The sequence below is a fragment of the Ochrobactrum sp. C6C9 genome (assembly GCF_022627935.1).
In the GTDB taxonomy this organism is placed as follows: Bacteria; Pseudomonadota; Alphaproteobacteria; order Rhizobiales; family Rhizobiaceae; genus Brucella; species Brucella teleogrylli.
In genome coordinates this window covers 55,653-113,323 of sequence record NZ_JABXGB010000002.1, presented here as the reverse complement: position 1 = coordinate 113,323, position 57,671 = coordinate 55,653, and the positions used below count along the sequence as shown (strand labels likewise).

The window sequence follows — 57,671 nt, the reverse complement described above, 5'->3', positions numbered from 1 at the left end:
TCTTTCCAGTATCGGCATCGCCGGAACCGGCCTGATGGGATCGGGCATCGCCGTCACCTGTCTTGCTGCTGGTTACAAGGTCATCGGCTATGAAACGACTGCGGAGGCAGCCGCCAAGGGCCATGCGCGGATCAGCGATATGATCCAGAAGGCTGTCGATACCGGCACGCTTTCCGCTGAGGCCGCTGACGCGCAACGCGCGAAGCTCTCCGTCAGCGCCGACATGTCCGCACTGGCCGATGCCGATCTCGTCATCGAAGCCGTCTTCGATGATTTCACCGTCAAGGCCTCGCTGTTCCGCGAGCTTGACGCGTTGCTGCCTGCGGCAACCATTCTGGCGACCAATACGAGCTATCTCAATCCGGATGAGCTGGCCGCCGTCACCAACCGCACCGACCAGGTGCTGGGGCTCCATTTCTTCTCGCCAGCCAATATCATGCGGCTTCTGGAAGTGGTGCGCTGCGCGGAAACGTCCGATGAGACGCTTGCAACCGGCATCGCTTTTGCCCGCAAGATCAAGAAGCTGCCCATCGTCACCGGTGTCTGCGAAGGCTTCATCGGCAACCGGATGTTTTCGGCCTATCGCACGGAAGCCGAGAAAATGCTGGCCGAAGGCGCCTATCCCGAAGATATCGATCGCGCCATGGAAGCCTATGGCTTTCCGATGGGGCTTTTCGCGGTTTACGACATGGCCGGGCTGGAAATTGCCTGGGCGCGGCGCAAGAGAGCGGCAGCAAGCCGCGACCCAAACCTTCCCTATTTCGATGTTGCCGACAAATTATGCGAAGCCGGGCGTTTTGGCCGCAAGGCTGGCCTCGGCTGGTATCGCTATGCGGATGGTGTTCGCACAAACGATCCGGACGTCCACGCATTGATCGATGATTACCGTGCGCGAAACGCCATTGTTCCGCGTAGTTTCAGCGATGAAGCGATCATGCAGCGTCTGCTCGCCGCCATGGCGCATGAAGGGCAAGCCCTGCTTGAAGAAGGCATTGCGCGCCATTCCGACGATATCGATCTGGTTCTGGTCAACGGCTATGGCTTCCCGTCGATCAAGGGCGGCCCCATGTTTGCAACAAGTGATCAGGCAAAATAAAAACCGGCAGGCGGGAGACGGCTTATTCGTCTTCCGCCCCGGAAAGATGGTTTCGCACCGACTTCTTCAGCGGATCGAGATCGGCCAGCAGGGTCTGGATGATATCGTGATCGACATCGGCCATCATTTCCCGCAACCAGCCTTCATGGGCTTTGGCCATCTGGCTGAACACCGAAATGCCCTGATCCGTCAGACGGGCCACCGTGACGCGACGATCGGCGCCCGGCGTCTCACGTTTCACCAGACCTTCGGTTTCCAGCCGTTCCACCAGACCGGTGACATTGCCATTGGTTACCATCGTGCGGCGTGACAGTTCCCCCAGCCGCAAGCCTTCCGGCTCGCGATAGAGCTGCGCCAGCAAATCGAATTGCGGCAGTGTCGCGCCGAATTCATTGCGCAGACGCCGCCGGATTTCCTGCGAGACCAGCTTGGTGGTGGACAGCATGCGCAGCCAGAGACGCAGTTCCGGCTTTTCGCTTTCATGATCGTCGCTGACTATGATCTCGAAATCCACCGACACGCCCATTTCCTTTATTCAAAGCACGCTGGTCAGGCTCAGGAATCGAGCCAAAATCCGTGCTCTAAGAATCGCGTTTGCCGGAAAATATTTCAAGCCTTAAATAAATTGTCCAAAAGCTCTGCGAATGACCGCGAAACGTCCTTTTCTCCGGGCAGAAAACGACCTCACTGCCAAATTATTTCTAAATGCATATATTTCTTGTTGTGGCGCCCCATTCCGGCGCCGCAAGGAAAGCCCGCTTAAAAAAGATTTCACGGCAATTTGTGATGTTTATCGGCGCATGAGAACCGCTTAAATACTTGCAAAGTCATATGATATTGCATAGCCTTCTCCTCAAGGCTCAAAGAAGCCATTGCACAAATCCGCAGCTCCACCCACACTGGGTCGAGAGCGGCAAAGACGAGGGAAACTATGAAAGAGACATCCGTTCTCACCGGACTTGCATCCGCATTGGTATCGCAATCGATCAAGGTCGTGGATATTACCGCGCCGCTCGGGCCCGATACGCCAGTGCTTTATCTGCCGCCGCAATTCGGCAAAAACACTCCGAATGTGAAGATCCACGAGATCAGCAAATACAATCAGGACGGTCCGTTCTGGGCGTGGAACTGGATCGAACTTGGCGAACATACGGGAACGCATTTTGATGCTCCCTGCCATTGGGTCACGGGCAAGGACCACGCGAACAACACGACCGACACCATCCCGCCGCAGAACTTCGTCGCGCCGGTCAATGTGATCGACCGCTCTGCGGAAGCAACGGCCAACCCGGATTATCTCCTGACGGTGGAAAGCATCCAGGAATGGGAAGCCGAGCATGGCGAGATTGAAGCGGGATCGTGGGTAATCCTGCGCACCGACTGGTACAAGCGCAACGGCTCCACCGAGACATTCCTGAATGCCGACGAGAATGGCCCGCATTCGCCCGGCCCGACTGCGGAAGCGATCCGCTATCTGCTCTCCAAGGGGATCATCGGCTGGGGTCAGGAAACCATCGGCACCGATGCCGGTTCGGCAGGCGGCATGACCCCGCCCTTCCCGGCGCATCACCTGCTGCATGAAGCCAATCGCTATGGCCTTGCAAGCCTCAGCAATCTCGACCAGCTGCCGGCAAAGGGTGCGATCCTGATAGCCGCGCCTTTGAAATTCGTCGCTGGTACGGGATCGCCCGTGCGCGCATTGGCGCTTGTTCAGGGCTAAAGCTTCCAGCAAGCAATGAATAAGAGAGCGGTTCCGATGTTTCGGTTGGAACCGCTCCAAAGCTTAAGAGCCTGAATCAAAAAGCAGCATGTGTGTGCGAAAATGGTGATTTTCGAGGACCGGAGCGGAGCGTACTTAAAGGTACGTGAGCACCGGAAGCCTCGCATAATCCCGAAAAGTTGCAGATTTTTCGGTTCAGATTATGCGAAAGCAAATCTCAAATTGCCATTTGCAGCCACACAGTACGACTTTTGGAACAGGCTCTAAGATTGCCGTTCCAGATAGGGCAGTTCACGCGGCCGGATCGTGCTGGCCAGCGTATTGATGCGCAGCATGGCGCGTTCGTGCGAGATTTGCAGATGATGCACCAGCGCGCGCTGTGCCCCCGCCAGATTGTCGGACTGTAGACACGTCACGATTTCAAGATGTTCCGGCAGAAACGGCTCGGACGCAAAAAGCCCCGATGTCCATTGATACAGGAAATGATGCGCGACGAGCAGCGTCTGTGGCAGCCGGACCGCCTCGAGCAAGGACGCGCTGTCGCAATGGCCGAGAAGCTCGACATGCAGTTCCTGTTCCAGCCGGTCCAGCGTTTCGCCCGCGACCAGCGGAGCGGTGACCGCTTCGTCCAGATTGCGGCGAACCCGCGCCAGAAATCCCTCGGGCAGACGCGGCAGCGCCTTTTCGAGCGCCAGCGGCTCCAGCACCCATCGCAGTTCGAACAGATCGTGGATGTGCTTGTCGGTGAGCGCCGGTGCGAACCAGCGCCCGCGCTCGTCCTTCTGGATGACGCCGCGCTGCTGTAACCGGGCCATGACGTCCTGCGCCACAGTACGGCTGACGCCATAATGCTTGGCCAAGGCCAGCGCGTTGACGCGCCAGTCGGCCAGCGATGTGCGGGCGAAAATCTCGCTTTCGATTTCGGTATAGATGAGCTGCCAGCTGGGCATGAACTGCATGCGGCTGTCGGCGCTTTTCCTGACAAGCGGGTCGCCGTTCGAACTGCCAGACTGGCGCGATCTGTTCGCCGCTTCTTCGGCAATGGCATAACCGCGCCCCTCCGCCTTGCGAATGAGGCCGCGCTGTTCCAGTTCCGCCAGCGCCTGCCGCGCCGGAACCCGGCTGATGCCGAACAATTCCGCGACCCAGCTTTCCGTCAGTCGCTTGGTCGTTGGAATGGCGCCATTGGCGATATCCGCCGCGAGACTGTCACGCGCGCGCTGGTAAAGTTTAGGTGCGATGTTACGCATCATGTCATTTTTCCTCCCCTGAATGCGTCCGGCTTCTTGTTATTTTGTCCGGTTTATCCCGATACCCACAGGCATGGTGCCTCCTATGTCGGGATCGATAAGCCCACATGCAACCCATTGAGTCCAATATGATTTGCGGACTGATGTTTATCCCCCTGAACGTCCCGTGGACGCGCCCATAAATGCCGGTTTTCCTCCCTAATATATCTCGGATTGCGTCTCCCAAAAAATTCGTATAGTGCATGCACAATACATTATGGCCGGAGGAGTTTCATAGTGCAACAGGCAGTTGACCAGGCGGCGTTCTCGCTCGCCTCACTTGAACGGTTCTGCCGCGAGGTTTTTTCCGCATGCGGTGCCAATGATGCAACCGCTGACGCGGCGACGCGCGCGATGATGCACGGCACGCGCTACGGCGTGGATAGCCACGGCGTCCGCCTGCTCGCGCATTATGTGACCGCTCTCGTGGGCGGTCGCGTCAACAAGACGCCCAATCTCAAGGCAGTGCGCAGTTTCGGCGCCATTGAAACGCTCGACGCCGACGATGCCCATGGCGCGCTGGCAGCTTATACCGCCATGGATTGCGCCATCGCACTCTCCGATCAGTTCGGCATCGGCGCTGTTGCCATTCGCAACAGCTCGCATTTCGCTGCCGCCGGAGCCTATGCGCTGGAAGCGGCGCGACAGGGCCGCATTGGTATCGCCGTCTGCAATTCCGACAGTTTCGTGCGCCTTCATGATGGTGCAATGCGGTTCCACGGCACCAACCCGATTTCGGTCGGCGTACCCACCACCGACGAAAATCCGTGGCTTCTGGATATGGCCACAAGCTCGATCCCCTATAACCGCGTGCTGCTCTATCGCAGCCTCGGTGTTGAGCTGCCGCAGGGCACCGCCTCCGATCTCAACGGTGTGGATACGCGCGATGCGGAAGCGGTTGAAATGCTGGCGCCCCTTGGCGGCGAATTCGGCTTCAAGGGCGCAGCATTGGCCGGTTTTGCGGAAATTCTCAGTGCCGTTCTGACCGGCATGAAACTCAGCTTCGATATTGCCCCTATGGGCGGCCCCGATTTCTCCACGCCGCGCGGCATGGGGGCTTTCGTTCTGGCGATCAAGCCGGAAGCCTTTATCGAACGCGATGTCTTCGATGCGGGCATGACCCGTTATCTCGAAACATTGCGCAATTCACCAGCCCGCGAAGGCTGCACCGTCATGGCTCCCGGCGACCGCGAATGGCGCGTTGCCGAAGAGCGCGAAAAAAGCGGTGTAACCATCGATCCGGTGACATGGCAGTCATTCGGTGAAATGGCTGAAAAATACGGCGTGACCTTGCCCGCCTGACCCAGCCGGTCATAAGCGCAAAACCAAACCGTCAGGGCGGTTACAGCACTGCAAACGCTCTGACCATCATTCGAACTGCGAAGACGTATCCCGGGAGGATATTGGGAATGAACACATCAAACAAGGCGCCATTCGGCGCCAGCCGCTTCCGGTATTTCATACTTTTCATGTGCTTTATCGGCATCGCGATCAACTATCTCGATCGCGCCAATATGAGCGTGGCGCTGCCCTTCATCGATTCCGAATTGGGCCTCAACCTGACCAACACGCAGAAGGGCCTCATCCTTGGTGCCTTCTTCTGGGCCTATGACGGCATGATGCTGTTTGCAGGCTGGATCACCGACAAGCTGGGCGCGCGCAAGAGCTTTTCGCTCGCCGCCGTCTGGTGGTCGGTCTTCACCGCCGTCACGCCGCTTGCCAACAGCTTCTGGACCTTCTTCACCGTCCGTTTCTTCCTCGGCGCGGGTGAAGCCCCTGCCTATCCGGCAGCGACCAAGGCGGCTTCGCGCTGGTTCCCGAGAAGCGAACGCGCTTTCGCAACCGCTGTGATCGATTCCGGTTCGCGCGTCGGCACGGTTCTCGCCCTGCCGATCGTGACCTCGATCATCGCTTTTGCGACCTGGCATTATTCCTTCGTCATTCTGGGTGCTGTCGGTATCGTGTGGGCGTTCTTCTGGTACGTCACCTATCGCGATCCTTCTGAACATCCGCGCGCCAATGATCTGGAGCGCCAGTACATCATCCAGAACGGTGCCCGCACCGATGATAATGACAGCGCAGAAGCACAGAAGATCCGTTGGGCCGATCTGTTCCGCTATCGCACCGTCTGGGGCATGATGCTCGGCTTCTTCTGCCTGAACTTCGTCATCTACTTCTTCCTGACCTGGTTCCCGACCTATCTGAAGACCGCACGCGGCCTGAACCTCGCTGAACTTGGCCTCTATGGCATGATCCCCGGCCTTGCCGCCGTCGTCACTGCCTGGATCGCCGGCCTTCTGGCCGACCGCGCCATCCGCAACGGCGCCAATGTCACCACGGTTCGCAAGATCGTCATGGTGGGCGGCATGCTGGGCGGTGCCGCCATTCTTCCGGCAGCGCTGGTTGAATCGCTGTATGCAGCTTTGTTCTTCCTGGCGATTTCCTATAGCAGCCTTGCCATTGCAGCGACCGCGATCTGGTCCCTGCCAGCCGACGTTGCACCAAGCTCGCGCCATGTGGCTTCCATCGGCGGCATCCAGAACTTTGCTTCGAACATCGCGGGCATCATCAGCCCGTTCCTGTTCGGCTTCCTGCTGGATCAGTTCAACGGCAGCTATACGCCGTCCTTCCTGATGGCCGCCATCATGGCCGTTGTCGGTGCATGCTCCTATGCATTCATCGTCGGTCGTGCAGAGCCTCTACCGATCCTTCCTCCCCGCTCGTAAGATCATCAGCGAGCGCTGACTGAAAAAGCCCTCATCCGGGTCATCCGGGTGGGGGCTTTTCTATTTGATAATCACGAACGCAGCGCCGAGGCCGGGCTCATGCGCAGTGTGAGAAGTGCCGGAACCAGAGACACGATGGCTGCAACGAGAATAAAGCCACCAGCGCCGTAAAGGTCATCCACTGAAAATTCGACAGGCATTCTCACAGCCGTTGCCGCCGTCAGCCATGCTGTGATGACATGCGCGGCAGCGTAGCCGATAGAGAGGCCCAGCAGGATGCCGAGCACCAGCAGGAAGAACAGCTCACCCCAGACAATCGCCATCACCGCACTGACCGGCGCACCAAATGCCCGCAAGGCACCAATCTGGCGCTTGCGCGCACCGATATGCATGACCGCAACCAGTAGCAGCGCGAAAACGACAATCACCTGCGTGCCGATGGCAATTCCGAGCAAAAGTTTGCGCGCATCGCCCAGCGTGTAATAGAGCCGCGTCAGCACTTCCGCCGGAAAGATCGACAATGTGGTATCGGACCTATATTCCTGCCGAAGGCGATAGGCATCGGCAATCGTCTTCGGCTTGACCAGAACCGCCGGAATGCCGGGACTGCTGGCATCGAACTGTTCATCGAGCGGCGCATCGACATCGATCCGGGCATCGTGATCATGGGTATCGTTCGGCCCGATCACCGCGAGCGAGCCTTGCGCGTTCTTCACAGCCGCATCTTCGTGGTCGTCATAATGACCGCCCATGCCGTGCAATTGCCACACCGCACGAATGGGAACGAGGATCGCGCGATCCCACGCGGTTCCCGTCGGAGCCATCTTTCCGCTGACGTGATAGCTCAATTCCGCATGGGCGTGACCGCCCGTTTCCACCGTGCCGTGCATCGGATTAACCCGACCGCCGATCGGCAAATCCACCGCAGACCCGATAACCGCCTCACCCAGCCGGGCAAAAATAGCGCCTTCCGCCAGTACGGGCGACAGGGCTGCAATCAATTGCGTCGTTGTCCCGACAATGGGAAAGCCCATCGCGCTATCGCCAAAGCCAATCGGCGCAGCGAAAGCGACACGCGGATCAGCAGTAAGCTTGCCAAGCATCGCGCCCGACATCAGCGGCAAGGGCGATGGTTGCAGGAACACCGATGACAAGGTCAGCTGGGTGTCGCTTCCAGCCGCCCCCACGACCAGATCGAATTTCTCCGACGCGCGCGCCGTGCCGAGACGCACAGCCCGCTCCTGCAATGTCACCACCGTGCTCAGGGCAACGGACAGCGCCAGCAGGATAATCACCGCAATGGCTCCGCTCCAGAACCGGCGCAGATCGGCAAGGATGAAAGCGATCATGTCGTGCCCTGCCCCGCAGCGTCTTTCGTTATGCGGCCACCCTCCAGAAAAATCTGCCGCCGCAGGCGCTTCATCAATTGCGGATCATGCGTGACGGCAATCAGCGTCGCCCCCTGGGCGCTCGCGAGCTGCACCAGAAGTTCTGCGATTTCCGCGCCGGTCTTCTGATCGAGACTGGCGGTCGGCTCGTCGGCAATGATGACCCGCGGCGCGGGAAACAGCGCACGTGCAATGGCGACACGCTGCATCTCGCCACGGGAAAGCGTTTCGATATGCTGGTCGGGCCGTTTAATGCCAACTGTTTCCAGAAGCTCCAGCGCCCGTTCGCGCCGCACCGGCTTGACTACCCGGCTCAGTTTCGCGGGCAGCAGGACATTGGCAATGGCCGACAAGCCCGGAAAGAGATGAAAATCCTGCATGACGAGCCCGATATTGCGAGCCCGGAACGCGTCACGCTGAAAAGCCGACAGGCTGCAGAATGCCGCGCCGTCCCACATCACCTTCCCCGTTTTGACGGCCTCAAGCCCGGTGATCGCGTTGATCAGCGTGCTTTTGCCAGACCCCGACGCGCCTGCGATTGAAAGATGCTCGCCTTGCGGCAAATGGAAATTCTCAATGGCAAGCGCTGGCTCACGGAGGCCGGGAAAACGCACTTCCAGCGCGGAAATATCCAGCGAAAGGCCGGAACCATGGTCAGTCGGCATGTCAGACCGTTGTGAAGGAAGCATCGCGCATGCGTAGCTGGCTAACAAATCCTGTTTCAGGATCGGTCCACGACCCATATTCCAGCGTGCCGCGCGTGAGGATCGGCGCGTTGAACTGCACGAAAGTCTGCTTCGCCGCGAGATAGACCACGACGATATTGTCCGGCCAGTCGGAATCCGACGAGCAGAACGGGCAGATCGACATTGGTATCTCGGTTAGCACAAAGAAATTGGCTTCCGCCTTCAAGGGCGGCGCCATGAAGCCGCTGATGGCAACCTGCTTTCCAGCGGACTGTTTGACCTGATCAGAAAACTCAAGGCCCAGCACGCCGAAACTCTTATAGAGATTGTTGAAGCCGAGTTGCTCGGCAGCCCGCGCCTGCGGGATAGCTGTCGCCAGCGGCATGGCCAGTGCGCCAAGCATCACTTGTCGGCGGCTAAGATGGTTCCGGTTGAACATCGGACGCTCCATCAATTGCGGACAAGCGGCGCGAGCCGCCTGCCCTGTTTCAGGATAAGCCTTCCTATTCGGACTTCGGCTTGCCAAGAGCAAAAGCATCGGCAAGGACGCGATACACATCGCTCTGTTCCATATAGCCGCGCAGCCCTTCAGAACCCGGACCCGTCGCCTGAAGGACGATATCGTCTACCGCGTGAACGCCGGTATCCTCGTCTTTCGGGATGTTGCCCTGCACGAAGACCGCGCCCGGCACATCCTTATAGGCTTCATTGGCGACATACTCGCCCTTTTCGTTCTTGATGGCCGGAACGAACGGATCATCCAGCTTCGGCCGGAAGGTTTCATAATGATCCGGGCCGTTATTGGCAGCCATGAACAGGCGGCGCGAAACGTCCACGCGATCCGGATAGCCGTCTCCGTCCTTGTCCTCATAGTTCGGGAAACCAGCCGCATCATAGGTGCCAACCTTGGCGCGCATTTCATCGCCCGGCTTGTCATCATCGACCGTACCGATAATTGCCACGCCATGAGTGTGGTCGCCGGTCACGACGATCAGCGTATCCGGGTTGTTCTTGGCGAATTCCTGCGCCACACCGACAGCCTTGTCGAACTCGATCGTGTCGACCAGCGCCCGCTCCCAATCGAGCGGATGGCTCATCTTGTCGATCGAAGCGCCTTCCACCATCAGGAAGAAGCCGTCCGGGTTCTTGGAGAGCTTGTCGAGTGCCGCCTTGGTCATGTCGACCAGGCCCGGCTGGTTCGGGAACTTGTCGACAGTGCCCTTCTTCAGAAAGTCGCGATCCAGCGTCACATCCATATTGCCGGTGTGAAACAGGCCAAGCAGGTTCTGCTGGTTGGACTGCCCGGAAGCGGCCAGCTCGTTCTTGTCGGTAACGATGGCATAACCTGCGTCACGGAACAGCTGGATATAATCCTTGTCGTCCTTGCGCTTGGAGCCCGGAACATCCTTACTCAGGAAATAGGCCGAACCGCCGCCCAGAAGCACATCGGGCCTCACATCGTAGAACATGCCGACAATGTCTGCCTTGTCGGAACGCTTGCGCGTGTGGGAAACCAGCGCGGCAGGCGTTGCATCTTCGACTTCTGACGTGGAAACGATGCCGATGGATTTTTTCGTCTGGCGGCGTAGCGCTTCGCCGATTGTTTCGACCTTCGGGTCATCCTGACTCGCCGGAGTGCGGTCAGCATAAACGCCAAGCGCGTTCACCCGCGCTTTGTGGCCGGTCATGTAAGCCGACATGGTGTTGGCGCTGTCGGTCGCAATCGAATGGGTCGATGACGTGCCGATAAAGGCAACCGGCGGAACATCATCCATATTGAGACGGCCATTGGCCTTGCCACCCGCCATGCCCTTGGACATGATGCGCGCGCCGGTGCGATGCGCGACCGAAAGACCATCGGCCACCAGGAAGATGATGTTCTTGGCTTTCGCTTCTGTCGCGGTCGGGTACACATCCCAGGTGACGGCCTTCGTCTCGTCGCCAGCCGAGATTTCAACCTTATAGGCGCCCGGCTCTGCAATTTTCAGATCGCGCAGAATGAGGGCTGAGCCGAGAACCTTGTCCTCGCTCCCCTTTTCTTCCGCAACGAATTCTGCTTTGGCGCCAAACACTGTTTCGTAATCCTTGCCGTTGACGGTCACCTTGACCTCTTCCGGCTTCACCACCTTGTCGAGTTCCACTTTGAAATCGAATGGCGAGCCGACCAGAATCGTGGCCCTGTCGAGCGGATAGATATCGGCGGCATTGGCGGCGCCGCTCAAAATTGTTGCGGACGCGAGAGCGAGCAAAAGCTTGCGCATGTTGGAAATCCCTTCCTACAAAGTGTCAGGTTTCCATAAGCAAGCTAGATGACGCGCATATAACGGTTTTGCATTTGTGATCGGAGGCCCACAAAGGCCCGCTTCGACGGCGTGGCAAAAGCGGTTAAAAAACCGGTCGTTTCGTCCGCGGAATGGAAAATTTCAATGCAATGAGAATAAACAAGATTTTATCGCATATGAAAGCTAATTCCGCGTTAGGTTTTCCTAGCGCGACTAGTTCAAAACCCGATCTATGAGGGGAAAATTTGCCGTTGAGACGAGCTGGGCGCTGTAAAAAGGATCTCTATAGCAACGCTTCGGATGGTAGCGCGAAGAAGTTAAAAAATCTACAGCGCTTAACCAAAAAGCACAAAAATCATCGTTCCTTTCGAAAGGGCCAGTGAAACTCGACTGGAAACTCGAATCGTGCATCGGAACAGTTGAACAGCTTTTCCGAGAAAAATCCAGTTCCCGTTGCAGGAGCAATTTGGCTGACGCGCCCTGCCCTTTTTGCGCTGGTCACTTCATTTCCACACCGTTGTGCGGGGCGCGTCCTGCCGGATATGAACCGGACAATCGGACGCCAAGGCGCACTTGACGATTCGGGCATCCATCCCCGCCTAAAAGCGTGGACGATGACAATAAATGACTCCACCTGCGGTCGCCAGCATGCCGCTTGCAATGATAGACTGCCGTCTAATTCCAATAAAAGTCTTTAAAAACAATTCGATAAAGCAATTCGATTCGGAAGGATAAAATTCTTCGTAATTTTTAATTGCCTGCTAACCCTTTGTTAATTCGGGCAGCTCTTGCGATACAAGAAGAATCGGACATAATGACGGTATTTAGGCGGTATTAGTTCCGATGCCGTCACTAGGGATCCCAAGTCAATGAATATCGCAAATTCAACAGCAGCAGTGTCGTTTGACGACATGATATTGACGCAGGGGAGAGAAATCTCTCGCAAGCTCAATCTGCTGCGCCATGAAAACTTCCCACCGGATGCGCGGAAAAATCTGCGTCAGTTTTCTATGGCCGAAGCTGCATATTTCCTTGGCGTCTCCCCCAGCAATCTGAAGAAGCTACACCTTGAGGGCAAAGGCGTCGAGCCGACTATACTGACAGGTGGACGCCGCGCCTATAGCGTGGACCAACTGCATGAACTGCGTTTGTGGCTTGACCAGAATGGTCGCGCCGAAGTGAAGCGTTATGTTCCGCATCGCCGTGGCCATGAAAAGCTTCAGGTCATCGGCGTTGTGAATTTCAAGGGCGGCTCCGGCAAGACCACGACTGCCGCGCATCTGGCGCAGCATCTCGCCTTGACCGGTCATCGTGTGCTTGCCATCGATCTCGATCCGCAGGCCTCTTTATCGGCACTGCACGGTATCCAGCCAGAGCTGGATGAATTCCCGTCGCTTTACGAAGCCATTCGTTACGATTCCGAAAAGAAGCCCATCCGCGATGTCATTCGCCGGACGAACTTTCCCGGTCTCGATATTATTCCGGCCATGCTGGAGCTGCAGGAATATGAATATGACACGCCTTTGGCCATGCAGAATGGCGGCGAGGGCAAGATGTTCTGGAACCGCATCGCGACGGCTCTGGCCGAAGTCGATGATTCCTACGATGTGGTCGTTATCGACTGCCCTCCCCAGCTTGGCTATCTGACGCTGACGGCGCTGTCCGCTGCAACATCGGTGCTAATCACCGTTCATCCGCAGATGCTCGACCTTATGTCGATGTCGCAGTTCCTTCTGATGCTCGGCGATATTCTCAAGACCGTGCGACAGGCAGGCGGGGCGGTGCAACTCGACTGGTTCCGCTATCTGATTACCCGTTATGAACCGACCGACGTGCCGCAGGCCCAGATGGTCGGTTTCATGCAGAGCATGCTGGCCTCTCACATGCTCAAGCATCAGATGCTGAAATCGACGGCGATTTCGGATGCCGGCCTGACCAAGCAAACGCTTTACGAAGTCGAACGTTCATCCATGAACCGCGGCACCTATGATCGCGCGATGGAAGCCATGGAAGCGGTCAATTCGGAGATTCGCGGGCTTATCCACGAAGCATGGGGGCGTTAGACTGCCGTCTAAAACGGCAAATACGCAATAAAATCAGGTCTCTGACCGGTTTGAGGAATAGAGAATGGCCCGGAAGAACATATTTGACAGCGTGATGCGGAACGAACCGGCGGCGGAACAGCCTTCCCAGCCGGTCGATGCCATATCGCGCCGGTTCGGCGCTGCCAAATCGCTTTCCGCTTCGATTGATGAACTCGCCAAGCAGGCTTCACAAAGGCTGGATGGCGAAACTGTCGTTGAGCTTGATCCCAACAATCTTGATGCGTCCTTTGTTGCCGACCGTCTGCCTGAAGCCGACGATCAGGAATATCAGGAGCTTCTCGAAGCCATTCGCGAGCGTGGCCAGGACAGCCCTATTCTGGTGCGTCCGCATCCTGAGACCAGCGACCGTTATATGATCGTCTTTGGCCATCGCCGTGCCCGTGTTGCACGCGAACTGGGCCTCAAGGTCAAAGCCGTCATCAAGCCGCTTGCCGATCTGGAACATATTCTGAGTCAGGGTCAGGAAAACTCGGCGCGCGCTAATCTCAGCTTCATCGAGCGGGTTTTGTTTGCGGCACGTCTGGAAGCGCTTGGCTTTGAGCGTGAGGCTATTCAGGCCGCTTTGACCATCGACTATCAAACCCTGTCGAAGATGCTGACCATTCCGAAGGCGATACCAGAAGCCATTCTTCTGGCCATCGGTCCTGCCAAGGGCATTGGTCGTGATCGCTGGCTTGAACTGCGTAAGCTGATCGAAATTCCCGGCAAACAAGACGCTGCAGAAGAACTGATGGCGACCGCTGCATTCAAGGCAGCAACGTCGGCTGATCGCTTCGAACAGCTTTACGGTTATCTGAAGGGCGCCCGTCAGAAGAAGTCCGTCACCAAGGCCGCTTTGCGCCCCGGTGCGACATGGACCGCTTCGGACAAGTCCGTCAGCGCCACAATCAAACAGAACGGCAAATCGGCAACGCTGGCTCTTGGTGCAGCCAATGGGCCTCGCTTTGCCGAATGGCTCTCGCGTAATCTGGATACGCTTTATGCGTCCTTCCAGAACGACGAGAAGTAACAAGCTTTCGGATTGGAAAGCGGTTTCCGCAGCCCCGTCCAGTGTCTGAGTACGATTATCTGCGTATCTGTATCGAGACGATCAAGAGCATTTCCAGCGAAACTCTGAAACGGTTTTGCGGGTCATGCAGGCGTTAAATTGAAGAGATGAGTGGTTGCCAACAATCCGGTTGGAAAATCGCTCGAGCGAAAAGGAACGAGATAGCAAAAGAAAAAGGCCCCCAAACGTCGCCGCGTGGAAGCCCTTCTCATTGGTTTAGCAGCTAGAGAATCGCAAATCCACGAATCACTGTCAAGTGTCTTAAGCGTCTTTTCGGCGGGTGGATTTCTTTTGCCTTGTGGAAGGTGAAAGAAAATGGAGATGCATTTGGCTTCGACGCCGTTTGGCAGTCGACCGATGACCGCTGCCTTGTTGGCAGCGCAACGCAATGCACGACAAATGCCGCAAGACCTTGCCGTCGATAAGTGGCAGATGCATCGCTGGCTGTGCGAAGCAAAGACGATCTATGGTTTGAATGATCGCTCGCTGGCGGTTCTGTCAGCATTGCTGTCCTTTCATCCGGACAATCATCTCAAAGCCAATGAAGGCCTGATCGTCTTTCCATCCAACAAGCAATTGGCGTTGCGTGCCCATGGCATGGCGGACGCTACATTGCGGCGTCATCTCGGCGCGCTGGTCGATGCCGGTTTCATCACGCGTCAGGACAGTCCGAACGGCAAGCGTTATGCGCGTCGGGCCAAAGGCGGCGAGTTGCAAATTGCATTCGGCTTTTCGCTCGCTCCTTTGCTGTTGCGCGCCGAAGAACTCGAAACGTCCGCCGAGCAGGTGAGGGCCGAAAAGGCTGCTTTGCGCGAGCAACGTGAACGCTTGACCTTGCTGCGTCGCGATATCGCCAAGCTGATTGAATTTGCCATGACGGAAAACCTTTCCGGTGACTGGTCAGCAATCAACCAGCGCTTCCGAGCCATTGTCGATACGATTCCACGCCGTGCGGAACGCGATGAGCTGGCTCTGTTGGTCGCCGCAATGGAGACACTTTCGGTCGAAATCAATAAGCTGTTGAATATTCAGCAAAATATCGAAAATTTGAGCGGCAATGAGTCTCAAAATGAGCGGCAGCAAATTGAATCGAATCCAGATTCCTATTTTGAAAAGGACAGCGTTTCACAAATCGACCAGCGCCGGATGATAACCGACAAGGCGCAACCAGAACCGACGGTCTCTCTCGATATGGTTCTGCGCGCCTGTCCAGAGATTGAAGCCTATTCATCGAGCCCGATCCGCCAATGGCATGGACTGATGAATGCCGCAGAAACCGTCCGCAGTTTCATCGGGATTGACGCCAAACTTTATGATTTGGCTAAAAAGACGCTTGGAAACTATAATACGGCCATCGCAATTGCCTATATTCTCCAGCGTTATGATCAGATTCGATCGGCAGGCGGTTATCTGCGGATATTGACGGAAAAGGCTGCGGATAGTGGTTTTTCGATCAAGCCGATGATGCTGGCCGCGCTGAATGCACAACGCCGCGCCCAATAGGCAGTAACAGCAAATTTATCAAATATAACGTTTCTAAGAGGCGGAAAAGGAGAGTAATCGATACCGAAAGTGCTTAGTGCTACGCAAGACAAGGAAACAAAGGAAGATATTATATGTTCCTAATATTTCAACAACTTGCATTTGGAAGCACCATAGGTCTGATCAATGTTGTTCTGCATGCTTTAGCAACAATCCTGGTTATCAGGACGACGCGACTTCTCCATAAATCCCTGCGGAAATACGCTATGTTGGCGCTGATATCGACAATGTCGGTTGCCGCGTCGGTTTTGCTGGCAACACAGGTCATCGAAATCATAATATGGTCGGCGTCCTATACCATGGTTCTCGCCATACCCGCCGGGGCAGACGCGCTCTATTTTGCTTTCGTGAATTTTACCTCGCTCGGATATGGAGATATAGTTCCGCTCGCACGCTGGCATCTCATGGGTCCGATGACCGCAATGAATGGCGTTTTGCTCTTCGGCTGGTCTACAGCGGTTCTGTTTCAGGTCCTGACTTTCGCGTTACAAAACCAGAAGACGCCGCGCTTTATTCCAAGACTGGCCACTGACGAGTAGGTCAAATAGCCAAGTAAGGGCGTCTCATCCGACAACCGTAATATTTGAGAACGGAGTATCCGTGCGGTGAATTTGACTATCGATTTCATCAAATATGTTTCCATCGTTTTCATCGGTCTTCTGCCGATCATGAACCCCCTCACGACAATTCCGCTCTATATGGCTTTGACCAAGCGGATGAGCGTGGAGAACAAGCGCAAACAGGCCGTCAAAGCCTGTATCTACGCGTTTTCGATCCTGACGGCATTTTTGCTGCTGGGGCAGGGGATCATCGCGCTGTTCAATATCTCGCTTCCGGGCATCCGGGTCGCAGGCGGCATCATCATCATGATCCTGGCGCTGCGGATGATCTTCTCTGGTGAAGACACTTCGTCGGAGGTCAATGTCGAGCCTTCCGAGATCAAGAAGGCGGAAATCGATTATTCGTTTTCGCCACTTGCCATGCCCAGCCTTGCGGGTCCGGGGTCGATTGCCGTGGTGATGAGTTTTGGTTCGCAAATTCCCGCCGAACACACCATCATCGGCCATATTATCGTGATCGTGGCCATTCTGCTGACGGTCAGCATCGCTTATGCGGCGCTGTCATCGGCAACGTTCCTCGAAAGAATGCTCGGCGATCACGGCATGCAGGCGATCACCAAGATCATGGGCTTTCTCCTGACCTGCATTGCCGTGCAGTTTCTGGCCTCCGGCGTTCACGATTTCTATATCGAGTTCGCCAAGCTGTAAGCGTTCATCTCATTCCATGGCGATGCTGTGATCGACTTCCTGCGCAACCTTTGGCTTGCGGAGCAAAAGAACGAGCGGCATCGCCAGAAGCGACATCAGCATCAACAGCTTGAAATCATCGATATAAGAAATGATTGTCGCCTGTTCGGTGACGATATTGTCCAGAAGCGCGCGTCCGGCAGCTGTTGTCGGATTGAGATATTGTGAAACGACAGCGCCATCGAAATTATGATTGAATGGCGTGACATAGGCGCTGATAGCGGCGTGGTTGGCCTGCACATTTTCCGTCAGCAGCGCTGCAACAATCGATATGCCGACGCTCGATCCGATGTTGCGGGACAGATTATACAGGCCGGTGCCGTCGCCGCGCAGATGCGCGGGGAGGGTGGAAAAGGCAATCGTGGTCAGGGGCACGAACAGGAAGCCCAGACCTGCGCCCTGAATGAAACCAACCCGCACAATGGTCCACTGCGAAACATCGGGCGTCCAGCCCGTCATTTCATACATGGCCCAGGCCGTCAGTCCGAGACCGGTCAAAAGTAGATAACGTGAATCCATACGGCCAATCAGCTTGCCGACCAGAAACATGCAAGCCATGGTGCCCATGCCGCGCGGTCCCATCACGATGCCGGCTGTCGTCACCGGATAGCCCATCAAGGTCTGGAGATATGGCGTCATCAGCGCCAGCGATGCCAGATAGGTCACGCCGATGATAAAGATGAAGAGCATACTCACCGCAAAATTGCGGTCGAGAAACAGCTGCGGTTTGACGAAAGAATTTTCTGCCGTGAATGTATGCACCACAAGCAGGTAAAGGGCTGCCGCGCATACCAGCGACTCGATGACGATTTCGCTCGATGAAAACCAGTCCATCTGCTCGCCGCGGTCAAGAAACAATTGCAGCGAGGCAATGGCGAGACTGAGCAGGCCGAAGCCGGTCCAGTCGAGACGCGCCGTCCGGTCTATCCTGGTTTCAGACACAAAGACCATGATGCCACCGAAAGCCAGCGCACCAATCGGCACATTGATGTAGAAAACCCAGCGCCAGCTCATATTGTCAGTCAGCCAGCCGCCAATGACAGGCCCCAAAACCGGGCCGACCATCACCGAAACGCCGAAAAGTGCCATGGCGGAGCCACGTTCTTCCAGCGTGTAGATATCGAGCAGAATGCCTTGCGACAGTGGCACCAGCGAAGCGCCGAACAGGCCCTGCAACAGCCGGAAACCGACAATCTGCGGCAGGGATTGTGCAAGCCCGCATAGCACCGAGGCCAGCACGAAGCCCGCAATAGCCGCCAGCAACACGCGCTTGCGACCGAATTTGGCGGCCAGAAAGCCGGACGGTGGCGTCATGATCGCAGCCGCCACGATATAAGAGGTCAGCACCCAGTTGATCTGGTCGGCGCTTGCCGAAACGCTGCCCTGAATATAGGGCAGAGCGACATTGGCAATCGTCGTATCCAGCGCTTGCATGATAACCGCGAGAATGACGCAAGCGGTGATCGCGCCGCGATGTGCGACGATGGACGCGCCGGAAATGGCGACGTTAGACATGGTTTCCACCACCGAAGAGATTGGTAATGAAGCGCGGCAGACCGCGCGGATGGCCGGTATCGACCTCCACATTCACGCTCATGCCGACACGCAGCGGCGGTTGGCCATTCTTATTGTCGATGCTGACGCGCATGGGGATGCGCTGCACGACCTTGACCCAGTTGCCGGACGTGTTTTGCGCCGGCAGCAGCGAGAAGCTGGAACCCGAAGCCGGGCTGATACTGGCGACTTTGCCCTCCCAGCGGGCATCGGGATAGGTATCGACCGAGATCGTCACCGGCTGGCCGGGTTCGATCCCGGTCAATTCGGTTTCCTTCGGATTGGCGGTGATCCAGAGATGATCGGACGAAACGAGCGAAAAAGCCTGTTGCGCGGCTTGCAGATAGGAGCCGACCTGCAAGCTGTTCACATTGGTGACGATGCCGTCGAAGGGCGCGCGAACAGTCGCGTCATCAAGCTGGCGCTGGGCTTCATCGAGCTTGGCCTTGGCCTGTAGAAAAAGCGGGTTTTGCTCCACCGGTTGGTCCGCATTGCCGCCGAGCTCGGCCATTGCCGACTGGGCCTGCGCCTTCGCCACGGCAACCTTCTGCTTGGCGGCATCGAGGTCGTGTTTCGCCTGATCGAAAGTCGCCCGCGATGACGCGCTGGTCGCCACGAGATCCTGCTGCCGCTTGAAGGTCGCCTGATAGAAGGGCAGATCGGTCTCGGCCTGCGTGATTTCAGCAAGCGATTGCTGATAGCTGGCCTGAAGCGCAAGAATCTGATTGCGCACATGGCCGAGTTCGGCCTGAGCGCCTTCAAGCGCAATGGCAAAGGAATCCGGCTTCAGGCGAAACAACACCTGTCCGGCTTTGACCAGCTCGTTTTCATGCACGTCAATACCAGCGACAAGGCCCGAAACATCGGTCGAAATGCCCACCATATCGGCCTGCACATAGGCATTATCCGTCGAAACATAGCGCCCGCCAGTAACGTAGAAATAGCCGCCGACAACAAGCGCCAGCGGCAGAAGAGAAAACATCATGCGGCGGCGCCTTAACCGGCGGTGAGTGGCAATCTCGCTTGCGGCGGGCTTTTGGGCCGCGTCGGTGGCCGCTTGCGGCTGTGCGGTCGGACCCGTGCTTTCAGCGCAGGTTTCCCGACGTGCTTCAGGCTCATCCCGTTCGATAGTGGCGGGATGTTTTACGATATTGGACGTGTCAGTCATGATCTGTATCTTCGTTGACGATTTCAGGACTTACGGGAGTCCGGCAAGCCCGGGAGAGATTGTCTTTCATCGACAGGAGGGTCTGGATCAACTGCTCCTGTTCCGCCTGCGAAACACCTTCAAGCGACTCGGCCCGCGTCTGGCCGCCGAGTTCGCGCATAACTTCCAGAAGCGGCATAGCCGCCTCGCATATGAAAATCAGATGCGCACGCCGATCGGTCGGGTGGGGTCGTCTTTCGACAAATCCCTGTTCAACGAGCCGGTCGAGAATGCGCGTGAGAGTTATAGCCTCCACGTCCAGCAGATCAGCCAGACTGCGTTGCATGATCCCGTCATTCTTCGAGAGGAAAGCCAGCGTTTGCCACTGGGCCCGTGTCAGGCCAGTTCCGCGTGCGCGCTGCTCAAAACGTTTGCGAAGAAGGCGGGCCACATCATGCAACAGAAAACCGAGAACGCGGGTGTCCGTCACTTGTATGCCCACTTATTTATAAGCTAACTTATTATTTGTAGCTTATGACAAGTGTCTTGAATATGGCAAGCGAATTGGATCGCAGGCAGCGGCCCGCGATTTCACAATCACGTGACAACTTGTTGGGAGTGGGCGTTGCCAGTCAGTGCGCTGCTTGCGGCGTGACGGCTTCCAGCCATTGCGCGCGATAAGCGGTATAGACATTGCCGGAAGCGTCATTATCCGGCTGATAGGTTCTGCCGTGCTTTTCCTTCGGCGTCGCACCCGCCAGAAGCCCGGCGCCGGTGGCCGTTCCCGTCGATCCGGCAATGGCTTCGACTTCGCGACCCGAGAAATTCGCCAATGCTTTCAGATAAATGGGATTATCGGAAAAAGGGCCTTCGACCACAATAGGCCCCTTAGCGCCCAATAGGCCAAGGCAACTTTCAGTCATCAGCGCGGCATAGATGCAGGCGGCAGCATAACGTTCTGCATCGCTCGCTTGATCCGCATTGCGCCAGCGCAGATGCGTGTTGGGGAAAGGGCCACAGTTCGGAACGGCGGAAGGCAGAGCCATGATCCCGTGATGCAGAATCTGCGCGGCAAGGGCATCGTATTCGGTGGGGGAGGGTCTTTGCAGCCCTTCGGTCATCAGATCGAATTCGCGCCCGCCCATATAACGCGCCGAAGGCACGGTACAGCCATAGGCATCGACATTGGCCAGCGTGTCGCGTTTTGGGTCTAGCCCGTCGAGATTGCCGCCCACGGCGAAGCTCACCACCCAAGTGCCCGTCGAAACCACCGAAAACGCGCCTTCGCGATCCATCAGATGGGCGAGCAGCGAAGCATTGGAATCGTGAATGCCGCAATGTACCGTAACGGGCAAGGGCAGTCCTATTTCCATCGCGATCGCTGGCATCAGCGGCCCAAGCGCGTCGAAGGCGGAGCGCAGCGGCGGGAATTTTTCGCGAATGTCCAGACGGTCGACAAGCGCCGAAAAAGCAGATTGCTTCGGTAGCCACAAATCCGTGTGACAGCCAAGCGACGTGACTTCTGACGCGGCAATGCCGGTCAGACGCCAGGCCCAATATTGCGGATAGGTGAATATGAAATGCGTGCGCGCAAAATCGGCGGGGAAGGCCGTTTTCAGATAGTGAAGCTGCGCACCGAGATTAAGGCCAAGCGACAGGGTCGGCGAAAAAGTATCGCGAAAGTCCGGTTTTATGGCTGCATAGGCGGCACGAATCTCGGCTGGATATTCAAGCTCATAGTCGAGTACCGGCATTGCCAGCGTGCCGTCTTCAGCAACGAGGGCCGCCGATGCGCCATGCGTGGTGATGGAAATGGCATCGAAACCCGGCTCCAGCGCAAATTCCGAGAGACTTGCCAGAAAGAAGCGCCATAGCGCCTCGATATCATAATGCGGATAGGGGCCGTCGCGAAGTACAGTGTTCGGCATGCGGCGCGCGGCAATTTCCTCGCCGCCTGCCGCATCGAGTATGACGACTTTGGCATTGGTCTTGCCGATATCGAGAATGGCGATGCGCTTCATGACATGTGAAACACTGGCTTGAGATCGACGGAAACTGGCGAATTATCAGGGTTCGTCGCCATGATATCGGCCATATGCGCCCACCATTTTTTCATCACTGGATGGTCGGGCAGGGCGGCCATGCCGTGTCCGGCGCTGCGCGTCAGCACGCCAAACAGGCTATTGGTTTCTTCATCGAGATAGATGGCATAGTCCGACACGCCTGCCGTGTGCAGAAGTTCTACCAGTTCCGGCCAGATTTCGTCATGGCGGCGGCGATATTCGGCCTCCATGCCGGGATTGAGCGTCATGCGAAATGCATAGCGTTCCGTCGTCATGCCGTGCGCCTCGCTCTGAACTGTCGGATCAGGATCGGCAGCGAAATGGTGATAATCAGCAGAAGGCCGATGAAGATCGACATGACGATGCCCGGCACATTGAGAAGGCCTAGCCCGAAGGTCACGAGGCCCATCACGAAAGCGGCAATCACCACGCCGACAATGGTGCCTGATCCGCCGAGGATCGAAACGCCGCCCAGCACGACCATGGTGACGATTTCCAGCTCCCAGCCTTGCGCGATGGACGGGCGTGTGGAGCCGAGGCGCGAGGTCAGGCAGACGGCAGCGATACCGCTCATCACGCCGGTCATCAGGAACAGCACGAATTTGGTTTTTTCAACCGGAATACCAGAAAAGCGCGCCGCGAATTCATTGTTGCCGATGGCATAGACGCGGCGTCCGAAGCTGGTGGCATGCAGCAGAACGCCAAACAGCACAGCGAACAGAACGAACAGCGCAAATTCGAACGAGATCACCCAGAAGACATAGCCCTGTCCGAAATAGGCAAAGCTTTCCGGATAGCCGCCAAAGGCCTGATCGCCGAGCACGATATAGGAAATACCGCGGAAAAGGCTCATCGTGCCGATGGTCACGACGATGGATGGCAGTTTCAGCCCGGCCACCAGCCCGCCATTGATCGCGCCGCAGACAAGGCCCGTGCCGATGCCGATGGCGACCAGACCCGGCGTGCCGACGCCCGCCTGCGCGGCCGCGCCCATGGCCGTCGAGGAAAGCGCGATGATCGCGGCGACCGAGAGGTCGATTTCACCGGAAATGATCAGAAGCGTCATCGCAAAGGCAATCAGCGCCTTTTCCGTGAAGTTGAACGTGGCGTCGGAGAGGTTCCAGGCATCGAGAAAATAGGGCGAGGCGAAGGAATTCGCGATGAAGATCGCAATCGCCACGCCAAGCAGCAGCATTTCCCAGCTGGCGAAGATGCGCGAGAAGGGCGTGCCTAGGCGGTCTGGAATGTGACGGCGCTGGTCGTTGGTATCGGTCTCGCTCATGCCGCAACCTCCTCATAAGTCTTCGCGGCCTTATCGCGCAGGATGATGCGTCCGCGCCGCTTTTCCTGCCGCGCATTGAAAATCACCGCCAGAATGATGACGGAACCGGAAATCGCCATCTGCCAGAAGGGTGAAATGTCGATAACCGGCAAAGCGTTTTTGATGACACCGAGAAACAGCGCGCCCAGAACCGCACCGGCTACCGTGCCGATGCCGCCAAGCGTCGAGATGCCGCCGATGACGCAGGCCGCAACGCTGTCGAGTTCGAAACCGGCGGCCACATCCACATAGGCGACGGCATAGCGCGACACCCAGAGATAACCGCATAGTCCGGCGAGGGCCCCCGACAACACGAAGGCAAAGAAGCGCGTGCGACCCACATCGATGCCGGTATAGACGGCGGCGGTCGGATTGCCGCCGGACGCATAAAGGGCGCGTCCGAAAAATGTCCGCGTCAGCAGCACATAGACGAGCGCGACGATCAGGATTGCCGTCCAGCCGAGGAGCGGCAGGCCGAGAAAAGGCGTGCGTGGCGTGTTGAGAAAGGGCGCTGTCATCTGGTGCGCATTCACCCATGCGCCGCCGGACAGCACAAAGGCCATGCCGCGATAGATGGTGAGCGTGCCAAGCGTGACGACAATCGCCGGAATGTTGAGCTTCCAGACGAGAATGCCGTTGATCGCGCCCAGAACAGCGCCAATGCCGATGGCAAGCACGATCAGCAGCACCAGCGGCAGACCGGGATAGGTCGCGTTCAGCATCGCCACGGCCATGCCGGTAAAGGCGAGATTGGCAGCAACCGACAAATCGATCGACTTGGTCAGGATAACCGCCATCTGGCCGAGCGCGATGATGATCAGGATCGACGTGTCGTTGAAGATGCCCGCCAGATTGCCGACGCTGGCAAAGCCCGGCGCGCGGCTGGCGAACAGGCCCACCAGAAGCGCGATGATGACGAGGAGCAGGAGTTCCCGCTGTTTCGGCAATTGTTTCATGATCTACTCCGCAGCCTCCTCGGCATTGCCCGTGGCGGCGCGCACCAGCACTTCCGCGTCGAGGCTTGCGCGTTCGAAGACGCCTTCCATCAGGCCCTCGCGCATGACCATCACGCGGTCCGACATGCCGATGATTTCCGGCAGTTCCGACGAGATCATGATGATGCTGAGACCCTCGGCGGCGAGTTCGCTGATGAAGGCGTGAACCGCGGCCTTGGAACCGATATCGATGCCCTTGGTCGGTTCGTCGAGAATGATGACCTTCGGATTTGTGGCGAGCCACTTGCCGATGACGACCTTCTGCTGATTGCCGCCAGACAGCGTTCCGACCGGGACGGAAAGGGCGGCGGCGCGCAGGTCGAAGCGCTCGGCATATTTACGCGCCAGCGCCAGTTCTTCGGCCATGCGCAAAAAACCATTGCGCGAGGTGCGGGCGAGCGACGGCAGCGAAACATTCTGAAAGATCGGTAGTTGCAGCACCGCGCCGTGGCGTCCGCGCTCTTCCGGCACATAGACAATGCCATGCGCCACCGCGTCGCCGGGGCGGCGGATGCTGATCTCGCGATCTTCAAGCGTCACACGGCCACGCGATGGCTTGGTGATACCGAACAGCGATTGTGCGAATTCCGAGCGTCCCGCGCCGACAAGGCCGTAAACGCCGAGAATTTCCCCCTTGCGCAGCTCAAAGGAAATGTCGCGAAACTCGGTCGGGTGCGAATAGTTTTCAACCTTCAACACCGGCTTGCCGATGGTGACATTCTGCTTGGGGAAGGCCTGATCGACAGACCGCCCGACCATCATACGCACGATATCGTTCTGCCGCGTATCGGCAAGCGTACCGTGGCCGACGGCGTGTCCGTCGCGGAAAACCGCATAATTATCGGCGATTTCGTAGACTTCATCGAATTTGTGGCTGATGAACAGGATGGCTTTGCCCTGCGCTTTCAGCCGCGCCACGATGCGAAACAGGTCGTCCACTTCCTTGCGCGACAGGGCCGCGGTCGGCTCGTCCATGATGACGATGCGCGAATCCACCGACAGCGCGCGAGCAATGGCGACCAGATGGCGCTGGGCGATGGAAAGTTCCTTGAGCTTTATCCGGGCATCGACCGTCGTTTCCAGCGAGGAAAGCAGCGCCTGCGAACGGGCATAGACGGCCTTCCAGTTGACGAAGCCGAGTTTCGTGCGCGGCGCATGGCCGAGATAGATGTTTTCGCCCACCGACAATTCGTCAAAGAGCACGGTTTCCTGATGAATGGCCGTTACGCCGTGATCGGTCGCATCCTGTGCGGTCGCCAGATGCACCGGATTGCCGTCGATGAGGATTTCGCCTTCATCGGGCTGATAAATGCCGGTGAGGATTTTCACGAGCGTGGACTTGCCCGCGCCGTTCTCGCCGATCAATGCCGTTACCTTACCGGGATAGAGCGCGATATTGACGTCATCGAGCGCACGCACACCGGGAAATGTCTTGGCAATGCCGCGCATTTCCAGAATGGGCTGATCCGTCGGGGCAAGCACCGTCTGCTCACCGCTGGAATCACCGCTTGAGAGAAAAGCTGCATTCATTGCAGACACCTGAAATCGAATCCGGGGAATGGGAGGCGGCATCCGTTCAGCGAATGCCGCCTCTTTTCATGAATGCGCATCCTTTCGGGATGCGCTTTCCGATCAGAAGACCTTGGAGAACTGGTCGATGTTCTTTTCGTCATAGACGAAAGGATCGCTCATCGCGGCTTCGCCGTTTTCGCCGATCTTGATCTTGCCCATGCGTCCGGCATCGATTTCGGAACCCGGCTTGCCATCGGCATCACCCTTGACGAGGTGATAGGCGATCTGGGTTGCGGAATAGCCGAGATCAATCGGATTCCAGATGGCGAATTCCTTGGTCGCGCCCGACTTGATGGCGCCAGCCATTTCAGACGGCAGGCCAAGGCCCGTCACATAGACATCACCGATCTTGCCCGCATCCTTCACGGCCTGCGAAGCAGCCAGAACGCCCACGGTGGTCGGCGCCACGATGACCTTGACGTTCGGGTTCGACTTCAGGAGGCCTTGTGCTTCACGATAGCTCTTGTCGGCAAGATCGTCGCCATAGACGGTCGTGACCAGATTGAGGCCGGGGAAGTCCTTCAGTTGCTTCTTCATCTCGCCGATCCAGATATTCTGGTTGGTCGAGGTGGTGGTGGCCGACAGGATCGCAAAATCACCCTTGCCGTCTGGCAGGTGGTCGGCAACAAGCTTCAGGCACATCTTGCCAATCAGCTCGTTGGACGATGGGTTCAAATGCACGATACGGCCAGCCGGAGCCACGCCGGAATCCCACGAAATCACCTTGATGCCGCGCTGGGCGGCCTTTTTCAGCGCCGGTACGACCGCATCCGGGTCGTTGGCGGAAATGGCGATGGCGTTGACGCCCTGGGCGATCAGCGAATTGATGACTTCAATCTGGCCTTCGGCGGTCGTGGTGGTCGGGCCGGTATAGATGACCTCAACGCCGCCCAGTTCCTTGGCGGCTTCCTGCGCACCCTTGTTGGCGGCTTCAAAGAAGCCGTTGCCGAGCGACTTCGCGACGAGCGCGATCTTGATGTCGGCGGCCTGTGCTTGGGCGGCCATGAAGGCGACGGCCAGCGCAGTACCGAGTGCGAGTTTCTTGAAAAGTTTCATGTCTCATTCCTCCCAGTATAAAGACATATTTTCACAACGATCCCGGCATTGGCCGGGATGATAATAGAGTTGGCTCAGGCAACCTCGGCGGAATCCCCCTGTTCGCCACCCTTGCCGGCATTTGCGGAAGCCTGCGCTACAATCAGCCGGATACCCGCATTTTCCACCATCCGCCGCGCCTCATCGGAAATGCCGTCATCGGTGATCAGCGTGCTGACACGGTCGAGCGGGCAAAGGATGAGGCTGGAACGGCGGGTGAATTTCGATGAATCGACCATCAGGACGAGCTCGTCCGCCTGGCCCATCAGTTTCTGTTCGCTCTGGATGATCAGTGCGTCGGATTCCATCACGCCGAGCGGGCTGATACCCTGACAGCCCATGAACATGCGCCGACCGTAAAAATTACGGATGACGTCATTGTCGAAAGGCGAAAGGATCAGGCTCTGGTCGCGATAGATCGCGCCACCGGGCACGATCACCGTGCTTTTCGACTGCCGCAACAGATGTTCGGCAATGGCGAAGGAATTCGTCAGCACCTGAAGGCGGCGCGCCGTCAGATAATGCACCATCTGGAATGTCGTGGAGCCGCCATTGATAATGATGCTGTCGCCTTCATCGCAAAGCGCCACGGCTTCACGGGCGATGGCGCGCTTGCGGTCGCCATTTTCGGATTCCGAAACCTTGAAGGGACGCCCGGCCAGACTGCCGAACTGCGGCGGATGGATGGCTTCCGCTCCACCGCGCACACGCTTGATGCGGCCCTGCATATGCAACGATGCGATATCGCGCCGAAGGGTCGCTTCCGACGCCTCCGTCAATTCCACCAGATCCTGAATGGTGATCACCGGCTTTTCCTGAACAGCGCTCAGGATGATGCGGTGGCGCTCTCTTTCGTGCATGGCTCCTCCTGCTTCCATCTATTCTCAAATTGGTGGCGCATGTCAATCACAAACAATCAATAATTCGCACATGCGTGAAATATTTGATCGGTTATGATTGTTTGCGATTGACAGTATTTCGTTTCATGCGTCATATCTGCCGCCAACATGATCGCTCGCGCATGGGAAGGTGCGCGACGCGATTGGCCATACAGACTTGGGAGGATGACATGGTGGACAGCAATCGGCTGCTCGATAATCGCTGGGACGACGCCAAGGCGGCAACGCTGGATGAGCCGGGAAAGCTGCTTTACCGCTCCAATCTGCTCGGGTCAGACAAGCGCATCACCAATTATGGCGGCGGCAACACCTCTGCCAAGGTCGAGGAAATCGATCCGTTGACCGGCGAAAAGGTTCAAGTTCTCTGGGTCAAGGGTTCGGGCGGCGATGTGGGCACCATCAAGCTCGACGGTTTCGCCACGCTTTATCAGGACAAGCTCGATGCGCTGAAAGGCATCTATAAGGGCGTCGAGGATGAGGACCGCATGGTCGGCTTCCTGCCGCATTGCACCTTCAACCTCAATCCGCGGGCCGCATCCATCGATACGCCGCTGCATGGTTTTGTCGCTTTCAGCCATGTCGATCACATGCATCCCGATGCGATCATCGCGATTGCTGCCTCCAGGAATTCCCGCGAGCTGACGGCCGAGATTTTCGGTGACGATATTGGCTGGCTGCCGTGGCGTCGCCCGGGCTTCCAGCTCGGTCTCGATCTTGAGGCTTTCGTCAAGGCGCATCCAAAGGCCAAAGGCGTTGTTCTTGAAAGTCATGGGCTTTTCACCTGGGCCAATGATGCGAAGACCTGTTACGAAACCACGCTCGCCATCATCAACAAAGCCATTGAATGGCTGGACCAGAAGATGGCAGGCAAACCCGCTTTCGGCGGTGCTGTCACACAAAGTCTCGCGGCCTCCGAGCGCCGCGCCATTGCAGCGCGACTGATGCCGGAAATTCGCGGTCTTATCGGCAAGGAAGAGCGTAAGCTCGGTCACTTCGACGATCAGGATGCGGTGCTGGAATTCGTGAATGCGAAGGAACTGCGCCCGCTGGCCGCTTTGGGCACATCCTGCCCGGATCATTTTTTGCGCACCAAAATCCGCCCGCTGGTCGTCAATTTCGATCCGGCCAAGCCGGATGTGGACGCCATCGTTGCCGGGCTTGAGGATGCGCTCGAAGCCTATCGCGCCGATTACAAGCGCTATTATGAGACCTGCAAACACGACAATTCGCCCAAAATGCGCGATCCCAATCCGGTGATTTTCCTGATCCCCGGCGTCGGCATGCTGTCCTTTGCCCGCGACAAGGCGACAGCGCGTATCGCCGGCGAGTTCTATGTCAATGCGATCAATGTCATGCGCGGCGCATCTGCCGTGTCCGAATATCAGGGACTGCCGGAACAGGAAGCCTTCGACATCGAATATTGGCTGCTTGAGGAAGCCAAGCTGCAACGCATGCCGAAGCCGAAAAGCCTTGCCGGGCGCATTGCGCTTATCACGGGTGGCGCTGGCGGCATCGGCTATGCCACCGCCGAGCGGCTGGCGGGCGAGGGCGCTTGCGTGGTTCTGGCGGATATTGACGCAGAATCGCTCAAATCCGCTCACGCCAATCTATCGAAGCGTTTTGGCGCTGATCAGGTGCGCAGCGTCGAACTGAACGTGACCGACGAAAAGGGCGTCGCAAACGCCTTTGTCGAGGCCAGCGTTGAACTCGGCGGCATCGACATTCTGGTCTCCAATGCAGGCATTGCGTCATCGGCTCCTGTCGAAGCGACCGAATTGTCGATGTGGAACCGCAATATCGACATTCTGGCGACCGGCTATTTCCTCGTTTCGCGGGAGGCGTTCCGTCTGTTCCGCCGCCAGAAGATCGGCGGCAATGTGGTGTTCGTCGCCTCCAAGAATGGTCTGGCCGCATCGCCCAATGCGTCCGCCTATTGCACGGCCAAGGCTGCTGAAATCCATCTGGCCCGCTGTCTGGCGCTGGAAGGTGCCGATGCCGGTATCCGCGTCAATGTGGTCAATCCGGATGCAGTTCTGCGCGGTTCCAAGATCTGGGATGGCGAGTGGCGCGAACAGCGCGCGGCGTCCTCCAAGATCGACGTTTCGGAGCTGGAGGAGCATTATCGCAAGCGGTCGCTGTTGAAGCTCAATGTGCTGCCGGAAGATATTGCCGAGGCGATCTATTTCCTCGCCAGCGACGCTTCGGCAAAATCAACCGGTAACATCATCAATGTCGATGCCGGGAACCAGCAGAGCTTTCCGCGCTGACCGTATAATGAGGACATTCTGGGAGGAACCATGTCCGATCAACGTATTTCGGCGGATTTTATCGCCGAGCATAATTCCGGTTTCGAAAATGCGCTGAAAAGCGATTATCAGGCGCTGGGCGAACAGCTTTCGCGCCGCGGCATCGAGATCGACACCATCACCGACAAGGTGGCAAGCTATTTCGTCGCCGTGCCGTCATGGGGTACGGGCACGGGCGGCACCCGTTTCGGTCGTTTTCCAGGCAAGGGCGAGCCGCGCGGCATTTTCGACAAGCTGGACGATTGCGCCGTCATCAACGAGCTTTCGCGTGCGACGCCGAATGTTTCGCTGCATATCCCGTGGGACAAGACCGATCCGAAGAAGCTGAAAGCCCATGCCGAAGCGCTTGGTCTCGGCTTCGACGCGATGAACTCCAACACGTTTTCGGATTCGGCTGACCAAAAACTGTCCTACAAATACGGATCGCTCACCCATGTCGATCCGGCGGTGCGGGCGCAGGCGGTCGAGCACAATCTCGAATGTATCGAGATCGGCAATACCATCGGCTCCAAGGCGCTGACGGTGTGGCTCGGCGACGGGTCCAATTTCCCCGGCCAGCAGAATTTCACCCGTGCTTTCGAGCGCTATCTGGCTTCGATGGGCGAAATCTACAAGGCTCTGCCCGACGACTGGCGGCTGTTTTCCGAACACAAGATGTATGAACCGGCCTTCTATTCGACGGTGGTTCAGGACTGGGGCACAAACTATCTGATCGCCTCGACGCTTGGTCCCAAAGCGCAATGTCTGGTCGATCTTGGCCATCATGCGCCCAACACCAATATCGAAATGATCGTGGCGCGGCTGATGCAGTTCGGCAAACTCGGCGGTTTCCATTTCAACGACAGCAAATATGGCGATGACGATCTCGACGCCGGTTCCATCGATCCCTATCGGCTGTTTCTGGTGTTCAACGAGCTGGTCGATGCCGATTATCGCGGCGTGAAGGATTTCAATCCGGCCCATATGATCGACCAGTCGCACAATGTGACCGATCCGCTGGAGAGCCTTATTTCGTCGGCAAATGAAATCCGCCGCGCCTATGCGCAAGCGCTGCTGGTAGACCGCGAGGCGCTGGAAACCTATCAGCAGGAAAACGATGCGCTGATGGCGTCGGATACGCTGAAACGCGCTTATCGCACCGATGTCGAGCCGATTTTGGCCGAAGCGCGCCGCCGCACCGGCGGGGCGATCGAACCGATTGCCGCCTATCGCGCCAGCGGTTATCGCCAGAAGGTCGCGGCGGAACGCCCGGAAAGCAAAAGCGACAGCGGCGCTTTCAACTGATTGAATTCAAACAAGCGCCGACGGAGAAAACTTCGTCGGCGCTGGTCTTTTATACCCGACCGTAAATATCGTCGAACCGCACGATATCGTCTTCGCCGAGATATTCGCCGCTCTGCACTTCGATCAACACCAGGGGCAGAATGCCAGGATTTTCCAGACGGTGCTTGAAGCCGCAGGGAATATAGGTCGATTGGTTGTTGGTCAGCAGAATTTCCCGGTCGCCATTGGTCACCTTGGCGGTGCCGGACACGACGATCCAGTGTTCAGAACGGTGATGATGCGCCTGAAGGCTGAGGCGGCGTCCGGGCTTCACCTCGATGCGCTTGATCTTGAAGCCGTCGCCCTCTTCCAGCACGGTGTAGGTGCCCCATGGGCGATGGGCGGTGCGGTGCAGCTTGGCGGCTTCGTGGCCATCGGCGCGCAGACGGTTGAAAACCTTGCGCACATCCTGCGCCTTGTCGCGATGGGCGACGAGCAGCGCGTCCGGTGTATCGACGACTAAAAGGTCGTGCACGCCGACAAGGCTGACCAGCCGGGTCTCCGACAGCACGAAACTATTGGTCGTGTCTTCCAGAACGGTTTCGCCGCGCAGGCGGTTTCCGTCCGCGTCCGGATTTATCAGGTCGGCCATGGCCGCCCAGGAGCCGATATCCGACCAGCCGCAGGAAACCGGAATGCAGGCAATATTGTCGGCCTTCTCCATGATGGCATAATCGATGGAAATGGCCGGGGTCGCGGCAAACTCGTCCTTTGGAATTTCGATTGTCTTGGTGTCGCCATTGACGCCGCGTCGCGCATTTTCAAGCGAGGCCTGCACGCCGTTGAAAATCTCCGGCGCGTGGGCGCGCATCGCTTCCAGCATGGTTCTCGCGGTAAAGCAGAACATGCCCGAATTCCAGAAATAGCGTCCGCTCTCGACATAGGCCTGCGCGGTTTGCGCATCCGGCTTTTCGACAAAGCGCAGCACGTCCACGCCGTCCGCCTCGATATAGCCAAAACCCGTTTCCGGGTGATCCGGCACAATGCCGAATGTCACGATGCGACCGGTTTCGGCAAGCTGTTGTGCTTTTTGGACGGCTTCCGCAAAGGCGGGCTCGTTTTCGATCAGATGATCGGCAGGCATCACCAGAAGCGTGGCATCGGGGCCGTATGTCGCGGCGGCATGCATGGCGGCGAGTGCTACCGCAGGCGCGGTATCGCGACCCAGCGGCTCCAGCAGAAACGCATTATCGGTCTTGGGTGCCTTGGCGTCCGCATAGGCGTCGAGCGTCAAAAACAGAAAATCGCGATTGGTGACAGTCAGGATGTGATCGACGCCTTCAAGCCGTGCCGCCCGGTTATAGGTCTTACCGATCAGCGTGCTGCCGTCGGGCAATTCGATGAAGGGCTTGGGGTGAGCATCGCGCGAAAGCGGCCAGAGCCTTGAACCGGAACCGCCGCTGATGATGACAGGAATAAAGCTCATTGCTCAGGCATCCTTTGTTGCGTTGCGGGCGATATCGAGGCCCATGGCCAGAAGTTCGGCGGCCTGGTTTTCATTGGCCGCTTCCACATAGCAGCGTAATTCCGGCGCATTGCCGGAAGCGCGATAATGGACGGCATTGCCGGAATGGAAGAACAGTTTGACGCCATCAATGGCTTCAGACCGGATGATCGCATCATTGGACGGAAACAGCGCCTTGCGCCCCGCTTCATCCTTGAGGATGGCGAGAAACGCGCCGCTCTTTTCCTGCGGAACATTTTGCAGACGGTCGCTAAGCGCAATGCGAAAGTTGAAAGCCGCGCCGATTTCCGCAAGCGGCTTGCCCTGCTCCTTGATCGCGCTTAGGCAGGCGAGGATCGGCAAAAGTGCGTCGCGGGTTGGCAGCGCGGACAGCGTGTGGCTTTTGCGGGTACTGTCGCTGCCCAAAAGCACGCCGCCATTGGCTTCGAAACCGACGGTGATCTTTGCACCCTCGGACTTGGCACGGTGCATGCCTTCGATGACATAGGGCGAGCCGACGCGGGTTCTGACAACGCGGGCGAAACGCCCGCATTCTTCCAGTGCCGCATTGGACGTGACCGGCGTGACGATTGTATCCGCGCCGATCCAGCTTGCGGTGATTGCGCCGACGAGATCGCCGCGCACGAACTGGCCGCTTGCATCGGCAATCAGCGGCCTGTCCGCATCGCCATCCGTGGAAACGATGGCGTCAAGGCGGTTTTCCTTGGCCCACTGGTCGAGAAGCCGGATATCTTCCGGGCGCAATGCCTCGGTATCGACGGGCACAAAAGTGTTGGAGCGCCCAATGGCAATGGTTTCCGCGCCAAGCGCGGTCAGAATATCCGTTATAACATCGCGGGCGACCGACGAGTGCTGGTAGACGCCGACGCGCAGGCCCTTGAGCGCGCCGCGGCCCAGATAATCGATATAACGTTTCTCGTAGGCGCTGGTCGCGGCATCACTTTGTGCATCATTGCTGAAATGACGGGCGGTCAGGTCTGCGGGCAGGGCGGCATAGGCCGCGCTGATCCCCTGTTCGTCGGTCTTGTCGATTTCGCCATCGGCGCGATAGAATTTCAGGCCATTGCGGTCGTCGGGAATATGGCTTCCCGTCACCATGATGGAGGGTGCCTGTTTCGCCATGGCGTAAAAGCTGAGTGCCGGGGTGGGCAGCACACCGCAATTCACCGGCGTAAAGCCAGCGTCTTCAATGGCTGCCATGCAAAGCGCGGCAATGTCGGGGCTGGACGGGCGAAGGTCACGTCCGACGAAAACCTCCGCACCTTTTTTTAGCTTGCCGCTTTCGGCGAGCATTCGCACAAAGGCGAGCGAATAGGCATAGGCGGGCAAGCCGTTCAGCTCATCCGCCAATCCCCTGAGACCGCTGGTGCCAAATTTAAGGGAACTGCCACTCATGCCTTCACTCTGCCTTCTTGCGAAACTGCACCATCGAGCATGGCCAGATATCTTATAACCTTATTTCGATACAGGACCGATCCCCTCAATGGTGCAAAGTTATCTACCCTATTGCGGGTGATAATCCTTATAGGCGGGTAAATTCAAATCGTTAAGGCTTTCAGCGTTAACGATCGCCCGCGCGACAGCATCCGCCATGACCGTTGCAGCGATGGCGCCGATGGCGGTCACGTCCGCTTCCACATCCTTGGCCTTGCCTGTCGAGAGGGCGAAAATCGTGTCGCCGTCCCACATGGTGTGGATCGGATTGATGGTGCGCGCAAAGCCGTCATGGGCCATGCCTGCAATCTTCTTCAGTTCCGCCTTGTTGAACGGCACATTGGTGGCAATCGCCCCGATGGTCGTGTTGGCCCCGCCGGATTTGACGACGCCGTGGCCTTGCATGATGGCCTGCATCGTATCGCGGAAACCCTTGCCGTCCTCGGTGCGCGCACCGGCCAGAATCTGGCGCGAACTGGGCGCATAGACATCGCCGACCGCGTTGACGGCAACGATTGCGCCAACCACGATTTCTGTGCCCGGCACCGTGTAGCTTGCCGTGCCAAGGCCGCCCTTCATGGCGAAATCCTTGCCGAACATCTTGCCGACCGTCGCGCCAGCGCCAGCGCCGATATTGCCTTCACCGGAGGCTTCCGCCTTGGCCGCCTTGCAGGCGAGATAGCCGGCTTCCTCATCGGGGCGGATCGAAAAATCGCCGACGCCGAGATCCATCAGGATGGCGGCTGGCACAATCGGCACCACGCCGCTGCCGATCTTGAAACCGAGCTTGTTTTCTTCCAGATAGCGCATGACGCCGGTCGCCGCACTCAGACCGTAGGCGCTGCCGCCGGACAGGAGAATGGCCTGCACCTGCTGCACATAATTGATCGGATCGAGCAGGTCCGTTTCGCGTGTGCCGGGCGCGGAGCCGCGCACATCGACGCCAGCCGAAGCGCCTTCTTCACATAAGAGAACGGTGCAGCCGGTCGGGCGCTTGGTCAGCGTGTGATGGCCAAGCTTGATCCCTGGTACATCCGAAATGCTTCCGCCCATAAGTTCAAGCATGCTCTTTCCTCCCGTGCTCGCTGCCGATGCCGCGCTGACGACAAAGGGCATTGCTCCCAGCCCCGCAAGCGATTTGCCGAATGTTCTGCGATCCATAAACAGTTTTCTCCTCCATTGAACGCTTTACTCCGAAAGCGCATTCTTTTCGCGTGCGCGACGTTGGCGCAGCACATCCGCCACGAAGGTGCGCGACAGGGCATGATAGAGCGGCTCGTTGGAGATGAGCCGCGCCGTACCGTAACCGAGCATTGAGGCGCACATCAGCGGAATGACATTGTTATGATTGCCGGTCATTTCGAGAATGATGACGAAAGCCGTCATCGGGGCCTGCACGACGCCGGCAAAATAACCCGCCATGCCCAGCACGGCGGCAAGGCTCGCGCTGGTGCCGAGCACAAGGCCGATGGTGCTGCCGAGACCTGCGCCGACCGAAAGCGACGGGGCGAAAATGCCGCCCGGAATGCCCGAAATCATCGAAAGCAAACCGGCGACGAATTTTTCAACGAAATAGAATGGCGGCAAGGCCGCGCCCTCGACCGCGCCGCGCGCCTGATCATAGCCGGTGCCGAACGTCGCGCCGCCTGAAGCGATGCCGATAATCGCGACCAGAAGACCGCAAATACCGGCGAACAACACAGCGTTGCGCAGCGGCACCTTCTGCACATGGCGGCGCACACGCCGCCCCAGATTGAGCGCAAGCGCGCTGAAAACCGCGCCGAAAGCGCCGCCTATCACGCCGCAGGCGACGACCAGAACCCAGTCGCGGGCGGTCGTTGCCGTAACGGTGGTCATGCCGAAATAATTGTAGTTGCCGACCAGACCGAGCGAGGCGAGACCAGCCAGAATGACGGCGGACAGCACCAGCCCGTTGGTGCGCGCCGCATAGGCGCGGCCCATTTCCTCAATCGCGAAGACAATCCCGGCCAGCGGCGTGTTGAAGGCGGCGGCGATACCGGCGGCCGATCCGGCAAGGATAAGCCCGCGCGCCTGTTCCATGCCGCCGATCCGCGCCGATTGCAGCATGATCGATGCGCCGATCTGTACCGTCGGGCCTTCGCGCCCGATGGATGCGCCGCAGAAAAGACCGGCGACGGTCAGCAGTATTTTGCCGACTGCAACGCGAATGGAGAGAAGCAGGGACCGGTCCTGATGATCGTCGAGATGCCGCGCCGCGATGGCTTGGGGAATACCGCTGCCGCCGGAATTCGGAAACCAGGCAATGGCGATCCATGAGCAAGCCATGAAGCCGAGCGGCGTGATCACAAGCGGCAGCCATGCGCGCCAGACATTGCCGCCGGTGCCGTCCGTCAACGCCTTGAACCAATCCTGCGCGATATCGGCGGCTTCTGCAAAACCGACGCTGATGATGCCGATGGCGAGCGCGCCGCACCAGAAAACGAGCCTTGGTTTCCAAAGCCGTGGCGACATCCACATCGCTCTGGAACGGCGGATCAACGGAACGCGCTTATACGACTTTCGCATTATCTCCCCTCGGGACGGGTACATGTCCTATGCGGTCTATCACGCTAATTCTTAGCGGTAACTGAAACTTGTAAGCAAAAGGCTTTCCATTTGGTCATAACCGTGTTACCAGCCGGTGCCAATTCAACCAAGTAAACCCTGATTGTCGCTGCTCCCGGACATTTCCCGGAGAGGCGGCTTTTCTTATTCAAAGGAATTGGCAATGGCAAAAATCGTGGAATCGCCCACCGGCGCTCTCGCTCTCACATTCGACGATGTGCTCCTGCAGCCGGGCCATTCCGAAGTCATGCCGGGTCAGGTGGACCTGCGCACCCGCATCGCCAAGGATATCGAACTCAATCTGCCGCTTCTCTCCGCCGCCATGGACACGGTGACGGAATCGCGTCTCGCCATCGCCATGGCGCAGGCAGGCGGCATCGGCGTCATTCACCGCAATCTCACGCCGGAACGTCAGGCCGAAGAAGTCCGTCAGGTGAAAAAATTCGAATCCGGCATGGTCGTCAACCCGGTCACCATCGGCCCGGATGCGACACTGGCCGATGCGCAGGCGCTGATGAAGGCGCATGGCATTTCCGGCATTCCGGTCGTTGAAAACGCCACCAAGGGTCCGGGCCGTCTCGTCGGCATTCTGACCAACCGTGACGTGCGTTTTGCCTCCGATCCGGCTCAGAAGATCTATGAATTGATGACCCGCGAAAACCTCATCACGGTGCGCGAAAACGTCAATCAGGAAGAAGCCAAGCGTCTTCTGCATGCTCACCGTATCGAAAAGCTGCTCGTCGTTGACGACAAGGGCCGTTGCGTTGGTTTGATCACCGTCAAGGACATCGAAAAGTCGCAGCTCAACCCGAATGCCGCCAAGGATGCGCAGGGCCGTCTGCGTGCAGCCGCTGCAACCAGCGTTGGCGAAGACGGTTATGAACGCGCCGAACGCCTGATCGAAGCAGGCGTCGATCTTCTGGTGGTCGATACAGCGCATGGTCATTCGCAGCGCGTTCTCGATGCTGTCGCACGCATCAAGAAGGCCTATCCCAATGTCGCCATTCTGGCTGGGAATGTCGCCACCGCGGGCGGTACGCAGGCATTGATCGATGCCGGTGCGGATGCCGTCAAGGTCGGTATCGGACCGGGCTCGATCTGCACGACGCGTATCGTTGCCGGTGTCGGCGTGCCGCAGCTTTCGGCCATCATGTCGGCGGTGGAAGCAGCGCATAAGCAGAACATTCCGGTCATCGCCGATGGCGGCATCAAGTTCTCGGGCGATTTCGCCAAGGCACTTGCTGCCGGTGCTGTCGCCGCCATGGCCGGTTCGCTTCTGGCCGGTACGGAAGAAAGCCCGGGCGAGGTCTATCTGCATCAGGGCCGTTCGTTCAAATCCTATCGCGGCATGGGCTCGGTCGGCGCTATGGCCCGCGGTTCGGCAGACCGTTACTTCCAGGCGGAAGTGCGCGACGAGCTGAAGCTCGTGCCGGAAGGCATCGAAGGTCAGGTCGCTTACAAGGGGCCGATCTCGGCTGTGTTGCACCAGCTTGCCGGTGGCCTGCGCGCCTCGATGGGCTATGTCGGCGCGAAGACACTGGAAGAATTCCGCGAAAAGGCAACCTTCGTCCGCATTTCCAATGCGGGCCTGCGCGAAAGCCATTCGCACGGCGTCGCCATTACCCGTGAAAGCCCGAACTATCCGGGCGGCATGTAAGGCAAACTCGCTTCGTATTGAAGCGCATGAAAGCCGGAGCCTCGCGCTCCGGCTTTTGTTTTGATTTGGCGATTGCCTTTTGCCTGCAAGGAAGGCTATGCCGTGACAGTTAGTTAGTAAGGAGAAGCAATGCGGCTTGGTGGACGCCTGCAGGCGGCAATCGAGGTTCTGGGCGATATCGAAGCGGGCAAACGCCCGGCTTCTGATGTGCTGAAGGACTGGGGTTCCGCTCATCGTTTCGCAGGCGCGGGCGACCGCGCGGTGATTGGCAACATTGTCTATGACGCACTGCGCCGCAAACTCTCCATCGCATGGCGCATGGATGCCGACGATGCGCGCGCTCTGGCCTTTGGCGCTTTGCTGGCCGATGGTGGCATGGATATTGCTGCCATCGACGCAGCGCTGGATGGCGACAAGTTCGCACCTGAAACGCTGGAACAGGCACGCCGTATCGCCTGGGAAAGCCGCGATAGCGCTGCCGCACCCGATTATGTTCAGGCCGATGTGCCGGAATGGTGTGCCGCCTCGCTTCAAGAGCTTTTCGGCGAACGCTGGGTGGAAGAAGGCAAGGCGCTTGCCACCCGCCCGCCGGTCGATCTGCGCGTCAACAGCCTGAAGGCAAAGCCGGAACAGACACTCGCAGCGCTGGAAAAAGCAGGTGCTGCTCCCGCGCCATTTCTGGCGCAGGCATTACGCATTCCGCCGATCGAAGCGCTGGGCCGTCACCCGAATGTGCAGGGCGAACAGGCCTTTCTCGATGGCTGGTTCGAAGTGCAGGATCTGGGTTCACAGCTCGCCGCACTTTTTGCCGGAGCCAAACCCGGCGAACAGGTTCTCGATTATTGCGCGGGCGCTGGTGGCAAGACGCTGGCCTTGGCAGCAGCCATGCAAAACAAGGGGCAGGTGCACGCCTATGATGCGGAGCGGGCGCGGCTTTCGCCGATGCATGAACGCTTGCAGCGGGCTGGCGTGCGCAATACGCAGGTGCATGGCAATCTGGATGCGCTGGACCCCCTCACCGGCCATATGGACCTCGTTCTGACCGATGCGCCTTGCACCGGCTCCGGCACCTGGCGGCGCAGGCCGGATGCAAAATGGCGGCTGAATGACCAGCAGCTTGAGCGTCGGGTTCAGGATCAACAGGAAGTGCTGGAAGCGGCCAGGCATTATGTGAAACCGGGCGGTCGTCTGGCCTATGTCACCTGTTCGTTGTTTGCAGAAGAAAACACGCGGCAGGTTGCGCGCTTTCTGGCCGACAATCCTGATTTTACCGAAATGCCCGCGCAAGCGCTGTGGCAGTCTGTCGTAACGGATGCCGATGGCGCGGAACCGGTGTTTCCGTCGCATGGCAGTGTGTTTTCGCCATTGTCCACCGGCACGGACGGGTTTTATGTAAGTGTGATGAAGAAAGCTTCATAAATCGGGGAACAAATGTCAGCGCATCGCATAGCCGAACCGGATTTCAAGGAACGCGTCGAGGAGAGTTTCGGGCGGCAGGCCGCCATGAAACTGATCGGCGCAGAGCTGACGCGATGCGAACCCGGTATTGTCGAAGTGGAAATGCCGTTCCGCGAGGAACTCACCCAGCAGCACGGCATTCTGCATGCGGGCATGATTTCCGCGGCGCTCGATTCTGCCTGCGGCTATGCGGCGCTGACCCTGATGCCCGCCGACGCGGCGGTGCTGACGATTGAATTCAAAGTCAATCTGCTTGCGCCCGGCAAGGGCGAGCGCTTCCTGTTTCGCGGCGAGGTCACCAAGCCCGGCCGCACGATCATGGTCAGCGACGGGCAGGCTTTTGCCGTTACCGATACGGAAGTTCGGCTCATCGCCACAATGACAGGCACGATGATGGTCGTGCAGGATCGCAAGGGTTTGCAAGGATAGGGGTTGGCGCGCATGCTGAAGACTGTTGCCGGACGACGCCTGCTTTATGTCATGGCTGCCGACGCCGAATATGGGCGTCATCTGGCCAAGCTCTTCGATCCGCTGATGATCGGCGTCGGCCCGGTCGAGGCGGCGATCAATCTGTCCCGCGCGCTGTTCCGCATGGAAATCGACGGTGAGCAGCCCGATCTGGTGATTTCGCTCGGCTCGGCGGGGTCGGCAAAACTACCGCAGGCGGAAGTGTTTCAGGTCTCCGCCGTCTCCTATCGCGACATGGACGCCTCGCCGCTCGGCTTCGAAAAGGGGCTGACGCCATTTCTCGATCTGCCGAAGATGATCAAGCTGCCGTTTCAGGTGGAAGGTGTTGCCAGCGCCACGCTATCGACCGGCGCCAATATCGTTTCCGGCAATGTCTATGAGACCATCGACGCGGATATGGTGGACATGGAAACATTCGCCTGCCTGCGCGCCTGCCAGATTCATGGCGTACCGCTCTATGGCCTGCGCGGCATTTCGGACGGCGCGGACGAGCTGCATCATGTCGGTGACTGGACGCAATATCTGCATATCATCGACGAGAAAATGGCTGTCGCAGTGGAAGAACTGGAAGCGGCTATTGCCGGTGGACTTTTGCCACCTCCTGACAATGGTGTGTCAGGATAGGCCCCATTCCTGTCACTGCGCTGTTGAGGGAAGTGCATATAATCCGTATATGCCCACCACATAAACATTGCATCCTCACCACTTTTTAAATAGATGCTGCACATGAGCACCACGGCACATCCTGACACAATCCTGATCATCGACTTTGGCAGCCAGGTCACGCAGCTGATTGCGCGACGTGTACGCGAAGCCAATGTCTATTGCGAAATCGTCCCGTTCCAGTCTGCGGAAGAGGCATTCCAGCGGTTGAAGCCAAAAGGCGTCATCCTCTCGGGCAGCCCGCATTCGACGACCGACATCGGCTCGCCGCGCGCGCCGCAGGCGGTCTTCGACGAAGGCATTCCGGTTCTCGGCATATGCTACGGCGAACAGACCATGTGCGCCCAGCTGGGCGGCAATGTCGAAAGCGGCCATGACCGCGAATTCGGTCGCGCCTTCCTCGACGTGCAGGAAGACAGCCCGCTTTTCGCCGGTATCTGGGCCAAGGGCACCCGCCATCAGGTCTGGATGAGCCACGGCGACCGCGTCACCGCACTCCCGGACGGTTTCACCATCATCGGCACCTCGCCGAATGCACCTTTCGCGGCCATTGCCGATGAAAAGCGCAAATATTACGGCGTGCAGTTTCACCCGGAAGTCGTGCATACGCCGGATGGCGCCAAGCTGTTGCAAAATTTCGTTCATCGTATTGTCGGCGTGAAGCCGGGCTGGACGATGGGCGCCTATCGCGAGCAGGCCGTCGAGGCGATCCGCAAGCAGGTCGGCAGCGGCAAGGTTATCTGCGCTCTCTCCGGCGGCGTGGATTCGTCTGTCGCAGCCCTTCTGGCGCATGAAGCCATTGGCGATCAGCTCACCTGTATCCTCGTTGATCACGGTCTGATGCGCAAAAACGAGGCGAGCCAAGTCGTGGAAATGTTCCGCGAACATTATAACCTTCCGCTGATCCTCGTGGACGCATCCGACCGCTTCATCGGCGCGCTGGAAGGCGAAAGCGATCCGGAAAAGAAGCGCAAGACGATTGGCCGTCTCTTTATCGAAGTGTTCGAAGAAGAAGCCAAGAAGCTCGGCGGCGCGGATTTCCTCGTGCAGGGCACGCTTTATCCGGACGTCATCGAAAGCGTTTCGTTCACAGGCGGCCCTTCGGTCACGATCAAGTCGCACCACAATGTGGGTGGCCTGCCCGAGCGCATGAAGATGCAGCTCGTTGAGCCGCTGCGCGAATTGTTCAAGGATGAAGTTCGCCTGCTCGGCAAGGAACTCGGCCTGCCGGACAGCTTCATCGGTCGCCACCCGTTCCCGGGTCCGGGCCTTGCCATCCGCTGCCCGGGCGGCATTACTCGCGACAAGCTGGAAATCCTGCGCGAAGCCGATGCGATCTATCTCGATGAAATCCGCAAGGCTGGCCTCTATGATGCCATCTGGCAGGCTTTCGCCGTTCTGCTGCCGGTGCAGACCGTCGGCGTGATGGGCGATGGCCGCACTTATGAATTCGTCTGCGCACTGCGCGCAGTCACTTCGGTGGACGGCATGACTGCGGATTTCTACCACTATGACATGAACTTCCTTGGCAATGCGGCCACCCGCATCATCAATGAAGTCCGCGGCATCAACCGCGTCGTCTACGACGTGACCTCGAAGCCGCCCGGCACCATCGAGTGGGAATAATCCCGCAATAGTCCAAAACAAAACCGCCGGAGTTCAAAACTCCGGCGGTTTTGTTTTGTGAGGTTCATAACAACTGTTCAGGGATATTGCGCGCCGGTCACGGTGAGATAAACCGCATAAAGCGACTTCGTGGCCGTGATGAACAGGCGGTTGCGGCGGGCGCCGCCGAAGGTCACATTGGCGACCGTCTGCGGCGTCTTGATCTTGCCGAGCAGCGTGCCTTCCGGCGAGAAGCAATGCACGCCGTCGCCCGCGCTGGTCCACAGATTGCCATCCGTATCGAAGCGGAAGCCGTCCGGCAGGCCGTTGTCGATGGTGCAGAATATGCCGCCGCCCGTCACGCGCTTGCCGCCATCCACAACGTCGAAAACGCGGATATGGCGCGGCGCATTCTCGTCGTGGCTGTAGGCGCTGTCGGCAACATAAAGCTTCGTCTCGTCCGGCGAGAAAGCAAGGCCATTCGGCTGGTGGAAATCGGTGACGACGGAGTCGATTTCGCCGGTCTTCGGGTCGAGGCGATAGACATTGCGCGTCGGCTGTTCCGGGTCGGACTTGTAGCCTTCATAATCCGCCAGAATGCCGTAGGTCGGATCGGTGAACCACACCGTTCCGTCCGAGCGCACGATGACATCGTTTGGCGCATTCAGCTTTTTGCCCTGATAGCTGTCGGCTAGCACGGTGATGCTGCCATCTGGCTCCGTGCGCGTGACGCGACGACCGCCATGCTCGCAAGTGACGAGGCGTCCCTCGCGGTCGCGCGTATTGCCGTTGGAGAAATTGGACGGATTGCGGAACACCGAAACGCCACCGCCAACTTCGCTGCCCGACACCCAGCGCAGGATGCGCTGGTTCGGGATATCGCTCCACAAGAGGCAGTTCAGGTCGTTGAACCAGACTGGGCCTTCCGCCCAGCGGCAGCCGCTATAAAGTTCGTCCAGATCGGCGCTCGGCACGATCATCTGCTTGAAACGTTCGTCGTGGATTTCGTAGATCGAAACAGTCTGAGACAAGGGAGGTACTCCGAGAAATTTTAACGCTCTGCCCGGCGACTGCTGGCAAGGAAGATCACCGCGATGATGGTGAGGCCAGTCAGCACGAGGCGAACACCGGCGCCAAAGCCGTAGGTGTTGAGCATCGAGACTATGAGGAACATGAAGAGCGCGGCACCCCAAATACCAGGGATGTTGGAATCGCCGCCCGCAACCGCCGTACCGCCGATGATGACCACGGCAATCGACATCAGCAGATATTCCGCGCCCATGTTTAGCGCCGCGCCGCCGGAAAAGCAGGCCAGCAGAAAGCCGCAGAGCGAGGCCAGCACCGCGCAGAGCAGATAGGTGACGAAGCGTGTGCCATCGACCGGAACGCCTGCCATGCGGGCTGCGAAGGGGTTCTGGCCGATTGCCGAAATCCAGCGTCCATAGATGCTCTTCTTCAAAAGCACCCAGCCGATCAGCGACAGGATCAGCGCCACGATGGCGACATTGGGAATGCCGAGCGTGGAGGCGGTGGTAAACTGCGCAAGGCTTTCCGGCGGCTTCACGCGCAGTCCGCGATTGCTCCAGATGGCGGTGGACTGGATCAGGAAGCTCATCGACAGGGTGGCAATAATGGGCGGAATGCGCAGGAGCTTGATCAGCGCATAGTTGCAGATGCCGATGGCAAGTCCGATCAGCAGCGCCACGGCAAGGCCTGCCAGAATCATGCCGTCCTGCGTATCCATGAGTTTCAGCGCCAGCGTGGCGGCAAGCGTCATGTTGGCAGGCACCGACAGGTCGATATTGCCGGGGCCGAGCGTGATGACGAACATCTGCCCGAGACCAACGATCACCGAAAAGGACGCGAAAGTGAAGGCTGCATGCGACAGGCCTTGTGCGCCCGTGCCGCCGGTGAAGAGAATGGTGATAATCCACACCGCAGCGGTCGCGATAAACGACCATATCCACGGACGACTGGTGAGAATGGCAAGGCCGTTCATTGCTTTTTCTCCCTCTTTTCGAGGCGATTGAGGAAGAGGCGCAAGGCCAGCACCACGATGAGAATGCCGCCCTGCGCGCCGATCTGCCAGTCCGGCGAGATGCGCATGAAGGAGAGGAACGAGCCGGCGAGTGTCAGCGTCAGCGCGCCGATCACCGCGCCAATGGGCGAGACGCGCCCGCCAACGAACTCACCGCCGCCCAGAATGACGCCCGCGATGGAAAGCAGCGTATAACGTAACGCGATATTGGCATCCGCCGAGGTGGTGAGGCCGACGAGCGCGATCCCGGCCAGCACGGCAAAAAAGGCGGCCAGCGCATAGGTCGCAGCGCGGATGGCCGTGACCGACCAGCCTGCGCGCTCGATGGAGCGGGTATTGCCGCCCGCACCGCGCATCAGCACGCCGAAGGTCGAGCGCATGACGATGAAATGCGTGACGACGGCAATCACGATGCTGGCGACGATGGCCATCGGGATGAATGGCGGCTTGGCTGTCATGATCCAGCGCGCCCAGTCCGGTGCCTGTCCGCCGGGCGAGGGCAAGAGAAGCACGGCGAGGCCGCCCCAGACGAAGCTCATGCCGAGCGTTACGACGATGGAAGGCAAATTGCGCAAATGAATGATTGCGCCCAGCGCCGCATAAGCGGCGATTGCGGCTGCGAGGATCAGCACACCGATGAGGGGAGCCGTGTTGAGCCAGGTCGCCGCGACGCAGACGACAAAGCTCACAAAGGTTCCCATCGAAAGGTCAAGATCGTTGACGGCCATGATGAGCATCTGCGCGATGGTTGCCAGAGCGATAGGCACAGCCAGATTGAACAGCAGGTTCAACCCCGTATAGCTCATGGCGCGAGGCTGCATGTAGAAGACGGCAGCAAGGAGCAAAATCAGCGAGAATACCGGCGTCAGCAGGCGGATGGAGGAAGAGGAAAGGCGCATTATTCGTGTCCTCCCTCAAAGGATGCTGCAAGCACGTTCTTTTCCGTAATGTCTTCGCCAGTCAGTTCCGCGACGATAGCGCCGTCGCGGAAAACATAGACGCGGTCACAAAGTTCGATTTCGTCCATTTCGGTGGAATACCAGACGAAGGTGCGCCCGTTCTCGGCCTCATGGCGCAGGATTTCATAGACCTCCTGCTTGGTGCCCACATCGACGCCGCGCATCGGATCGTCCATCAAAATGGCGTTGGCGCTGGTTGCCAGCGCGCGGGCAAAAAGCACCTTCTGCTGGTTGCCGCCCGAAAGCGACAGGATGCGGTTGCCCATATCCGGCGTGCGGATCTGGATACGGTCTTTCCACTGGCCGCCCAGCGTGTCTTCGCGCTTTTGGTCAACGAGCTTTGCCGACGACAGCCGGTCCAGCGAGCCGATGGTGAGATTGTGCAGAATGCTCCACAGCGGGAAAGTGCCGTTGAGGCTGCGGTCGCCCGCCACGAATGCGATTTCGCATGTGCGGGCCGGAACCCAGTTTGGCCGCCGCGCATAGTAAAGGTCGAGCAGCATCTTGGTCTGCCCGTGTCCGGCGAGACCGGCAAGGCCGATGACTTCGCCCTTGAACGCCTGAAACGGCTTGATGTCGCTGGCGCGCTTGGCAAAGGACAGAACGGGCGTGCCGCTCGCATCGGTCTTTGCAACGCGGCGCGCTGCCTTTTCGCGCTCGACGCTTCCCATGGCTTCAACGAGGCTGCGATTGGTGAAATCTTTTGCCGCGCGGTTGGCGACCACCTTGCCGTCCTTCATCACCACGATGCGGTCGGAGGTGGAGAGAATTTCGCCCAGCATGTGCGAAATCAGGATAACGGAGCCGCCCGTGCCGACAAAACGGCGCACATAGGCCATCAGCTGCGCGGCAATGCCTGCGTCGAGCGAGGAGGTCGGTTCGTCCAGAATGACGAGCTTCGGTGCGGTGCCGGGCGCGGTGAAGTTGATGGCGATTTCGACCATCTGCCGCTCGGCGATGGAAAGCTCATCGATGGTGGAAGTGCAGTCGATCTTGTGGCCGGGGAAAATCTCGTCGAGCTTCTTGGCGATCAGTTCAACGGCCTTACCGCGCCAGTTCGCGCCGGTCAGGTCGCGTTGCATGATGCGGACATTTTCCGCAATGGTGAGGTTTGGAAACAGCGACAATTCCTGAAACACGCAGCGCACGCCGTGCTTGCGCGCGGTCACAACGCCATGCCCCGGTTCGCCGTGATAGGAAATGCTGCCTTCATGTGGGGAAAGCCCGCCATTGATGACATTGACGATGGTGGATTTGCCTGCGCCATTATGGCCGACCAGCCCCACACATTCGCCTTCGCGGATCACGAGTTCGGCGCCATCCAGTGCTTTTACCGCACCGAACTGCACGCGAATATTGCGCGCGGCGACGACCTCCTGTTTCTCTGCTGTTTCTGTCATACGCTCAACTAACGATTGGACGTTTTCCGGCGAAGCCAGCAAAGGGCGCGGCTGTCGGAAAGGCGTCAAAGAAAAGGGACAAAGAAGGGGCGAGGATGAACTCGCCCCTCACGTTGCAGGACGATCCGCTTACTTTGCGGCGTCGATGACCTTCTGCGCGTCTTCCAGCGAATATTCGACATTGGCGACGCCACCCTTCTGGGTGTTGGCCAGATCCTTGTCGAGTGATTCCTGGCTGACGCTGAGGAACGGAACCACGAGGTCCTTCTTCACGTCCTTGCCGTCGAGAATCTGCTGGGCGACCCAGAAAGCCAGCGTGGACACGCCCGGTGCAATCGAAACCGACATGGTTTCATAGCCATTGGCGTCTTTCTGCTGCTTCCACCACTGCAGTTCGTCTTCACGGTTGCCCATGATGATGGTCGGCGTTTCGCGCTTGGCAGCCGCAAAGGCCTGTGCGGCGCCATAACCGTCGCCGCCTTGCGTCACGACAGCGTCGATTTTCGGCAGGCTCGGCAGGATACCCGCCACCGCGCGCTGCGCAACGTCGGCAGCCCAGTCACCGTTGACGGAACCGACGATCTTGAACTTCGGATGTTTCTTAACGCCTTCTTCGATACCGGCATGGATGTTGTCATCGACCGAAACACCAGCGAGGCCGCGGATTTCAAGCAGGTTGCCGCCATCGGGGAAACGCTTTGCCAGATAGTCGATCTGGCCTTCGCCCATGGCCTTGAAATCGACCGCGATGCGCCAGGCGCAAGGCTCGGTGACAATGCCGTCGAAGGAAACGACGGTGATGCCCGCATCGCAGGCTTCCTTCACAGCGCCGTTCAGGGCGGTCGGCGAAGCGGCGTTGATGACGATGGCGTCATAGCCTTGCAGGATCATGTTCTGGATCTGGGCTGCCTGTTCCGTCGCCTGATTTTCAGCGGTCGTGAACGGGTCGGCGGCAGCCACCACACCCGCCTTCACGGCTTCCTTGGTGATCTTGTCCCAGCTTTGCAGCATGGCCTGACGCCAGGAATTGCCTGCATAATTGTTCGAGAATGCAATCTTCTTCGATGACGTGTCGGCAAGCGCGCTGCCCGCCGCAAGAACGCCTGCCAGTGCCGCAGACGCAAAAAGGATTTTCCCAAGCTTCATTTTTTCCTCCCGGTTGCAAATATTCCGCCCCGCAGCGCCCCGGCGCTTCGGTTCGTTTAAACTCAAAATTGGTGCGAAGCCTCCCGCACCGCCGCTCCTCAACGGCACCAACCGCAATTGACGTGATTTCCACTCTTGTCTTGCGGGCAATTTTCTGGTGAAGCGAAGATGAAAGAAGCGGCGCGGTCTGTGAAGGCCGAATGCAGCAACTGAGCTGCGGGTTCCCGCAGCAAAATTGCGGTTTCCCGCAGGACGCGCCGAGGAGGGCGCAGCTTATTATAAGTCTCATGGTTATGAGCGTAACTTGCGTTTGGAGGAGAAACGCTTGGCCGAACTCGCGCCCGGACGGCAGGATAGCAAGCACGATCACGGGCAGGCTGAGCGCCTCCTTGATCACTACCTGAATATTTCCCGGCTTCTGGCGGGGCAGCTCGATTTTGATTCCATCATACAGGCGGTGGCGGCGGAGATCGCCTGCATTCTGCCCTATGACCATCTCGACGTCTGCATCAAGATGCTGGACGGCAAGTTCCACATTGCCTATGAGGCCGGTATCGCGACCGCCTGGAGCCGCAATCCGCCAGCGCTTCTGTCTGGCAGTCCAATCCGCACCCTGTTGTCCGGCGAGGCGGGTTATCTCCTGACCGACGATGCCCGCACCGATCCGCGCTTTCATTTCGAAGGCTCTTTTTCCAGCCCCATCATCGAGCACGATCTCAAGGGCCGGGTTCATGTTCCACTCAAGGCGCAGGGCGATATCATCGGCGCGCTGAGCTGTTCCAGCTTGACGCCTGCCTGCTATTCCATGCGCGACGTAGAGAACGGGCAATCGATTGCCGATCTTCTCGCGCCTTACTTTTTTGCCATTCGCGCCGCCGAGCAGGCCAAGCGTTCGGCCATCGTGGAAACGGAAGCCCGTGCCCGCGAGGAGGGCTTGCGGTCCGGCGCGCTGAAACTGACCGAGGCGCTGGAAACCGAGCGGCACCGCATCGGCATGGATTTGCATGACCAGACGCTGGCTGATCTCACCCGGCTTGCCCGTCATGTCGAGCGGCTCACCCGTGCGCCCGATCTTTCCGGTGAACAGCTGGAGCCGCTGTTTCGCGGTCTCCAGCATTGCATGCGCGATCTGCGGCAGATCATCGAGGAGGCCAAGCCCTCCATTCTACAGCTGTTCGGTTTCGTGCAGGCAACGGAAAACCATCTCGACCGGTCGGTGCGCGATAGTGATGCGGCGATTGAGTGGACGCTGGATGACCAGAGCGACGGCATGGCCGACAGGCTGGAAGAAACGGTCGCGACCTCGCTGTTTCGCATCGTTCAGGAAGCGATCAACAATGTCATCCGCCATGCCCATGCCAGCGAATTGCGGGTGAAGCTGAGCGACCGGGGCGGGCGGCTTCTGGTGGAAGTGATCGATAATGGTATCGGGACCGACCGCCCGGTCCAGCGCCCCGGTTCGGCTGCCGAATTAACGCCCGAACTCACATTGGGCCATGGCATCGACAATATGCGCACGCGCGCGCGGCTGATTTCGGCAGGTTTCGCCATCCGCAAAAATGCGACAGGCCCGGGGACAAGCGTAACGGTGCTTTTGCCGCCGGAAATGTGCAAACCGATGAATGGAGAGAGCGATGCAGGTTCTGATCGTTGAGGATGACCCGCTGCATCGCACTTATCTCAGCGAGGCGGTGCGCGCAGCACTGCCGGAATGCAGCGATATATTCGAGGCCGGAAACGGGTCGGCGGGCGAGAAACTGGCGCGCCAGCATCGCGATGCGCATATCGTGATGGACTTGCAGATGAATGGTCGCAACGGCATCGAGGCGGCGCGTACCATCTGGAAGGAAAATCCCGAAACCCGCATCCTGTTCTGGTCGAACTATGCCGATGAGGCCTATGTGCGCGGCGTGTCGCGCATTGTGCCGGAAGGTGCGGCCTATGGCTATGTGCTGAAATCGGCCTCCGACGACAAACTGCGGCTGGCGCTGCGCAGCATTTTCGTCGAGGCGCAATGCGTCGTCGACCGGGAAGTGCGCGGCTTGCAGCAGAAGAGCCTCAGCCATGCCAGCGGCTTTACCGAGAGCGAATATGAAATCCTGATTGATATCGCGCTCGGCCTGACGGACAAGACGATTGCGCGCCGACGCAATCTGTCGCTGCGCAGTGTTCAAAACCGCTTGCAGCAGCTTTATGAAAAGCTCGGCGTCTATCAGGAAAAAAGCGATAGCGACGAGGGACGGTTCAATTTTCGCGCCCGCGCCGTGACCGTGGCGCTGTTGCGCAAATTGTTGAATTACAGCGCACTGGAGCGCGCAGAAGCCGAACTCAACGAATGGTTGAGCCGGCAATCCGCTTAGCGCCGATTACGTCCAGAAATAACGCACGAAGTGAAAGAACACCGGCGCTGAAAAGACGAGGCTGTCGGCGCGGTCGAGCATGCCGCCATGGCCTTCGATCATGTGGCCCCAATCCTTGACGCCCCGGTCGCGCTTGATGGCCGAAGCCACCAGCCCGCCGAAAAAGCCCATGACGCAAGAGACCGCCGCCAGCGCGCCCGCCTGAAGCGGTGAGAAAGGCGTAAGCCAGGCAAGCCCCGCACCCAGCAAGGATGCGCTGGCCACGCCGCCAACAAAGCCTTCCCAGGTCTTGGAAGGCGAGATATTCGGCGCGATGCGATGCTTGCCGAACAGTTTGCCGAACACATATTGCAGCACGTCGCTGCCCTGAACGGTCGCGACCAGAAAGGCGATCAGCAGCAGTTTTTCACTGTCATAGCCGGGGATATCCAGCGTCATCAGCGCCGGAACATGGCTGATGCAATAGACCGACAGCATGATGCCCCATTGCTGTTCGCTGATGCGTTCGAGAAAGCGCGATGTATCGCCGGAAAGGGCGGTCAGCACCGGCATTGCGAGGAAGCAATAGACCGGAATGAAGATCGAATAGAGCCCATACCATTCGATCCAGATCAGATAATACTGCACCGGAATGACCAGCAGAAACATGCCGAGCAGGATACGGTGATCGCTGCGGCGGGTCTGGGTCAGCGTTACATATTCGCGCAGCGATGCGAAGGATACGAGCGCGAACAGCACGATCACGCCGCCTTTGCCGAACAGGAAGGCGATGCACATGGCCGCGACCATGATCCACCATGCCTTGATGCGGGCATTGAGGTTGACCAGTGTGGATGAAAGCGGTTTTGGCGCGCGCCAGGACAGTATGGCGGCGACAAGGCTTGCTGTCCCCAGAACGCCCATGAGGCCGATGAATAATTGGGTGGTTTCGCTCATGGGCGGTTCCCGTTTCTGGGCTGAATATCGAGAAGTTGTTGGCGCGCTCGCGTCAGAAATTCCTTGCGGTCCTCGCCGTCGCCAAGTTGCACCGGCGCACCGAACACGACGCGGCACAGCAATGGCACCGGCAGGGCAGCGCCTTTCGGCAGCACGCGCGACATGTTCTCGATCCAGCAGGGGACAAGTTCGACATCGGGCCGCGCCAGCGCGAGATTGTAGAGACCGGAGCGAAAACGCAGCAGCGGCTCATCCGTCATGTTGCGTGTGCCTTCCGGGAAGATGATCAGCGAATGCCCATCGGCCAACGCGGTCAGCATCACTTCCATCGGGTCCTGCGTTCGCTCCACCCAGTTGCGTTCAACCAGCACGGTGCGCAGCAGCACTTCGGCCATGAATTGCCGCACGCGATTGGCGCGCCAGTAGTCTGCGCCCGCCACGGCGCGGGTGCGCGCCCGTTCTTCCTGATTGAGACAGGAGGCGAGCAGGATGAAATCGCCATGACTGGTGTGGTTGGCATAATAGATGCGCTGGTTGCGCGATGGCCCCGTGCCGCTCCAGATCGGTCGCACGCCGGTGATGCCGCGTGACAGGATGGCGAGCAACGAGCCGAACAAAGATTGCACCTGATGACGAATGATGGTGCGCATGTCAGAACTCCGCGCCCGGTGGCAGAAGCGCCAGCAGGCTGAACAAGATGATAGCCAGTCCGAGAGAAAGATTTAGACGGCGGACAATGCGGCGCGTTCCCGCAATACGGTCGGAGAGCGGGCGCACGGCCGGTTGTTTTGCCCGCAGGCCCATCCGTTCCAGAACGGAATCGACTTCGGCAAGGGCTACTGTTTCATCGTCGCCAGCGGCGATCATCCGAAACAAGGCGGCGTCGAACAGGAGATGCGCGGCAATGCCCAGCCCAATCAGGGTGCTTGCCAGTAGCACCGGCCATATCAGCCAGAAGGCGAGGTCGTGCTGCGCGCGCGCAAACGGCGCGACACCGACCAGCACAATCGCAATACCAAGCCCGATAAAGGCGCGGCGGCGCAAGGCTTTGGCACTATGTGCGGCTGGAGAGATCATTCGGGCACCTCATGGGCGTGCAGCCGGAGCGGCCAGCCTTTGGCGCGGATGAGGTTTTCGGCCTCACGGGCGCTGGTCGCATGCCCGGATTGCACCAGCCAGTCGACGGCAACGGTTGCGCTTCGCTGGAAGCCAAGCGCACAGCAGATCAGGACCGGGCCTGCGTGGCAGGCCGCTTCCACCGTATCGGCGGCGAGCCGAACCTTCTCCGGCGATGGCGGCAGCAGGTCCATGCAGCAGAAGCTTTTCCAGTCTTCCGCACCGCGCGGCGCAACCAGTTCGGCAGTTAAGTCGATGACGGTTGAGAAGGTGCGGGCTTCGCTTTTCGACGGGAAGCGACCGAGAAACACAGTGTCGGTCAGAGCAATGTAAGGCGGTAATTTCCGTGTCCAGAAAAGGATATTGAGGCGCGCAAACAGCCGGTATGGTGCGAGCAGCCACCGGCTTGCAAGGCTGACTGTGCCGTCTGTCCGTTTCTGGAAAACGTCGGGACCGGCCCCGAAATAGCCCGCCGCCACGATGGCGAGAGCAAGGGCTGGCCAGAACCAGAAAATCGCATAGCCGGTCAGCGTCAGGCCATGAATGCCAAGTGCCAGCAACAATAGCGCACCCGCCAGATAATAACTGCCGAGACGCCGTGCTTTTGCATTATCCGTCAGACGAAAACCGGCAAGTGGCGATGGGCCGGTACGCGGAAACAGCCAGAGCACGAAAAAGCCAAGCAGTGCCCCTGCCGGAATATCGACTGCATGGTGCTGATAGGTTGTCAGCACCGACAGTCCGATCAGCAGGCACCAGATATGCCAGACGGTGCGGGTGCCGCCGCGCATGATGCGGCGCATCTGATCCCAGATGACGATCAACAGCGCGATATGCAGCGAAGGCGCCTGATTGAACGGCTTGTCGAAGCCGCCCAGCACATCGAACATGAAGCCCGGCAGGCCGGAGGTCTCGGGCTTCACGAAAGTCGCGGTCAGCGGAAAGGCGACGAAGCAGATAACGGCGATGATCTGCGCCGTCAGATAGCGCTTTGCGAGACGGTCCACCTGTTCGGGGCTTTCATTGACGAAAAGCGCAATGGCATAGAACAGGTTCACCGACCAGTAGGGCACGATGCTCCACGCGATGAACGGGACTCGGCTTTCCCAGCCAAATGCCAGATTGGGAACTTCGACGCGCAGCGAAGCGAGCCAATTGGCGGTGCCATAGGTCAGGTAGAAAAAGGGACCGAGAAACAACAGCCATAGAATGGCGCGCCGGATGACCGGCCGCCGTGGTGAACCGTCGATCCCGCCCAATGCTGCTGTCACGCTTCCGGCTCTCCGATGCGCTCGGCGATGGAAACGGTGAAAATGCCCCACTGGTCGACGCGCTGTTCTAGCTTGCGATAACCGGCCTTTTCCACCAACTGATCCATTTCCCCTTGCGTGCGGCGACGCATTATCCAGGCTTCGCCGCCGCGATGTGACGTCAGCGCGCGGGCGATCATTTCAAGCTGCGGATGCCATGGCTGGTTGGTGTAAATCAGCAGAGAGCCGGGCTTTTGCGCCCGCGCCAGCCCCGACAGCGAGCGCTCGATCAGCGCATTGTCGGCAAAAAGCTCATAGAGGCCGGATACGATTGCCAGATTTGGCCGTGGCTCGATGGCGGCGAGGCTATCCGCATCGAAGGCGTCGCCTTCTTCCATGCGGGCAATGGTTTCCAGCCCGCGATCGGCGATCAGCTTGCGCCCGGCAACCACATTGATCGGCGAATAATCGCGCAAATATATGCTGTCGGGCATGATGCCCGCGCGCGCCACCGCATCGATCACATAGCGGCCATGGCCGCAGGCAATATCGAGGATATTGGTGGGGCGGCCTTCGCTTTTCAGGCGGGCCAGCGCCTTGCCGATCAGCTCTTCCAGATGCACCTTGCGCTGACGGATGCCACGCCAGCCAATGGCGTCGAGAAACTGCCGGTCGATCAGCTTGCCGCCAGGGCCAAACCCGCGCGTTTCGTTTTCATAGACATAATCGAGTGTCGAGCCGGAATCGAAACCGGTGCGCCGCCCCACTTTCAGCCCTTCGGAAAAAAGCGCGCCAAAGGCGATGGACGAGCGGGTCGAGGCCCAGTAAAGCCCGCGCGGCGACAACAGCGGCAACGGACTGGAAAGCCTGTCGGCTTCGTCGCGTGTATAGCCCGCAATATGCGCTTCGGTCAGGTCGGCGCGCTGCGGCGCTTCGGCAAAGCGCTGGTCGATGAAGGTCTTGATCTTGTCGATAGCCTGCTTGCGATCCTTCTCGCCCAGCGTATCGTGATAGAAACCCTTCAGCACGTGCCGTTCCTTGATGCGGCTGCCGAGATTTTCGAAAAAGCGATGCTGGGGCGTGGGGCGCACCACAAAATCGCTGCCGGAAATCAGAAGCTGTGTCGGCACGGTGATGGCGCGTGCATCATCCACCACGCGCTTTGCCGCTTCATAAAGTTGCAGCAGAATATGCGAGGCGATGGGGCGGGTGATCAGCGGGTCGGTGCGATAGGATTCGATCCGTTCGGGATCATGGGTCAAAAACTGCGGCTTGACGTAGGAATTGACGTAGAACGTGCCCTTCAGCTTCTGCCACAGTGCAATGCCTTCCTTGGCGAAAGGCACATAGAGCTTGATGTCGAAGGCGGGCGACGCCAGCACCAGCGCCCGGATATTCGGCGCATAGTCGTGCACCCATGCGGCGGCAAGCACTGCGCCCACGCTCTGCGCGATGATGGCGACGTCTTCAATGGCCACGCCGGTTTCTTCACGTATATGCGCGACAAAGCTGTCGAGATCGCGGATCGATGCGCCGAAGGACGGCGAGAAACCGCGCTCGCCGGGGGACTTTCCGTGGCCGCGTGCATCCCATGCATAGAAGGCGAAATCATCGAGGCCCAGTTCATCGACCAGATGCGCAACGCGCCCGCTATGTTCGTGGCCGCGATGCAATAGGACGATCACACCCTTTGGCTTGGCGGAGGCAGCGGGCCAGACACGGTAGAACAGCGATGTACCGTCATGGGTTGTAAACCGGGCTTCCGTCGCTTCGCGATGCGCCGTCTTGTGCGTCGGCATTTCTGCATGCTGGCTCATCCGGTCCCTCCCAATTGCTTAATTCAAGCTGCCCGCAATCAATTAACCCCAATTAGTATTGAGTGCAGTAGAATGTTTGAATAAACGAGCAAATGCGAACCGCAAATAGCTGTTTGTCCGATATTGTTCATTTCCCAAGAGATTCTCGATGTCCGTCTATCAGCTAAAGTCACAATTCCAGAATTTACTGCGGCCTTTGGTGGTGCGACTTGCCCGTGCGGGCATGACGGCCAATCAGGTCACAATAGGCGCAGCACTCGGGTCGGTCATACTTGGTGCGCTGCTTTTCTGCAGCGGCGGTGCGCTTTGGTTCGCGCTGGTGCCTGTCTGGCTTTTCCTGCGCATGGCGCTCAATGCGGTGGACGGCATGCTGGCGCGGGAGCACAACCAGAAGAGTATACTCGGCGCTTATCTGAACGAGGTTGGCGACGTCGTTTCCGATGCCGCGCTTTATGCGCCATTCGCCATTGTCGCACCCTTTTCCGGCGCATGGATGTTCGCCATCGTCCTGCTTGCGGTTCTGACGGAGTTCGTGGGCGTTACCGGCGCATCGTTGGGCGCAAGCCGCCGTTATGACGGCCCGATGGGCAAGAGCGACCGCGCGGTGGTCTTCGGAGTTCTTGGCGCGTGGATCGCCGTTGACGGCGGGTTGCCGGGCTGGGCGTTCTGGGTTCAACCGCTGCTGTGCCTGCTGCTGGCCGTGACAGTGATCAAGCGCGTGCGCGGCGGACTTGGCGAAGTTGCTGCTATCGCTCGAAGCGCTTGAGCACACCCAGCAGCAACAACGGCACGAATGTCGTAATCACGATGGCGATGAAGGCCATCGCCATGCCAAGGCCGACCGAACCCTGTTCGAACTGACGCCAGATGAAGATGGATATGGTCTGCATGCCGACAGGCGCGACCAGAACCGAGGCGACCAGTTCACGCGTTGCGACCGCAAACACCAGCAGCATGGCGGTAATCAGGCTTGGTGCGATCAGCGGCAGCATGATGCGGCGGAAAGCCATAAAACTGTTGGCACCGCAAACGCGGGCGGCGGCTTCCAGATTATCGCCGATCTGGTGAAAGGCGGCGGTGGCATAGCGGATCGGCTGCGGCAGCAGGATGCAACAATAAGCGAGTAGCAATATGAGCGGCGTGTTGTAGGGCGAGACCGGCAGCGATGGCTGGTTCCATGCCAGAATGAGACCAACCGCCACCACGACGCCGGGCAGGGCGTTGGGCAGGACGGTCAGCACATCAAGCCAGAAGCGCCCGCGAAACCGCAGTTTCACCACCGCATAGGCGGCGACGGCACCAAGGAACCCGGTCAACAGCGCGCTGCCGAGGCCGAGCGACAGGCTGTTGAACAGTGCGCGCATGCCGCCAGCACTGTTTTCGGCGATGGCTGCGAAATTGTCGAAGCCGAGATTGGCGGGCGTCAGTCCGCCGGAGACGGTTTTGGACAAAGCCGTGGCGAGGATCGCCAGCAATGGAATGCCGGTGGCCGCAAAAGCGACCAGCGCAAACAGCGCCACCACCGGCGCGGTCATGGCGCCCAGCGGGCGCTTGTCCTTCGATTGCGGCTTGCCACCCGTGGTCACATAGGAGCGGCGGGTCAAAATCCAGCGCTGGATGAGGAAAGCCGCTAGTGACAGGCAGACCAGCGTGAGCGAAAAGACCGAGGCCCCGGCCAGATCAATCGGCCAGTCGGAAATGCGCAGGTCGATCTCCGTCACCAGCACTTCAAAGCCCGAGCGGCGTCCAAGCGCTGCTGGCGTGCCATATTCCTCGATGGCTGCCGCGAAGACGAGCAGCAGGCTTGCCGCCAGTCCCGGTGTGGCGAGCGGCAGGGTGATGCGGAAGA

Annotated in this window: 50 protein-coding genes (2 of these 50 cut by a window edge); 19 read left to right on the top strand and 31 right to left on the bottom strand. The window is 58.7% G+C overall.

From position 1 onward, the window contains the following. On the top strand, positions 1–1,096 hold the 3' portion of the coding sequence (locus HWD97_RS01970; RefSeq protein ID WP_121538420.1) for a 3-hydroxyacyl-CoA dehydrogenase NAD-binding domain-containing protein. It extends 878 nt beyond the left edge of the window; 1,096 of the gene's 1,974 nt are visible here — the last part of the coding sequence; the start codon falls outside the window, past its left edge; its stop codon occupies positions 1,094–1,096. Between the two features lie 22 nt (positions 1,097–1,118). Here HWD97_RS01970 and HWD97_RS01965 read toward each other — a convergent pair whose 3' ends face one another. Beyond that, positions 1,119–1,622, bottom strand: a complete 504-nt coding sequence (locus HWD97_RS01965; protein WP_371830821.1) for a MarR family winged helix-turn-helix transcriptional regulator — start codon at positions 1,620–1,622, stop codon at positions 1,119–1,121. 405 nt (positions 1,623–2,027) lie between these two features. On the opposite strand from HWD97_RS01965, the gene HWD97_RS01960 reads away from it, so the two are divergent. Continuing rightward, the gene (locus HWD97_RS01960; RefSeq protein WP_121538418.1) at positions 2,028–2,816 is read left to right on the top strand and encodes a cyclase family protein; all 789 of its coding nucleotides are present in this window, start codon (positions 2,028–2,030) and stop codon (positions 2,814–2,816) included. A 263-nt stretch (positions 2,817–3,079) separates the two neighbouring features. Here HWD97_RS01960 and HWD97_RS01955 read toward each other — a convergent pair whose 3' ends face one another. Further along, complete coding sequence (locus HWD97_RS01955) at positions 3,080–4,069, bottom strand: GntR family transcriptional regulator (RefSeq protein WP_109366831.1); 990 nt, start codon at positions 4,067–4,069, stop codon at positions 3,080–3,082. A gap of 273 nt (positions 4,070–4,342) precedes the next feature. Here HWD97_RS01955 and HWD97_RS01950 point away from each other — a divergent pair, with 273 nt between their 5' ends. Next, entirely contained in the window at positions 4,343–5,407 is a 1,065-nt protein-coding gene (locus HWD97_RS01950) for an Ldh family oxidoreductase (RefSeq protein ID WP_121538416.1), read from the top strand. 107 nt (positions 5,408–5,514) lie between these two features. Continuing rightward, positions 5,515–6,831, top strand: a complete 1,317-nt coding sequence (locus HWD97_RS01945; RefSeq protein WP_109366829.1) for an MFS transporter — start codon at positions 5,515–5,517, stop codon at positions 6,829–6,831. Between the two features lie 71 nt (positions 6,832–6,902). Here HWD97_RS01945 and HWD97_RS01940 read toward each other — a convergent pair whose 3' ends face one another. The 4 genes from HWD97_RS01940 to HWD97_RS01925 all read right to left on the bottom strand — a co-directional run bounded on the left by HWD97_RS01940 (position 6,903) and on the right by HWD97_RS01925 (position 11,166). Continuing rightward, on the bottom strand, positions 6,903–8,180 hold the full coding sequence (locus HWD97_RS01940) for an FtsX-like permease family protein (protein ID WP_371834624.1): 1,278 nt from the start codon (positions 8,178–8,180) through the stop codon (positions 6,903–6,905). Then, positions 8,177–8,884, bottom strand: a complete 708-nt coding sequence (locus HWD97_RS01935; RefSeq protein WP_109366827.1) for an ABC transporter ATP-binding protein — start codon at positions 8,882–8,884, stop codon at positions 8,177–8,179. Before HWD97_RS01935 ends, HWD97_RS01940 begins: the two co-directional genes overlap by 4 nt. 1 nt (position 8,885) lies before the next feature. Beyond that, entirely contained in the window at positions 8,886–9,344 is a 459-nt protein-coding gene (locus HWD97_RS01930) for a hypothetical protein (RefSeq protein ID WP_121538412.1), read from the bottom strand. Positions 9,345–9,408: 64 nt separating this feature from the next. Next, positions 9,409–11,166 carry an alkaline phosphatase gene (locus HWD97_RS01925; protein WP_109366825.1) on the bottom strand — a complete coding sequence of 586 codons (1,758 nt, stop codon included), beginning with the start codon at positions 11,164–11,166 and terminating at the stop codon, positions 9,409–9,411. 890 nt (positions 11,167–12,056) lie between these two features. Between HWD97_RS01925 and repA the strand changes: the two genes are divergently transcribed. From repA to HWD97_RS01900, 5 genes are all read left to right on the top strand, one after another. Next, positions 12,057–13,250, top strand: a complete 1,194-nt coding sequence (repA, locus tag HWD97_RS01920; RefSeq protein WP_109366824.1) for a plasmid partitioning protein RepA — start codon at positions 12,057–12,059, stop codon at positions 13,248–13,250. 64 nt (positions 13,251–13,314) lie between these two features. Beyond that, positions 13,315–14,301, top strand: a complete 987-nt coding sequence (gene repB / locus HWD97_RS01915) for a plasmid partitioning protein RepB (RefSeq protein WP_121538408.1) — start codon at positions 13,315–13,317, stop codon at positions 14,299–14,301. 354 nt (positions 14,302–14,655) lie between these two features. Next, positions 14,656–15,843, top strand: coding sequence for a plasmid replication protein RepC (gene repC / locus HWD97_RS01910; protein WP_121538406.1), 1,188 nt, complete (start codon positions 14,656–14,658; stop codon positions 15,841–15,843). Positions 15,844–16,088: 245 nt separating this feature from the next. Beyond that, positions 16,089–16,421 carry a potassium channel family protein gene (locus HWD97_RS01905; RefSeq protein ID WP_235858967.1) on the top strand — a complete coding sequence of 111 codons (333 nt, stop codon included), beginning with the start codon at positions 16,089–16,091 and terminating at the stop codon, positions 16,419–16,421. A 66-nt stretch (positions 16,422–16,487) separates the two neighbouring features. After that, a complete protein-coding gene (locus HWD97_RS01900; protein WP_109366820.1) occupies positions 16,488–17,150 on the top strand; it encodes a MarC family NAAT transporter in 663 nt (220 codons plus the stop codon). Positions 17,151–17,159: 9 nt separating this feature from the next. On the opposite strand, the gene HWD97_RS01895 is transcribed toward HWD97_RS01900, so the two are convergent. The 10 genes from HWD97_RS01895 to HWD97_RS01850 form a co-directional block, all read right to left on the bottom strand. Continuing rightward, a complete protein-coding gene (locus tag HWD97_RS01895) occupies positions 17,160–18,704 on the bottom strand; it encodes a DHA2 family efflux MFS transporter permease subunit (protein WP_121538402.1) in 1,545 nt (514 codons plus the stop codon). Next, entirely contained in the window at positions 18,697–19,911 is a 1,215-nt protein-coding gene (locus tag HWD97_RS01890; RefSeq protein WP_371834623.1) for an HlyD family secretion protein, read from the bottom strand. Before HWD97_RS01890 ends, HWD97_RS01895 begins: the two co-directional genes overlap by 8 nt. Continuing rightward, positions 19,904–20,380 (bottom strand): MarR family winged helix-turn-helix transcriptional regulator, encoded by a 477-nt coding sequence (locus HWD97_RS01885; RefSeq protein WP_121538398.1) that lies wholly within the window; start codon positions 20,378–20,380, stop codon positions 19,904–19,906. Before HWD97_RS01885 ends, HWD97_RS01890 begins: the two co-directional genes overlap by 8 nt. Positions 20,381–20,522: 142 nt before the next feature. Beyond that, positions 20,523–21,911: an FGGY-family carbohydrate kinase gene (locus HWD97_RS01880; protein WP_121538396.1), complete on the bottom strand. Its 1,389-nt coding sequence runs from the start codon at positions 21,909–21,911 to the stop codon at positions 20,523–20,525. Next, positions 21,908–22,228, bottom strand: a complete 321-nt coding sequence (gene rhaM, locus HWD97_RS01875) for an L-rhamnose mutarotase (RefSeq protein WP_109366815.1) — start codon at positions 22,226–22,228, stop codon at positions 21,908–21,910. Before rhaM ends, HWD97_RS01880 begins: the two co-directional genes overlap by 4 nt. After that, positions 22,225–23,235, bottom strand: coding sequence for an ABC transporter permease (locus tag HWD97_RS01870; RefSeq protein ID WP_109366814.1), 1,011 nt, complete (start codon positions 23,233–23,235; stop codon positions 22,225–22,227). The genes rhaM and HWD97_RS01870 overlap by 4 nt, the downstream gene beginning before the upstream one ends. Beyond that, positions 23,232–24,230 (bottom strand): ABC transporter permease, encoded by a 999-nt coding sequence (locus HWD97_RS01865; protein WP_109366813.1) that lies wholly within the window; start codon positions 24,228–24,230, stop codon positions 23,232–23,234. The genes HWD97_RS01870 and HWD97_RS01865 overlap by 4 nt, the downstream gene beginning before the upstream one ends. A gap of 3 nt (positions 24,231–24,233) precedes the next feature. Further along, positions 24,234–25,799 carry a sugar ABC transporter ATP-binding protein gene (locus HWD97_RS01860; protein WP_167836088.1) on the bottom strand — a complete coding sequence of 522 codons (1,566 nt, stop codon included), beginning with the start codon at positions 25,797–25,799 and terminating at the stop codon, positions 24,234–24,236. Between the two features lie 102 nt (positions 25,800–25,901). After that, a complete protein-coding gene (gene rhaS, locus HWD97_RS01855; RefSeq protein WP_109366812.1) occupies positions 25,902–26,897 on the bottom strand; it encodes a rhamnose ABC transporter substrate-binding protein in 996 nt (331 codons plus the stop codon). A 74-nt stretch (positions 26,898–26,971) separates the two neighbouring features. After that, positions 26,972–27,796, bottom strand: coding sequence for a DeoR/GlpR family DNA-binding transcription regulator (locus HWD97_RS01850; protein WP_109366811.1), 825 nt, complete (start codon positions 27,794–27,796; stop codon positions 26,972–26,974). A gap of 209 nt (positions 27,797–28,005) precedes the next feature. Here HWD97_RS01850 and HWD97_RS01845 point away from each other — a divergent pair, with 209 nt between their 5' ends. Next, positions 28,006–30,102, top strand: coding sequence for a bifunctional rhamnulose-1-phosphate aldolase/short-chain dehydrogenase (locus HWD97_RS01845; RefSeq protein WP_109366810.1), 2,097 nt, complete (start codon positions 28,006–28,008; stop codon positions 30,100–30,102). A 30-nt stretch (positions 30,103–30,132) separates the two neighbouring features. Beyond that, positions 30,133–31,425 carry an L-rhamnose catabolism isomerase gene (gene rhaI, locus HWD97_RS01840; RefSeq protein ID WP_109366809.1) on the top strand — a complete coding sequence of 431 codons (1,293 nt, stop codon included), beginning with the start codon at positions 30,133–30,135 and terminating at the stop codon, positions 31,423–31,425. Between the two features lie 49 nt (positions 31,426–31,474). On the opposite strand, the gene HWD97_RS01835 is transcribed toward rhaI, so the two are convergent. The 4 genes from HWD97_RS01835 to HWD97_RS01820 all read right to left on the bottom strand — a co-directional run bounded on the left by HWD97_RS01835 (position 31,475) and on the right by HWD97_RS01820 (position 36,910). Beyond that, the gene (locus HWD97_RS01835; RefSeq protein WP_109367934.1) at positions 31,475–32,890 is read right to left on the bottom strand and encodes a mannose-1-phosphate guanylyltransferase/mannose-6-phosphate isomerase; all 1,416 of its coding nucleotides are present in this window, start codon (positions 32,888–32,890) and stop codon (positions 31,475–31,477) included. Between the two features lie 3 nt (positions 32,891–32,893). Continuing rightward, complete coding sequence (locus HWD97_RS01830; RefSeq protein ID WP_109367933.1) at positions 32,894–34,324, bottom strand: phosphomannomutase; 1,431 nt, start codon at positions 34,322–34,324, stop codon at positions 32,894–32,896. Between the two features lie 108 nt (positions 34,325–34,432). Continuing rightward, positions 34,433–35,524, bottom strand: coding sequence for a P1 family peptidase (locus HWD97_RS01825; protein ID WP_109367932.1), 1,092 nt, complete (start codon positions 35,522–35,524; stop codon positions 34,433–34,435). 27 nt (positions 35,525–35,551) lie between these two features. After that, entirely contained in the window at positions 35,552–36,910 is a 1,359-nt protein-coding gene (locus HWD97_RS01820; protein WP_109367931.1) for a chloride channel protein, read from the bottom strand. Between the two features lie 202 nt (positions 36,911–37,112). On the opposite strand from HWD97_RS01820, the gene guaB reads away from it, so the two are divergent. From guaB to guaA, 5 genes are all read left to right on the top strand, one after another. Further along, a complete protein-coding gene (gene guaB, locus HWD97_RS01815) occupies positions 37,113–38,606 on the top strand; it encodes an IMP dehydrogenase (RefSeq protein ID WP_109367930.1) in 1,494 nt (497 codons plus the stop codon). Positions 38,607–38,735: 129 nt separating this feature from the next. Then, positions 38,736–40,025 carry an RsmB/NOP family class I SAM-dependent RNA methyltransferase gene (locus tag HWD97_RS01810; RefSeq protein ID WP_109367929.1) on the top strand — a complete coding sequence of 430 codons (1,290 nt, stop codon included), beginning with the start codon at positions 38,736–38,738 and terminating at the stop codon, positions 40,023–40,025. Positions 40,026–40,037: 12 nt separating this feature from the next. After that, on the top strand, positions 40,038–40,493 hold the full coding sequence (locus HWD97_RS01805; RefSeq protein WP_109367928.1) for a PaaI family thioesterase: 456 nt from the start codon (positions 40,038–40,040) through the stop codon (positions 40,491–40,493). Between the two features lie 12 nt (positions 40,494–40,505). Beyond that, positions 40,506–41,156 (top strand): 5'-methylthioadenosine/S-adenosylhomocysteine nucleosidase, encoded by a 651-nt coding sequence (locus HWD97_RS01800; RefSeq protein ID WP_109368052.1) that lies wholly within the window; start codon positions 40,506–40,508, stop codon positions 41,154–41,156. A gap of 102 nt (positions 41,157–41,258) precedes the next feature. Further along, a complete protein-coding gene (gene guaA / locus HWD97_RS01795) occupies positions 41,259–42,821 on the top strand; it encodes a glutamine-hydrolyzing GMP synthase (protein ID WP_109368051.1) in 1,563 nt (520 codons plus the stop codon). A 77-nt stretch (positions 42,822–42,898) separates the two neighbouring features. Here the strand turns inward: guaA and HWD97_RS01790 are convergent, their stop codons facing one another. The 5 genes from HWD97_RS01790 to HWD97_RS01770 all read right to left on the bottom strand — a co-directional run bounded on the left by HWD97_RS01790 (position 42,899) and on the right by HWD97_RS01770 (position 48,343). After that, on the bottom strand, positions 42,899–43,780 hold the full coding sequence (locus tag HWD97_RS01790) for an SMP-30/gluconolactonase/LRE family protein (RefSeq protein WP_109368050.1): 882 nt from the start codon (positions 43,778–43,780) through the stop codon (positions 42,899–42,901). A 71-nt stretch (positions 43,781–43,851) separates the two neighbouring features. Continuing rightward, on the bottom strand, positions 43,852–44,799 hold the full coding sequence (locus HWD97_RS01785) for an ABC transporter permease (protein WP_109367927.1): 948 nt from the start codon (positions 44,797–44,799) through the stop codon (positions 43,852–43,854). Next, complete coding sequence (locus HWD97_RS01780; protein WP_121538390.1) at positions 44,796–45,737, bottom strand: ABC transporter permease; 942 nt, start codon at positions 45,735–45,737, stop codon at positions 44,796–44,798. The genes HWD97_RS01785 and HWD97_RS01780 overlap by 4 nt, the downstream gene beginning before the upstream one ends. Further along, positions 45,737–47,197: a sugar ABC transporter ATP-binding protein gene (locus HWD97_RS01775; protein WP_109367925.1), complete on the bottom strand. Its 1,461-nt coding sequence runs from the start codon at positions 47,195–47,197 to the stop codon at positions 45,737–45,739. Before HWD97_RS01775 ends, HWD97_RS01780 begins: the two co-directional genes overlap by 1 nt. A gap of 129 nt (positions 47,198–47,326) precedes the next feature. Then, the gene (locus HWD97_RS01770; protein WP_109367924.1) at positions 47,327–48,343 is read right to left on the bottom strand and encodes an ABC transporter substrate-binding protein; all 1,017 of its coding nucleotides are present in this window, start codon (positions 48,341–48,343) and stop codon (positions 47,327–47,329) included. A 325-nt stretch (positions 48,344–48,668) separates the two neighbouring features. On the opposite strand from HWD97_RS01770, the gene HWD97_RS01765 reads away from it, so the two are divergent. Next, a complete protein-coding gene (locus HWD97_RS01765; RefSeq protein ID WP_109367923.1) occupies positions 48,669–49,997 on the top strand; it encodes a GAF domain-containing sensor histidine kinase in 1,329 nt (442 codons plus the stop codon). After that, the gene (locus HWD97_RS01760; protein WP_109367922.1) at positions 49,978–50,703 is read left to right on the top strand and encodes a response regulator transcription factor; all 726 of its coding nucleotides are present in this window, start codon (positions 49,978–49,980) and stop codon (positions 50,701–50,703) included. Before HWD97_RS01765 ends, HWD97_RS01760 begins: the two co-directional genes overlap by 20 nt. A 6-nt stretch (positions 50,704–50,709) precedes the next feature. Here the strand turns inward: HWD97_RS01760 and HWD97_RS01755 are convergent, their stop codons facing one another. From HWD97_RS01755 to HWD97_RS01735, 5 genes are read right to left on the bottom strand one after another with little or no spacing between them, the layout of a single operon-like run. Continuing rightward, on the bottom strand, positions 50,710–51,639 hold the full coding sequence (locus HWD97_RS01755; protein ID WP_109367921.1) for a phosphatidate cytidylyltransferase: 930 nt from the start codon (positions 51,637–51,639) through the stop codon (positions 50,710–50,712). After that, positions 51,636–52,289 (bottom strand): lysophospholipid acyltransferase family protein, encoded by a 654-nt coding sequence (locus tag HWD97_RS01750; RefSeq protein WP_109367920.1) that lies wholly within the window; start codon positions 52,287–52,289, stop codon positions 51,636–51,638. Before HWD97_RS01750 ends, HWD97_RS01755 begins: the two co-directional genes overlap by 4 nt. A 1-nt stretch (position 52,290) precedes the next feature. Then, entirely contained in the window at positions 52,291–52,716 is a 426-nt protein-coding gene (locus HWD97_RS01745) for a hypothetical protein (RefSeq protein WP_109367919.1), read from the bottom strand. Next, a complete protein-coding gene (locus HWD97_RS01740; protein WP_109367918.1) occupies positions 52,713–54,026 on the bottom strand; it encodes a phosphatase PAP2/dual specificity phosphatase family protein in 1,314 nt (437 codons plus the stop codon). Before HWD97_RS01740 ends, HWD97_RS01745 begins: the two co-directional genes overlap by 4 nt. Beyond that, positions 54,023–55,804, bottom strand: coding sequence for a bifunctional alpha/beta hydrolase/class I SAM-dependent methyltransferase (locus HWD97_RS01735; protein WP_371830824.1), 1,782 nt, complete (start codon positions 55,802–55,804; stop codon positions 54,023–54,025). The genes HWD97_RS01740 and HWD97_RS01735 overlap by 4 nt, the downstream gene beginning before the upstream one ends. 166 nt (positions 55,805–55,970) lie before the next feature. Between HWD97_RS01735 and HWD97_RS01730 the strand changes: the two genes are divergently transcribed. Continuing rightward, positions 55,971–56,588 (top strand): CDP-alcohol phosphatidyltransferase family protein, encoded by a 618-nt coding sequence (locus HWD97_RS01730; protein ID WP_109367916.1) that lies wholly within the window; start codon positions 55,971–55,973, stop codon positions 56,586–56,588. Here the strand turns inward: HWD97_RS01730 and HWD97_RS01725 are convergent. Further along, positions 56,569–57,671: the 3' portion of an iron ABC transporter permease gene (locus HWD97_RS01725; RefSeq protein WP_109367915.1), read on the bottom strand. 568 nt of this gene lie beyond the right edge of the window; only the last 1,103 of its 1,671 coding nucleotides appear in the window; the start codon falls outside the window, past its right edge; its stop codon occupies positions 56,569–56,571. The two genes, HWD97_RS01730 and HWD97_RS01725, sit on opposite strands and share 20 nt — an antisense overlap.

Coding starts and splice junctions, on each gene's coding strand:
- HWD97_RS01965 (WP_371830821.1), bottom strand. CDS start 1,622: ATGGGCGTGTCGGTGGATTTCGAGATCATAGTCAGCGACGATCATGAA.
- HWD97_RS01960 (WP_121538418.1), top strand. CDS start 2,028: ATGAAAGAGACATCCGTTCTCACCGGACTTGCATCCGCATTGGTATCG.
- HWD97_RS01955 (WP_109366831.1), bottom strand. CDS start 4,069: ATGATGCGTAACATCGCACCTAAACTTTACCAGCGCGCGCGTGACAGT.
- HWD97_RS01945 (WP_109366829.1), top strand. CDS start 5,515: ATGAACACATCAAACAAGGCGCCATTCGGCGCCAGCCGCTTCCGGTAT.
- HWD97_RS01940 (WP_371834624.1), bottom strand. CDS start 8,180: ATGATCGCTTTCATCCTTGCCGATCTGCGCCGGTTCTGGAGCGGAGCC.
- HWD97_RS01935 (WP_109366827.1), bottom strand. CDS start 8,884: ATGCCGACTGACCATGGTTCCGGCCTTTCGCTGGATATTTCCGCGCTG.
- HWD97_RS01930 (WP_121538412.1), bottom strand. CDS start 9,344: ATGTTCAACCGGAACCATCTTAGCCGCCGACAAGTGATGCTTGGCGCA.
- HWD97_RS01925 (WP_109366825.1), bottom strand. CDS start 11,166: ATGCGCAAGCTTTTGCTCGCTCTCGCGTCCGCAACAATTTTGAGCGGC.
- repA (WP_109366824.1), top strand. CDS start 12,057: ATGAATATCGCAAATTCAACAGCAGCAGTGTCGTTTGACGACATGATA.
- repB (WP_121538408.1), top strand. CDS start 13,315: ATGGCCCGGAAGAACATATTTGACAGCGTGATGCGGAACGAACCGGCG.
- repC (WP_121538406.1), top strand. CDS start 14,656: ATGGAGATGCATTTGGCTTCGACGCCGTTTGGCAGTCGACCGATGACC.
- HWD97_RS01905 (WP_235858967.1), top strand. CDS start 16,089: ATGTTGGCGCTGATATCGACAATGTCGGTTGCCGCGTCGGTTTTGCTG.
- HWD97_RS01895 (WP_121538402.1), bottom strand. CDS start 18,704: ATGTCTAACGTCGCCATTTCCGGCGCGTCCATCGTCGCACATCGCGGC.
- HWD97_RS01890 (WP_371834623.1), bottom strand. CDS start 19,911: ATGACTGACACGTCCAATATCGTAAAACATCCCGCCACTATCGAACGG.
- HWD97_RS01880 (WP_121538396.1), bottom strand. CDS start 21,911: ATGAAGCGCATCGCCATTCTCGATATCGGCAAGACCAATGCCAAAGTC.
- rhaM (WP_109366815.1), bottom strand. CDS start 22,228: ATGACGACGGAACGCTATGCATTTCGCATGACGCTCAATCCCGGCATG.
- HWD97_RS01870 (WP_109366814.1), bottom strand. CDS start 23,235: ATGAGCGAGACCGATACCAACGACCAGCGCCGTCACATTCCAGACCGC.
- HWD97_RS01865 (WP_109366813.1), bottom strand. CDS start 24,230: ATGAAACAATTGCCGAAACAGCGGGAACTCCTGCTCCTCGTCATCATC.
- HWD97_RS01860 (WP_167836088.1), bottom strand. CDS start 25,799: ATGAATGCAGCTTTTCTCTCAAGCGGTGATTCCAGCGGTGAGCAGACG.
- rhaS (WP_109366812.1), bottom strand. CDS start 26,897: ATGAAACTTTTCAAGAAACTCGCACTCGGTACTGCGCTGGCCGTCGCC.
- HWD97_RS01850 (WP_109366811.1), bottom strand. CDS start 27,796: ATGCACGAAAGAGAGCGCCACCGCATCATCCTGAGCGCTGTTCAGGAA.
- HWD97_RS01845 (WP_109366810.1), top strand. CDS start 28,006: ATGGTGGACAGCAATCGGCTGCTCGATAATCGCTGGGACGACGCCAAG.
- rhaI (WP_109366809.1), top strand. CDS start 30,133: ATGTCCGATCAACGTATTTCGGCGGATTTTATCGCCGAGCATAATTCC.
- HWD97_RS01835 (WP_109367934.1), bottom strand. CDS start 32,890: ATGAGCTTTATTCCTGTCATCATCAGCGGCGGTTCCGGTTCAAGGCTC.
- HWD97_RS01830 (WP_109367933.1), bottom strand. CDS start 34,324: ATGAGTGGCAGTTCCCTTAAATTTGGCACCAGCGGTCTCAGGGGATTG.
- HWD97_RS01825 (WP_109367932.1), bottom strand. CDS start 35,524: ATGGATCGCAGAACATTCGGCAAATCGCTTGCGGGGCTGGGAGCAATG.
- HWD97_RS01820 (WP_109367931.1), bottom strand. CDS start 36,910: ATGCGAAAGTCGTATAAGCGCGTTCCGTTGATCCGCCGTTCCAGAGCG.
- guaB (WP_109367930.1), top strand. CDS start 37,113: ATGGCAAAAATCGTGGAATCGCCCACCGGCGCTCTCGCTCTCACATTC.
- HWD97_RS01810 (WP_109367929.1), top strand. CDS start 38,736: ATGCGGCTTGGTGGACGCCTGCAGGCGGCAATCGAGGTTCTGGGCGAT.
- HWD97_RS01805 (WP_109367928.1), top strand. CDS start 40,038: ATGTCAGCGCATCGCATAGCCGAACCGGATTTCAAGGAACGCGTCGAG.
- HWD97_RS01800 (WP_109368052.1), top strand. CDS start 40,506: ATGCTGAAGACTGTTGCCGGACGACGCCTGCTTTATGTCATGGCTGCC.
- guaA (WP_109368051.1), top strand. CDS start 41,259: ATGAGCACCACGGCACATCCTGACACAATCCTGATCATCGACTTTGGC.
- HWD97_RS01790 (WP_109368050.1), bottom strand. CDS start 43,780: ATGATCGTGCCGAGCGCCGATCTGGACGAACTTTATAGCGGCTGCCGC.
- HWD97_RS01785 (WP_109367927.1), bottom strand. CDS start 44,799: ATGAACGGCCTTGCCATTCTCACCAGTCGTCCGTGGATATGGTCGTTT.
- HWD97_RS01780 (WP_121538390.1), bottom strand. CDS start 45,737: ATGCGCCTTTCCTCTTCCTCCATCCGCCTGCTGACGCCGGTATTCTCG.
- HWD97_RS01775 (WP_109367925.1), bottom strand. CDS start 47,197: ATGACAGAAACAGCAGAGAAACAGGAGGTCGTCGCCGCGCGCAATATT.
- HWD97_RS01770 (WP_109367924.1), bottom strand. CDS start 48,343: ATGAAGCTTGGGAAAATCCTTTTTGCGTCTGCGGCACTGGCAGGCGTT.
- HWD97_RS01760 (WP_109367922.1), top strand. CDS start 49,978: ATGCAGGTTCTGATCGTTGAGGATGACCCGCTGCATCGCACTTATCTC.
- HWD97_RS01755 (WP_109367921.1), bottom strand. CDS start 51,639: ATGAGCGAAACCACCCAATTATTCATCGGCCTCATGGGCGTTCTGGGG.
- HWD97_RS01750 (WP_109367920.1), bottom strand. CDS start 52,289: ATGCGCACCATCATTCGTCATCAGGTGCAATCTTTGTTCGGCTCGTTG.
- HWD97_RS01745 (WP_109367919.1), bottom strand. CDS start 52,716: ATGATCTCTCCAGCCGCACATAGTGCCAAAGCCTTGCGCCGCCGCGCC.
- HWD97_RS01735 (WP_371830824.1), bottom strand. CDS start 55,804: ATGCCGACGCACAAGACGGCGCATCGCGAAGCGACGGAAGCCCGGTTT.
- HWD97_RS01730 (WP_109367916.1), top strand. CDS start 55,971: ATGTCCGTCTATCAGCTAAAGTCACAATTCCAGAATTTACTGCGGCCT.